At 51.0% G+C, this 57,671-nt stretch carries 49 protein-coding genes and 2 pseudogenes (2 of these 51 cut by a window edge); 43 read left to right on the forward strand and 8 right to left on the reverse strand.

What is annotated here, in order from left to right; genetic code table 11:
* Positions 1–1,262, forward strand: the 3' portion of a protein-coding gene (locus tag L6H98_RS25390; RefSeq protein ID WP_236420476.1) for a glycoside hydrolase family 32 protein. 265 nt of this gene lie to the left of the window's left edge; the window shows 1,262 of its 1,527 coding nt (coding positions 266–1,527); its start codon lies off the left edge, out of view; it ends in the stop codon at positions 1,260–1,262.
* Between the two features lie 111 nt (positions 1,263–1,373).
* Here the strand turns inward: L6H98_RS25390 and L6H98_RS25395 are convergent, their stop codons facing one another.
* The 4 genes from L6H98_RS25395 to L6H98_RS25410 form a co-directional block, all read right to left on the reverse strand.
* Positions 1,374–2,051, reverse strand: a complete 678-nt coding sequence (locus L6H98_RS25395; RefSeq protein ID WP_236420477.1) for a succinylglutamate desuccinylase/aspartoacylase family protein — start codon at positions 2,049–2,051, stop codon at positions 1,374–1,376.
* 119 nt (positions 2,052–2,170) lie between these two features.
* Positions 2,171–3,139 (reverse strand): ATP-binding cassette domain-containing protein, encoded by a 969-nt coding sequence (locus tag L6H98_RS25400; RefSeq protein ID WP_236420583.1) that lies wholly within the window; start codon positions 3,137–3,139, stop codon positions 2,171–2,173.
* 21 nt (positions 3,140–3,160) lie between these two features.
* Positions 3,161–3,961, reverse strand: a complete 801-nt coding sequence (locus L6H98_RS25405) for an ABC-2 family transporter protein (RefSeq protein ID WP_236420478.1) — start codon at positions 3,959–3,961, stop codon at positions 3,161–3,163.
* On the reverse strand, positions 3,958–4,734 hold the full coding sequence (locus L6H98_RS25410; RefSeq protein WP_236420479.1) for an ABC-2 family transporter protein: 777 nt from the start codon (positions 4,732–4,734) through the stop codon (positions 3,958–3,960). Before L6H98_RS25410 ends, L6H98_RS25405 begins: the two co-directional genes overlap by 4 nt.
* A 305-nt stretch (positions 4,735–5,039) precedes the next feature.
* On the opposite strand from L6H98_RS25410, the gene L6H98_RS25415 reads away from it, so the two are divergent.
* The 10 genes from L6H98_RS25415 (at position 5,040) to L6H98_RS25460 (ending at position 14,149) form a co-directional block, all read left to right on the forward strand.
* On the forward strand, positions 5,040–5,882 hold the full coding sequence (locus L6H98_RS25415; protein WP_236420480.1) for a DegV family protein: 843 nt from the start codon (positions 5,040–5,042) through the stop codon (positions 5,880–5,882).
* A 190-nt stretch (positions 5,883–6,072) separates the two neighbouring features.
* Positions 6,073–6,798, forward strand: a complete 726-nt coding sequence (locus L6H98_RS25420; RefSeq protein WP_290371492.1) for a response regulator transcription factor — start codon at positions 6,073–6,075, stop codon at positions 6,796–6,798.
* Positions 6,795–7,727: a sensor histidine kinase gene (locus tag L6H98_RS25425; RefSeq protein WP_236420481.1), complete on the forward strand. Its 933-nt coding sequence runs from the start codon at positions 6,795–6,797 to the stop codon at positions 7,725–7,727. The genes L6H98_RS25420 and L6H98_RS25425 overlap by 4 nt, the downstream gene beginning before the upstream one ends.
* A 145-nt stretch (positions 7,728–7,872) precedes the next feature.
* On the forward strand, positions 7,873–8,796 hold the full coding sequence (locus L6H98_RS25430) for an ABC transporter ATP-binding protein (protein ID WP_236420482.1): 924 nt from the start codon (positions 7,873–7,875) through the stop codon (positions 8,794–8,796).
* Positions 8,789–9,487, forward strand: a complete 699-nt coding sequence (locus tag L6H98_RS25435; protein WP_236420483.1) for an ABC transporter permease — start codon at positions 8,789–8,791, stop codon at positions 9,485–9,487. The genes L6H98_RS25430 and L6H98_RS25435 overlap by 8 nt, the downstream gene beginning before the upstream one ends.
* Before the next feature lie 105 nt (positions 9,488–9,592).
* Entirely contained in the window at positions 9,593–10,408 is an 816-nt protein-coding gene (gene thiD / locus L6H98_RS25440) for a bifunctional hydroxymethylpyrimidine kinase/phosphomethylpyrimidine kinase (RefSeq protein WP_236420484.1), read from the forward strand.
* Positions 10,409–10,635: 227 nt separating this feature from the next.
* Positions 10,636–11,316 carry a response regulator transcription factor gene (locus tag L6H98_RS25445; RefSeq protein ID WP_236420485.1) on the forward strand — a complete coding sequence of 227 codons (681 nt, stop codon included), beginning with the start codon at positions 10,636–10,638 and terminating at the stop codon, positions 11,314–11,316.
* Positions 11,313–13,076, forward strand: a complete 1,764-nt coding sequence (locus L6H98_RS25450) for a HAMP domain-containing sensor histidine kinase (protein WP_236420486.1) — start codon at positions 11,313–11,315, stop codon at positions 13,074–13,076. Before L6H98_RS25445 ends, L6H98_RS25450 begins: the two co-directional genes overlap by 4 nt.
* Before the next feature lie 19 nt (positions 13,077–13,095).
* A complete protein-coding gene (pssA, locus tag L6H98_RS25455) occupies positions 13,096–13,650 on the forward strand; it encodes a CDP-diacylglycerol--serine O-phosphatidyltransferase (RefSeq protein ID WP_236420487.1) in 555 nt (184 codons plus the stop codon).
* Between the two features lie 13 nt (positions 13,651–13,663).
* Entirely contained in the window at positions 13,664–14,149 is a 486-nt protein-coding gene (locus L6H98_RS25460; protein WP_236420488.1) for a DedA family protein, read from the forward strand.
* Positions 14,150–14,443: 294 nt separating this feature from the next.
* On the opposite strand, the pseudogene L6H98_RS25465 reads toward L6H98_RS25460, so the two are convergent.
* Positions 14,444–15,098: pseudogene (locus tag L6H98_RS25465) on the reverse strand (transcriptional regulator).
* 315 nt (positions 15,099–15,413) lie between these two features.
* The gene (locus L6H98_RS25470; protein ID WP_236420489.1) at positions 15,414–16,610 is read right to left on the reverse strand and encodes a cation:proton antiporter; all 1,197 of its coding nucleotides are present in this window, start codon (positions 16,608–16,610) and stop codon (positions 15,414–15,416) included.
* Positions 16,611–16,986: 376 nt separating this feature from the next.
* Between L6H98_RS25470 and L6H98_RS25475 the strand changes: the two genes are divergently transcribed.
* The 5 genes and pseudogenes from L6H98_RS25475 (at position 16,987) to L6H98_RS25495 (ending at position 20,492) form a co-directional block, all read left to right on the forward strand.
* A complete protein-coding gene (locus L6H98_RS25475; RefSeq protein WP_236420490.1) occupies positions 16,987–17,571 on the forward strand; it encodes a DUF420 domain-containing protein in 585 nt (194 codons plus the stop codon).
* A 71-nt stretch (positions 17,572–17,642) separates the two neighbouring features.
* Positions 17,643–18,386, forward strand: coding sequence for a 2,3-diphosphoglycerate-dependent phosphoglycerate mutase (gpmA, locus tag L6H98_RS25480; RefSeq protein WP_236420491.1), 744 nt, complete (start codon positions 17,643–17,645; stop codon positions 18,384–18,386).
* Between the two features lie 419 nt (positions 18,387–18,805).
* Positions 18,806–19,714 (forward strand): aldo/keto reductase, encoded by a 909-nt coding sequence (locus L6H98_RS25485; RefSeq protein WP_236420492.1) that lies wholly within the window; start codon positions 18,806–18,808, stop codon positions 19,712–19,714.
* A 76-nt stretch (positions 19,715–19,790) separates the two neighbouring features.
* Positions 19,791–20,135, forward strand: a pseudogene (locus tag L6H98_RS25490) (thioredoxin family protein); the annotation flags it as partial.
* Positions 20,136–20,306: 171 nt separating this feature from the next.
* Positions 20,307–20,492 carry a hypothetical protein gene (locus tag L6H98_RS25495; protein WP_236420494.1) on the forward strand — a complete coding sequence of 62 codons (186 nt, stop codon included), beginning with the start codon at positions 20,307–20,309 and terminating at the stop codon, positions 20,490–20,492.
* An 84-nt stretch (positions 20,493–20,576) separates the two neighbouring features.
* Here the strand turns inward: L6H98_RS25495 and bacA are convergent, their stop codons facing one another.
* Positions 20,577–21,419 carry an undecaprenyl-diphosphate phosphatase gene (gene bacA, locus L6H98_RS25500; protein WP_236420495.1) on the reverse strand — a complete coding sequence of 281 codons (843 nt, stop codon included), beginning with the start codon at positions 21,417–21,419 and terminating at the stop codon, positions 20,577–20,579.
* 189 nt (positions 21,420–21,608) lie between these two features.
* On the opposite strand from bacA, the gene L6H98_RS25505 reads away from it, so the two are divergent.
* The 26 genes from L6H98_RS25505 (at position 21,609) to L6H98_RS25630 (ending at position 56,433) form a co-directional block, all read left to right on the forward strand.
* Positions 21,609–22,241, forward strand: coding sequence for a TetR/AcrR family transcriptional regulator (locus tag L6H98_RS25505; protein WP_236420496.1), 633 nt, complete (start codon positions 21,609–21,611; stop codon positions 22,239–22,241).
* 168 nt (positions 22,242–22,409) lie between these two features.
* Positions 22,410–23,246: a transporter substrate-binding domain-containing protein gene (locus tag L6H98_RS25510; protein WP_236420585.1), complete on the forward strand. Its 837-nt coding sequence runs from the start codon at positions 22,410–22,412 to the stop codon at positions 23,244–23,246.
* 30 nt (positions 23,247–23,276) lie between these two features.
* Positions 23,277–23,921, forward strand: a complete 645-nt coding sequence (locus L6H98_RS25515) for an amino acid ABC transporter permease (protein WP_236420497.1) — start codon at positions 23,277–23,279, stop codon at positions 23,919–23,921.
* A gap of 14 nt (positions 23,922–23,935) precedes the next feature.
* The gene (locus L6H98_RS25520; protein ID WP_236420498.1) at positions 23,936–24,682 is read left to right on the forward strand and encodes an amino acid ABC transporter ATP-binding protein; all 747 of its coding nucleotides are present in this window, start codon (positions 23,936–23,938) and stop codon (positions 24,680–24,682) included.
* 32 nt (positions 24,683–24,714) lie between these two features.
* A complete protein-coding gene (locus L6H98_RS25525) occupies positions 24,715–25,137 on the forward strand; it encodes an OsmC family protein (protein WP_236420499.1) in 423 nt (140 codons plus the stop codon).
* A gap of 154 nt (positions 25,138–25,291) precedes the next feature.
* Complete coding sequence (locus L6H98_RS25530) at positions 25,292–27,082, forward strand: histidine kinase (RefSeq protein ID WP_236420500.1); 1,791 nt, start codon at positions 25,292–25,294, stop codon at positions 27,080–27,082.
* A complete protein-coding gene (locus L6H98_RS25535; RefSeq protein ID WP_236420501.1) occupies positions 27,075–28,646 on the forward strand; it encodes a response regulator transcription factor in 1,572 nt (523 codons plus the stop codon). The genes L6H98_RS25530 and L6H98_RS25535 overlap by 8 nt, the downstream gene beginning before the upstream one ends.
* A 261-nt stretch (positions 28,647–28,907) precedes the next feature.
* Positions 28,908–31,802, forward strand: a complete 2,895-nt coding sequence (locus L6H98_RS25540; RefSeq protein ID WP_236420502.1) for a sugar-binding domain-containing protein — start codon at positions 28,908–28,910, stop codon at positions 31,800–31,802.
* A gap of 381 nt (positions 31,803–32,183) precedes the next feature.
* Positions 32,184–33,164, forward strand: coding sequence for a sugar ABC transporter permease (locus L6H98_RS25545; RefSeq protein WP_236420503.1), 981 nt, complete (start codon positions 32,184–32,186; stop codon positions 33,162–33,164).
* A 15-nt stretch (positions 33,165–33,179) separates the two neighbouring features.
* Positions 33,180–34,082, forward strand: a complete 903-nt coding sequence (locus tag L6H98_RS25550; protein WP_236420504.1) for a carbohydrate ABC transporter permease — start codon at positions 33,180–33,182, stop codon at positions 34,080–34,082.
* A gap of 219 nt (positions 34,083–34,301) precedes the next feature.
* Positions 34,302–35,987 carry an ABC transporter substrate-binding protein gene (locus L6H98_RS25555; RefSeq protein WP_236420505.1) on the forward strand — a complete coding sequence of 562 codons (1,686 nt, stop codon included), beginning with the start codon at positions 34,302–34,304 and terminating at the stop codon, positions 35,985–35,987.
* A 386-nt stretch (positions 35,988–36,373) separates the two neighbouring features.
* Complete coding sequence (locus L6H98_RS25560) at positions 36,374–38,074, forward strand: ABC transporter substrate-binding protein (protein WP_236420506.1); 1,701 nt, start codon at positions 36,374–36,376, stop codon at positions 38,072–38,074.
* Between the two features lie 339 nt (positions 38,075–38,413).
* Positions 38,414–40,108, forward strand: a complete 1,695-nt coding sequence (locus L6H98_RS25565) for an ABC transporter substrate-binding protein (RefSeq protein WP_236420586.1) — start codon at positions 38,414–38,416, stop codon at positions 40,106–40,108.
* A 287-nt stretch (positions 40,109–40,395) separates the two neighbouring features.
* On the forward strand, positions 40,396–42,798 hold the full coding sequence (locus L6H98_RS25570; protein ID WP_236420507.1) for a glycoside hydrolase family 95 protein: 2,403 nt from the start codon (positions 40,396–40,398) through the stop codon (positions 42,796–42,798).
* A complete protein-coding gene (locus L6H98_RS25575) occupies positions 42,795–44,138 on the forward strand; it encodes a GH1 family beta-glucosidase (protein WP_236420508.1) in 1,344 nt (447 codons plus the stop codon). The genes L6H98_RS25570 and L6H98_RS25575 overlap by 4 nt, the downstream gene beginning before the upstream one ends.
* A gap of 324 nt (positions 44,139–44,462) precedes the next feature.
* Positions 44,463–44,726 (forward strand): hypothetical protein, encoded by a 264-nt coding sequence (locus tag L6H98_RS25580; RefSeq protein WP_236420509.1) that lies wholly within the window; start codon positions 44,463–44,465, stop codon positions 44,724–44,726.
* A 365-nt stretch (positions 44,727–45,091) separates the two neighbouring features.
* Positions 45,092–46,081, forward strand: coding sequence for a ubiquinol oxidase subunit II (cyoA, locus tag L6H98_RS25585; RefSeq protein ID WP_236420510.1), 990 nt, complete (start codon positions 45,092–45,094; stop codon positions 46,079–46,081).
* 21 nt (positions 46,082–46,102) lie between these two features.
* Positions 46,103–48,076 (forward strand): cbb3-type cytochrome c oxidase subunit I, encoded by a 1,974-nt coding sequence (locus L6H98_RS25590; protein ID WP_236420511.1) that lies wholly within the window; start codon positions 46,103–46,105, stop codon positions 48,074–48,076.
* Positions 48,076–48,696 carry a cytochrome o ubiquinol oxidase subunit III gene (gene cyoC, locus L6H98_RS25595; RefSeq protein ID WP_236420512.1) on the forward strand — a complete coding sequence of 207 codons (621 nt, stop codon included), beginning with the start codon at positions 48,076–48,078 and terminating at the stop codon, positions 48,694–48,696. Before L6H98_RS25590 ends, cyoC begins: the two co-directional genes overlap by 1 nt.
* 1 nt (position 48,697) lies before the next feature.
* On the forward strand, positions 48,698–49,027 hold the full coding sequence (gene cyoD / locus L6H98_RS25600) for a cytochrome o ubiquinol oxidase subunit IV (protein ID WP_236420513.1): 330 nt from the start codon (positions 48,698–48,700) through the stop codon (positions 49,025–49,027).
* A gap of 145 nt (positions 49,028–49,172) precedes the next feature.
* Entirely contained in the window at positions 49,173–50,012 is an 840-nt protein-coding gene (gene kduI, locus L6H98_RS25605) for a 5-dehydro-4-deoxy-D-glucuronate isomerase (protein WP_236420514.1), read from the forward strand.
* A 60-nt stretch (positions 50,013–50,072) separates the two neighbouring features.
* Complete coding sequence (locus L6H98_RS25610) at positions 50,073–50,831, forward strand: DeoR/GlpR family DNA-binding transcription regulator (RefSeq protein ID WP_236420515.1); 759 nt, start codon at positions 50,073–50,075, stop codon at positions 50,829–50,831.
* A gap of 97 nt (positions 50,832–50,928) precedes the next feature.
* Positions 50,929–51,681: a 2-dehydro-3-deoxy-D-gluconate 5-dehydrogenase KduD gene (kduD, locus tag L6H98_RS25615; RefSeq protein ID WP_290371493.1), complete on the forward strand. Its 753-nt coding sequence runs from the start codon at positions 50,929–50,931 to the stop codon at positions 51,679–51,681.
* Between the two features lie 45 nt (positions 51,682–51,726).
* Positions 51,727–52,572, forward strand: coding sequence for a sugar phosphate isomerase/epimerase (locus tag L6H98_RS25620; RefSeq protein ID WP_236420516.1), 846 nt, complete (start codon positions 51,727–51,729; stop codon positions 52,570–52,572).
* 254 nt (positions 52,573–52,826) lie between these two features.
* Entirely contained in the window at positions 52,827–54,137 is a 1,311-nt protein-coding gene (locus L6H98_RS25625; protein WP_236420517.1) for a homocysteine synthase, read from the forward strand.
* A 349-nt stretch (positions 54,138–54,486) separates the two neighbouring features.
* The gene (locus tag L6H98_RS25630) at positions 54,487–56,433 is read left to right on the forward strand and encodes a heavy metal translocating P-type ATPase (RefSeq protein ID WP_236420518.1); all 1,947 of its coding nucleotides are present in this window, start codon (positions 54,487–54,489) and stop codon (positions 56,431–56,433) included.
* A gap of 133 nt (positions 56,434–56,566) precedes the next feature.
* Here L6H98_RS25630 and L6H98_RS25635 read toward each other — a convergent pair whose 3' ends face one another.
* On the reverse strand, positions 56,567–57,298 hold the full coding sequence (locus L6H98_RS25635) for a ZIP family metal transporter (RefSeq protein ID WP_236420519.1): 732 nt from the start codon (positions 57,296–57,298) through the stop codon (positions 56,567–56,569).
* A 260-nt stretch (positions 57,299–57,558) separates the two neighbouring features.
* Between L6H98_RS25635 and trxB the strand changes: the two genes are divergently transcribed.
* Positions 57,559–57,671: the 5' portion of a thioredoxin-disulfide reductase gene (trxB, locus tag L6H98_RS25640; protein WP_236420520.1), read on the forward strand. The gene runs 829 nt beyond the window's last position; only the first 113 of its 942 coding nucleotides appear in the window; the start codon lies at positions 57,559–57,561; the stop codon falls past the right edge of the window.

A 57,671-nucleotide genomic window follows, 5' to 3' on the forward strand; every position in this document is an offset into this window, starting at 1 on the left:
ATGCCGTAAGTAAGGATCTGGTGAAGTGGTCCTATCTGCCGATTGCGCTCGCTCCGGATCAGACATACGACAGCGGAGGGTGCTTCTCTGGAAGCGCCATTGTGAAGGATGGGAATTTGGTGCTCCTGTATACCGGACATGTCGTAACTGGACCCGACAAAGAGAACGATTATATCCAAACGCAAAATCTGGCTGTATCGGACAATGGCATTGATTTCGTCAAAAGCCCGCTGAACCCGGTCATCCGTGTGGATCAGATTCCGCAGCATACCAGCTCCAAGGATTTCCGGGACCCGAAGGTGTTTATGCGCGATGCCAGCTATTATTGCGTATTGGGCTCGAATGATGGTGCAGGGCAGGGAGTCATTCTGCTGTACCGTTCTGACGATCTCGAGACATGGAGCTATGTGAACGTTTTGGCGCAAAGTGATGGAACGCTTGGGGACAATTGGGAATGTCCCGACCTGTTTTCCCTTGGTGGCAAGGACGTCCTAATCATGTCTCCTCAGCGGATGCCGGCCCAGATGGACAACTATCGGAATTTGCATTCCACAGTATATATGGTTGGTTCCCTCGATGTGGAACGAGGCGTGCTGGACTATGAACAATACCATCCGCTGGATTGCGGGTTTGATTTCTACGCCCCCCAAACGATGGTGGATGAGCAAGGACGCCGGATTATGATGGCTTGGATGGAGACTTGGGAGACGGATATACCCACGCAGCAAGGGCACGGATGGGCTGGAGCAATGACCTTGCCGCGCGAGCTTGTCTTGAAGGGCGATCGATTGCATTTTATGCCCGTCGCGGAGCTTACGCGTTATCGTTCAGAAGGCATGGAGCAGTACCGTGCCTCGCTGGATGGGACATGTGATCCAGGCATGCATGGGAATTGTTACGAACTGCATGCTGTGTTTGAAGCCGGGCAAGCCGAGCAGTTTGGATTAAAGCTGCGCACAGGCCACGGACAGGAAACGGTTATTTCGTATGATGTGGAACGGCAGAGGCTTTCCCTTAATCGGGATCGAGCTGGAAGCGGCCCAGGTGGAGAACGGGCAACGCAGGTTGAATTGCAGCAGGGGCGATTGGAATTGCGAATTTTTGTGGACGTCTCTTCGGTTGAAGTATTTATTCAGGGGGGAGAGCAGGTGATGACGGCGCGCATCTATCCTGGTCAGGATGCCACAGGCATCTCGGCTTTCTCGGTCGGACCCTGCATGCAAATAGAGCTTTGCAAATGGAATCTGGAGTTCAATATCTAAATAGGTATCGCATGTATTCAAAAAACCACCGCTTTCCATAGTTATGGAGACGGTGGTTTTATCGTTGAACAAACGTTACGCTAAAGCGCAGCGGTTTCGCCATGCTTAGATTTAAATCATGCGAGCTTCCTTAAGGAAGTGATGCAGCATTTCCGACTGATATTGGATACGATCCGAACGTTTCAGACTCCAGCACGTTTCAACGGTCACGGAACGTGCCTGAAGGACCAGGTTTGCTGCGGTACGGGCAGACCCCGGCAATTCGTGCTGCTTTAAGTTGAAATGCAGATCACGTCTGGGAATGGTCCGGTTTATTCGCTGAATCGCCCTTCTGCAGGCAGGAATTGCGCTGCTTCCTGGATTGGTGATGAGTGTCTGTCCAAGCACGTTTCGGCTTAATTGGGATAATCCATTCGCTTCATGCAGGTCAAGCCACCAGTCCGGGTGATGTTTCAAAGCAAGCTTGAATAGCGCTGAAGCGAGTGGATGAGTCGCTTTGCCTGATTTTTTTCTCGGAAAGGTGCGATTCAGGTCCGGTTTGCCGCGGATTTTGCGACTGTATGCCTGTTGGTTCACCCGTGGAACGACAATCAACAACCCGCGCCGAATGTAATCGCTTTCCGTATCGCAATCGTTTACCAGTTTCTGCGCGGCCGTCATGCTCGCCGTTTCATTTCCATGAATGCCTGCAGTAATCATCATGACCGGCCCCGGCCTGGCTGCTCTAACCATATAGTAGGGAGTGGCATAGGGGGTAGATGCCGCAAGTCTATGTTTTGTGACCAACATGACGCTTCACCTCCACTACTACAGTACGTCATGTCCCCCATGTTCGAAACGGCAAATGAACAGGCAGGAGCCCAATTTGACCAGATCGGGCTTCCGCCGAACAACGCTTGTGATATAGCTCAGTACACGCGATGGATTATGTCTTCGAAGTCGGGTTCCTTCATCTCGACATCCTCAATCTCTCCCCATTGCTCCAGCTGTTTCAGAATATCCATCGTGCGCCATTCCTTCCGATTGACTTCCACCGTGACAACCCGTTCCTCCACATTGGCGATGTGAATCGAAGCAGGTAACGTATGCGGCCTGCGGAACCCATTGCGATAGGTGACTTGAATCAGCGTAGGCAGGCCAATCGTGTCACGCAGTGCCGGAATGCTGCCGTCATACGTAAGCTGGCCGTGGTTGATGACCATGACACGGCTGCACAGCTGCTCAATATCATCCATATCGTGGGTGGTGAGCAGTATTGTTTTGCCGAATTCTTCATTCAATGTTTTCAGAAACTGACGGATATTTCGTTTGGCGTTGACGTCGAGCCCAATGGTGGGTTCATCGAGAAACAGCAGCTCCGGATCATGCAGCATGGAGGCGGCCAGATCGGCCCGCATGCGTTGTCCGAGTGATAGCTTGCGGACTGGCGTAGCCCAGAAAGATTCCAGATCCAGCAGATCCGCGAACTGGTCCAGCCGCCGTTTTTTGTCGGAAGCACGAACCCCGTACATTTCAGCCAAAATGTCGTATGAATCCTTCACCGGCAGGTCCCACCAGAGCTGGCTGCGCTGACCGAATACAACGCCGAGGCGACGCACGCTTTTGCGGCGCTCGCGATGAGGGTTCATGCCTGCCAGCAAAACTTCCCCCGATGTGGGGTGAAGAATGCCTGTCAGCATTTTGATTGTGGTGGATTTGCCTGCACCGTTGGGCCCGATATACCCTACAAATTCGCCTTGGGCGATCTCAAAGCTGATATCACGCACAGCCTCTTTGGTGCGATACTGTCTTGAAAACAGGGTGCGCAAGCCGGAGAAGCGGCCTTCGCTCACGACTGGCGTTCGAAACTCCTTTTGCAACTGGTTTGCCGTAATCATGTTCATGGCAGATGTCCTCCTTTAACTTCCCGTGCTTTGGTATTTGGTCATGCCGAATTTCCAGAAGCGGAGGCTGGCAGCCAGACAGATTGCGGCAACGGCAGCGACAGCGGCCAATACCCACGCTCCTCCTTGTCCACGCAACAGATAGAGCGAAGGAATGTAATTGACGAAACCGACGGGAATGACCGTCAGCAGGAAGCCTGACATCCATTTGGGATACAACGTCAGCGGGTATTGCGCCGCCGTACGTGCGGCATCCTCGGTAATCGTTTGCAGTTCCTCGATGCGTGTCGTCCAGAATCCAAGGGTGGCGGTCGCCAGACCGATGGAAAACAGGATCACGGCCCCGGTAACGATCATAAGCAAGGATAGCGGGATGGCCGTCCATCCAATCTGTCCGTTTTGCATCATGCCGGCGAGCGACCAGCACAGAATGAAACCGCCCTGCAGCACCTCGCCGGCCATAATGCGAAAGTTTTGCGGAAGCAGCGCCAGGAGAACGGGCATGGGCCGGGTTAACAGCTGGTCTAATTCGCCGCCGACCAGGTATTTTTCCAGGTGATGCACTTCGTTTGCGAAGGAGCGGTAGAGCGTTTTGGACAGCGTCATCATGGCGAACAGATATCCGATTTCATGCAGCGACCAGCCGCGAATGGCACCGAATTTGTGCAGGACAAGGGCGACCATGAGAAATTCGCAGATTTGAATCAGTGCGGCCAGGACAGAAGCGAGGATGAAGTTGAATTTGTACTGCATCCGGCTGCGGATGCTTGCCCGAATGAGCATGGTATATAACGAAAACCAGGATGTCTTTTTCATCCGCCTTGCACCTCCACCTTGCGCCGCAGCAAATGGGTGGCAAGCAGACAGGACCCGGTCATAAGTACGCACCAAAACAAGGTTCCCCAGAGCAGGGAGCCGTTTTCATAGCCCAGATAGATTCGGGTGGGTACATATAACAAATAAGGATAAGGCGACACCCATGCAACACGTTCCAGCCAGTCCGGCAGCCATTCCAGCGGGATGAAAAATCCGGCCAGCAGATTGATCATGGCATGGTTGCCCCATTGCAGCCACGATGATTCGGTCGTCCACAACGCGGTGGCCCCGATCAGGTAATTCATGCAGATCGACAGGTAGGACGCACCGGCGAGAGCCATTGCTGCAGTAAACAGGGTTTCGGCCTGTGAAGGCCATGACAGGGAAAAAACAATGGTGAAGAGCAAGTAGATGGGGATGCTTTTGTACAAAAACTGGTAGGCGATTTGGCCCCATTCCCGAGCCACCAATTGGGTGAACAGGTGAACCGGTCGCATCAGGTCGAGCGCAATCTGCCCTGTCCTGACCGCAGCCGGTATACCGAGGCCTTGAGTCATGAAACCCGAGATCCAGAGGGAAGCTTGCGTAAACGCAATGTAACTGACCATCCCCTGTGTCCCGTATTCCCCGAGTGAATGATCGGCCCCGATCCCGATCCAGAGGCAGGCATACATGTACCCAAACATGGCGCTTGCCAGGTTGTGAACCATGTGGGCCCCGCGGTATTGCAAATTTCGGGCGTAGGCTTTGGAAGCCAACGTAAGATAAAGCATGTGACACCTCCGATAAGTGTATTGAACGGCGTTTCCGTTCACTTCAGTCAAGGCGAAAAAGAGAGAAGGATAACATCATACCAATTTATTCCTTCACGGGCAAGACATTTTTTTAGAAAAATACGGTATTTATGAAGCGCTTCCGCGATGGCCGGCAAGACAGCGGCAGGTCTGTTCTTATATACTGGAAGGGTATGGCCGTAATCGTTTACACCATGAATGATTAACCCCCCAAAAAAACAAGCCGGGCATGTCTATTGGAGAAAAAATGCAGGATCACCAATCCGGCAAGAGAGAAGGATGTCATGAAGAAAATTGCATGGGTCACCGACAGCACAAGCACGCTCGAACCCGCTTTCGCACGGCAAAACCACGTGTATATTGTGCCGCTGCGCATCGTATTTGGAGAAGAATGTTTCCGCGAGACGGAGGAACTATCGCCGGAGCAGTTTTACGAAAAGCTCGCCGGAGCTTCCCGGGCTAGCACGTCACAGCCGCCCATAGGCGAATTCGTTGCCTTATATGAATCGCTGAAGGGGGAGTATGACGAAATCATCGCCATACATTGCTCAACCGGCCTTAGCGGAACGCTGAACACATCGATGCAAGCGGCGGAAATTGCGGAAGTGGAGGTGACTGCAATTGACTCCATGGCAGGGGCGTACCCTCTTCGGGAAATGATTTTGGCCGGACTGGAATTGCAGAAAAAAGGCTGCACCGCCTCCGAGATCAAATCGCACATCGAAGGCATGATCGAACAAATGTCTTTTTATATCATTCCGGCCAGCCTGCAACAGCTTCATCGAAGCGGAAGGGTATCCGGAACGCAATTGCTCCTCAGCCAGCTGCTCAAGATTCATCTGCTGCTGCGCTTTGAGGAAGGCAAAGTGGTGGTCAACGATAAAATCCGTACGTTCAAACGCGCCAAGCAGCGCATTCTGGACGTGCTCAAACTGGATATGGAGAAAATAAAGCATGTTTGCATCATGCATGCCGATAATCACGAGGAAGCACTGTCCATCAAACAGCAGATCGCGTCCCTTCTGCCCAAACTGAAAACCGAGATCATGCCGTTCATCTCCGTTGTAGGCATCCATGCAGGTGCGGGAACCATCGGCATGTGCTGGATTCGCAGCGAAAAGGCATAGTGCATAAAGATTAACGATATGAAGTATCCGATTTAAACCCGGTGAATCGCTTCCCGACAAGCGTGCCCCGGGTTTTTGCATCTTTATTCTGGAGAGCAGAATCGATATGCTGATGTTGTGATGCAGCCGTTCATTGCCAATTTTCGCAAACTGTGCGGTAATTAGAGAAAACGTTTGTTGGGGGGATTTTGTGCCGGCTTATCGATTGCTGCTAGTAGAGGATGATCGCTCGATTAGCGAGATGGTGGGACCTTATTTGGAAAATGAGGGCTATGAGGTGCACTATGCATATGACGGACTGGAGGCGGAGAAGTTGTTTATGGATCGGCAGAAGGATTTCGATCTGGTCATTCTTGACCTCATGCTGCCGCATCAAAACGGGATGGATGTTCTTCAGGCCATCCGCGCCGTTAGTTTGGTACCCGTGTTGATTTTATCTGCCAAGGATGGAGACGTGGACAAGGCGCTTGGTTTGGGATTCGGCGCTGACGATTATGTGGCGAAGCCGTTTTCGCTTATCGAATTGACTGCCCGGATCAAAGCGGCGATTCGCCGGGCCAACTATGCCGGAGCACAGGCGCCGGCCGCAACCGAAAAATCAAAATCGGAACGTATTTCCATTGGCGGGCTTGTCATTGATCTGGAAACGTATGAAGTAGAACGCGACGGCATACCTGTAAAGCTGACATCCAAGGAATTCGGCATTTTGAAACTGCTCGCTGCCCATCCGGGCAAAGTGTATACAAAGGCGCAAATCTACGCTTCGGTGTGGGAGGACATGTACTATGGCGATGAAAATATCATCAATGTGCACATGCGCCGTTTGCGGGAGAAGGTAGAGGCCGACCCGTCTGAGCCCCAATATATTAAAACGCTGTGGGGCATCGGATACAAACTGGAGGTGGGGCAGGGGTGATCTGGGTGGTATGCGGCTTCAGCACCGTTCTGGTTCTGGTCGTTGCGATCTTGGCGACCAAACTTCATCAACGATCTCGGCAGTTAACCTACATCCACGACAAAGTGGCATCCATTCTTAACGAAGGCAGTTACGAGAGGGTGCTGCTGTTCAGCAGCGACCCTCAGATCAGGCAAATTCTGACCGACGTCAACTTGCTGCTGGACCACGCACACCGGACAGGCGCGCGTTATGCCAATCAGGAAAAGGAAATACGCCATATGCTCTCCAACATTTCGCATGATTTGAAAACGCCTCTTACCGTTGTGCTCGGTTACAGCGAAACGCTGCTTCACCGTACGGAGCTTACCGAAGCCGAACGGGCGGCGATGACCGCCAAGCTGCATGACAAAACGCAAGAGGTGCTGCGCCTGATTCTTTCCTTTTTTAACCTGGCCAAGCTGGAGTCGGGGGATGTGGAGTTAACTATGGACCGGGTCAATGCCAGCGAGCTGTGCCGATTGAAGGTGCTTTCGTTTTACGAGTTGTTGACAAACTTGGAAATGCAGGTCGAGCTGTCCATTCCCGATGAGGACGTGTTCGTCAGAGCCAACGAAGAGGCCCTTGAACGTGTGCTCGATAATCTCGTGACCAATGCCATGAAATACGGGGCAGACGGTAAAGTGCTTGGTCTGTCGGTCGATAAGCAGGAAAACGGAACGGTCGTTATCAGCGTCCGCGATCAGGGAAGGGGCATTCCCGAACGGGAGCACGATCACGTATTTGAGCGAATGTACACGCTGGAAGATTCCCGAAACCGGCTCTATCAGGGAAGCGGTCTCGGCTTGACCATCACCAAACGGCTTGTGGAGCGCATGGGCGGAAGCATCGGTTTGCACAGCGTTCCGCATGAGGAAACCGTATTTTCCGTTTGCTTGCAGGGCGGTTAGATGCCCCGCGGGGTTTTTGTTAGGGAGATATGATGCCGAGCTTAAGATTTTTGTAAGTTTCGAGTAATAGAAATGACGGTTTCTCTCTTTATAATACAGATATAACGACCCGCCGGGGACTGTACCAAAGGAGAATGCGAGAACGATGACATATATTGCGCGCACGATTAGCGTGACCAAAGCTTATGAAGGATCAGAGGCCGTATCCAATGTCAGCCTGAATATCAAACAGGGCGAAATTTACGGGCTGCTGGGTCCGAACGGGGCAGGCAAAACAACACTGATGAAAATGTTGACCAATCTCGTGAAACCGACGGGCGGCGAAATCGAACTGTTCGGGGAAAAGTTGACCCCATCTTCGTATGAAGTTCTCAAACGTATGGGCAGCATCATCGAATATCCTGTTTTCTACGACAAGCTTTCCGCAAGGGAAAACCTGGAGCTGCATTGCGAATACATGGGATTTCACAACAAACAGGTTATTGGCAGCATGATGGAGACGGTGGGCCTGAAAGATACGGGTAATAAGCCGGTCCGGGATTTCTCGCTGGGCATGAAACAACGGCTAGGCATAGCGAGAGCGCTGATCACCACACCTGAACTCCTTATTCTGGACGAACCGATCAACGGTCTTGATCCGATCGGCATCAAGGAACTGCGCGAGTTGTTCAAGATGCTTCGTTCGGAATACCGGATTACGCTGATCATCTCCAGCCACATCCTCGGCGAGATCGAACAGATGGCAGACACGGTCGGCGTCATTCGACGCGGGCGGCTGATCGAGGAAGTGTCGATGGAGGAAATTCGCACCACGCATGGGGAGTACATTGAATTGCAGGTCGTCGATGCCAGCAGGGCGGCTTACGTGATGGAACACGAGTTGAAGCTGAACAATTACAAGCTGTTGAATGAGCGCACTTTGCGCGTGTACGATCCGGGCCTGTCCCCGGCAGACCTGACAACAAGGTTAGTCCGGCATGACGTGGCGATTGAATCGGTCTTCAAACGGGCACACTCTTTGGAGGAGCACTTCATCAACTTGGTAAAGGGGGATGATGACGTTGCTTAAATTGATTTCACTGGAATGGCGCAAACATCGGTTCTCCCGGAACTTTATGTACGCAGCTATTGCGAATTCGATCATTCTCGCTTTTTTAATCATGATTGGAATTGTGGATTGGGGAGCAGAAGACTACGCGTTTTCAACGCATGCTGTTTCCTTCATCCTAATTGATACGTTTTCGAGGGCAGTGTATATCGTTTTTGCGGGGGCTTTGCTGTCCAGGATGATCATCAGTGAATACAAAAATAAAACGATGAGCGTGATGTTTACTTATCCGATTAAACGCCATAAGCTGATTGCCGCCAAATTGATCATCGTTTTTGCCTTCACGTTTGCCATGATCCTGTTTACCGACCTGCTGATGGGGGCTGCCTTGATGACGGTCAATCATTATTATCCATTTATCGGCGACTCGGTAACTATGGAAGAGATCGGTCTGCTGTTGGTAAAATACACAATCAGTTCGCTTTCGGCCGCGGCAATGGCCCTCATTCCTTTATTTTTCGGCATGCGCAAACATTCGGCGACATCGACGATCGTTGCTTCCGTCCTGCTTGTTTTCGTCGTGTGCTCGGGCGTTAACGGTCCTTCCGTATCCATCAATACGATCATCGTGATTCCTGTTGCGCTTGGCCTCGTTGGGCTGTGGATTGCTTCGATGTCCATGCATCGCCTGGAGATGAAGGACGTGCATTGAAATCCGGGGAAACCCCTTCTCCAGCGGGCTTCTGAGGCCATTGACATCCGCTCTTACAAGGGATAGGATAAGGTCAACTGAACCACGAAGGAGAATGCGACTATCATGACAATTCCAAAAACATTGACTATTGCCGGCTCGGATACGAGCGGCGGTGCAGGAATACAAGCTGATTTAAAAACATTCCAGGAGCTTGGCGTTTACGGCATGACCGTGCTGACGACGGTTGTAGCTATGGAACCCGAGACATGGGATCACCAGGTTTTCCCGGTGGAGCTGAATGTGGTGGAAGCGCAGCTTCGCACGGTCCTGGACGGCATCGGCTTTGATGCCATGAAAACGGGCATGCTCGGTTCCGTCGATATTATCGAGCTCGTGGCCAAACACGTTCGCCGCAGCGGTTTGCCGCAGATCGTCATTGATCCTGTTATGGTGTGCAAAGGCACGGATGAAGTGCTGCAACCCGAAAATACGGAAGCCATGATCGAATTTTTGCTGCCTGGCGCCGATCTGGTGACGCCGAACCTGTTCGAAGCTTCGCAATTGGCCAAGAGTGGTCCGATCCGTTCCAAAGAGAAAATGGAGGAGGCTGCCGCCGCCATTCACGATCACGGAGCAAAGCACGTCCTGATTAAGGACAGAGGCGTGATCAATCCGGGAAAAGCGATGGACCTTCTTTATGACGGTAAAAACTACGAATGGTTTGAAGCCGATGTCGTGGGCTCCGGTTATACGCATGGCGCGGGCTGCACCACTTCTGCGGCAATAACCGCAGGCCTGGCACGCGGATTGTCCGTGAAGGACGCCGTTCGCGAAGGAAAAGCCTTCGTAACCAAAGCGATTGCCGGAGGATTCCCGCTGAATCGTTTTGTCGGCCCGACGTTGCATATGGCGCACCGTTTGGATAAACAGAACGGATAGACGCCGTAATTAGAAGCAAACCTGAGAAAAAGGGATCGAATGTGGTGGTTGTCAATGGGCAGGCAGGCTCGTTGACAACCTTTTTTTGTGCGGAGCCTTGGTTAAATTAGTAACTTCTTACATGTATTATTCGTATACATCATTATACCTTCCTTCATTGGAGAGGACACATGAACGACACATGGACTCGTTATGTTAATGAAAGAAAGATAAAAGGAGAGTCGGTCATGGTCAGAACAGTGCTTCTGGTGGAAGACGAGAGCCGCATTCGCGAGATTGTGGCCGATTATTTCATAAAAGAACAATGGAACGTGATCGAAGCGGAGAACGGAGTTGAAGCTTCGGAATTGTTTGAACTTCACCAGGTGGACCTTGTCATTCTCGACGTACTGATGCCGGAAATGGACGGTTGGACGTTATGCGGGCATATTCGTTCCAAATCGACCGTACCTATTATCATGCTGACGGCAAAGTCAGAGGATGATGACAAAATTCATGGCTTCCATCTTGGCGTGGACGATTATGTGACTAAACCTTTTAGCCCACGCGTGCTGGTCGCACGGGCAGAGACGCTAATGAAACGGGTGGAAGGCGCGCTCAGCAGGGAGCAGGGCGTCATTCGTTTCGGCGAAGCCGTGTTGGACCCATGGGCAAGAAGGCTGGAGAAGAACGGGGCGGAGATCGAGCTTGCGCCCAAAGAATATGAATTGCTGCTCTACATGGCACGCAATCAAGGCATCGTGTTATCCCGTGACGCCATATTGAATCGGGTATGGGGATTCGATTTCGACGGCGATTCCCGGGTGGTGGATACCCATATCAAGAAGCTGCGCAGCAAGCTTGGGGACGAAGCGAGATGCATCCGGACCGTCATCGGCACCGGATACCGGTTCGAGGCGGAGGTATGAGACGCAACGGCATTACGATCAAGCTGTTTCTGATCATGGCGGGCTTTCTTATTCTTTTATACGGAACGACGATGGTTGCCCAACTGGCCTGGTTTCCCGATTTTTATCAGCATCAGAAGATCAGCAGCGTCAAGAAAAAACTCGCCAACTTCGAACGCCAATATGCAGCGGGCGGATGGAGCGACATGCAGCTGGCAAAGGAAACGGGGAGATTCATGCGACAAAGCCAGTCGCATCTCGTCATCCTGACAAAGACCGGCAAACTGGTAAACGATCCTTTTCACGTTACCCTGCAACTGGAAGACGGGAGCAAGATCAAAGTATCTTTGTCGTTGTTCATCAACAGCGAAAATGCCGGATGGATTGCCACGCACCTGAGATTCGGGAAGCCGTTGACCGTGACGGGTCCGGCGAGTGCCGCCCAGGACGATACGATGGTCTATCCTTTCAAGATCAGGGATGACAGTTCCACCGTGTGGGGGATTGAGGATTTTCAGGAATTGGGGGAGCCCGTTCAAGATTGGAAAGGCGTCATTACGGAAGTGGTTCTTCCGAATCTGTCCACCTGGAGCCAGCGGCAGGGTTTGCTGGTGCAGGCACTGGACAGCCGCTTTCCTTTGTCGACGGAAGATCAGCTCAGCCTGGCAGATGGGAAAATGATCAGTGAGGAATGGACCGACAGCTGGAGCGGCGTGCGCAATGTTATCACCATCGCTGCCGTGCACAGCAGCAACGGTTCCCCAAACCAATTGTTGTTTTCGTTGACCTCTTTGCAGGAAATGAGAGAGGCCGGCGAAGCAACGCAGTTGTTCTATGCCTATTTCGGAATTGCAGCCGTCGTGTTGATTGTGTTCCTGTCCCTGTTATTATCCCGGATTGTTACGAAACCGCTGCTTTCGCTGAACCATGTGGCCAAAAAAATGTCCACGCTGGATTTCACCGTACGGTCGCCCATCCGGCGCAACGATGAAATCGGCAGCCTGTCCGATAGTCTGAACGCGTTGTCGACAACGCTGGACCAGACGCTTAAGGAACTGCGGCAGGCCAACAGCCAAATGCGATCAGACATGGAAATGAAGCAGCGTATCGAAAAGCGGCAGCGGGAATTTTTCGCCGATGCGTCCCATGAGCTCAAAACGCCGCTTAGCATCATCAAAGGATATTCTGAAGGCCTTAAGGATGGTGTGAGCGAAAGCAAAAAAGAACGCTACATCGAAATCATCGCCGATGAGGCCGCCAAGATGGAGACGATGGTGGAAGAGATGCTTGATCTCGTTCGGCTGGAATCGCAAGCGATCAAGTTAACGATGGGAGCGGTCGACCTTGTGGACATGGTTGAAGATATTGCCGGGCGGCTTGGCCCGCAGCTGAAAGAAAAACATTTGGACGTGGTGCTGGCTGCCACAACGGAACAGACGGTGGAAGGGGATCGAGGCAAACTGGAGCAAGTCATATACAACATGTTAATGAACGCGATCCGCCATGCCGTGCCGAAAACCGATATTATGATTGAAATCAACAGGCTTGAAGGCCGGGTGCGCATTTCCATCGAGAACAAAGGAGAAAGCATTTCGGAAGCCGATCGCCAATATATTTGGGAGAGGTTCTACCGCGTGGAGCGCTCCCGCAATCGCAAAATGGGCGGGACCGGTCTGGGTCTGGCCATTGCGAAGCAAATTCTTGACCTGCACGGATGCAGCTACGGCGTGGAAAACACGCCTGATGGAGTTCGTTTTTATATTATTTTTCCTAATGATTAGTACGAAAGGGAGTTAGTCTATGAAAGCTTTACCGTCCATTTTAACGCTGGGCAATCTGGCTTCGGGCATGCTGGCGATCATCATGGCCATTCATGGCGAATTCGCGCTGGCGGTTACGATGATTTGGGTTGCGATGTTTTTTGACCTGTTTGACGGTTTTGCCGCACGTAAACTGCATTGTGAGGGCGACTTCGGCAAAGCGCTGGATTCTCTGGCGGATGTCGTATCCTTCGGGACAGCCCCGGTGCTGATTTTATATTTGAATTCCATGGGCAGCGTGGGTGTGCTGGGCATGGCACTGACGGCATTGTTCCCGGTATGCGGTGCGCTTCGTTTGGCGCGTTACAATTGCCAGAAGACGGCAACGAACGGTTTTGTCGGCATGCCGATTACGTTTGCGGGCGGGTTGATGTCCTTTTTCGCCCTCTGGAGTCCGTATTTTACGCATGGTGTCGCTTACCTGGTTATTGTCGTTTTATCCGCACTAATGGTTAGCCAAATTCGTTTTCCATCATTGAAACAGGTGTTAGCCCCGCAAGAGAGAAGGATCTCGTGGAATCGAAGCAAGAGGTAAGGAGCGACACAGTATGGAGTTAGCAAAAGAGTTTATCGGCCAGTACGGCTACTTTGCCATTTACGGACTGCTGGCCCTTGGCGTCATCGGCATGCCAATCCCGGATGAGGTGATGATGACCTTTGTCGGTTATCTCGCCTCGATCTCGGTCTTGAATTATTCCGCATCCATCGTTGTCAGCTTTGGAGGGGCCTTTACCGGCGGGCTGCTCAGCTACACCATCGGCAAAAAAGCAGGCAGGCCCTTGGTGGAAAAGTACGGCAAATGGATCGGCGTTAACCCCAAACGTTTGATCAGGGTAGAGACCTGGTTTCAGAAATATGGATACTGGTCGATCATTCTTGGATACTTCATTCCCGGCATTCGCCATTTGATGTGCTGCTTCTCAGGAATAAGCCGTATGGCCTTGGGTAGATACGTTGTCGTATCCGGCATTGGTGCGTTCATATGGTGCGTGGTGTTTATTTCGATCGGATTTTACGTAGGCGTCATTACTTGATATGGACAAGCTGATGTATGCGGCAAGGACAAAGACCTCTTTTTATACGGAGTGGTCTTTTTTGTTTTCGGTTTATAGTTGATATAAACCTACCCGTGTGAACGCGAATCAGCTACCCAAACCCTAACGAACATGAGGCGTCTTAATTATATGTTTTAGGGGCGCTAATACTTCTAACGAACCTGAGCGTCGCTATTTGGAGTATTGGGCCAGAGAAATACATTTAACTCCCAAATAACGTGTCTAAAGTTCGTTAGAAAATGAGCCTGCACGAGAAGCAGGGAATAAGGTGTCTCAGGTTCGTAACATATAGGTACGGTACCTTTCCTGGCCGTTGGCTACTTCCAGAACCTGTTGATCCACCATACTGTGCAGAATTCGGCGCACATGCTGGTCGGTCACTCTCAAATGGGCAGCCAACTCAGCCGGCGTAAAGGGACGCAGCAAACGTCTGGCAAACCGCACGGTTTCTGCTTCGACCCAATTCAGCGCCAAGGGCGCCTCGGTCGCTGCAAATTTGCCGATAAACGCCAGCACCAGCTGTTGGCACCGTTTAGGTTCGTCCTTAATGGAGAGATACGCAATCGGTAGAAAGGTCCAACCATCTAATGTGAGCAGACAATGCCTCCAGCATAAATCCTTGAAACGGCGAACGTCCAGATCGCGGGCATGAGGTCCATATCCCTGGATTTCGATGCCCCCTTTGACACCGTTACCGGGCAGGTAGGCCAAATCGAGATATCGATAACCGTTGTGAAAGTCGCGTACCTCCCCTTCAGGCTGCAAGTGATCTGAAGCTTCGAACAGCCGGAAACCAGACATTGCGTAAAAACTCCAACGTGCCATGTTCCAGACCGTTTTCAATTCTTGTCCTCCTTCTCGGGTTGGTCTTTCCGGCCAACAACGATTGTAACCATTTCTCATAGTTTTCCTCAAAACCAATGGCCATTGAACTTGTTCAACTCCTTCATATGGTTTGGATCGTATGATGTTCTACTCCACTCTCATCTACCGTCTACGGTTGCGGCGTTCTGCACCATCGAGCGCTCGTGCCAATAAACATGAACGCAAAAAGCCGCTCCGACAATCACCTCACCCATGAAGGTAAGGATATATGTCAAAGCGGCGTGTGCTTCACGACCGGATTATATGATAGATCCAGTATAGCTGTAACAAAGCATATTGACAATAACATCGTCTCTCAGCAGAGTCCAATTGCGAATGCTTAATACGGGGGGGAAGAAGCGAAGCAGTCGCTTAAAAGTTATCCGTGAACACCGGACTGTTTAACGTCTTCTTCAATCCGATCCGTCCCTATTTTCCTCGCAAACGTCAATTTCAACAGCGGCGGCGTTACCAGAGTGGTCACAATCACCATAATGACGACGCTTGTGAAATACTGGCTGTCCAGCAGTCCGGAGGCAAGCCCCGTCGATGCGATAATCAGGGCAACCTCTCCCCGGGAAATCATGCCTGAACCGATGGCCAGCGCCGACTTCCGATCGAATCCGGTTAATAAGGCGCCTGCACCGCCCCCGAGCAGCTTCGTGACGATGGCGACGAGGCTGATGACGACGATCAGGCCGATTTGTGAACCTACACCTTCAAAAGTAACGTTAAGCCCAATGCTGACAAAGAATACGGGCACGAAGATACTGTAGGCAATGGGCTCGATTTTATGCTCTACCTCTTGTTTGAAGCCGGTTTGCGAGATGGCAATACCTGCCGCAAATGCACCGATGATTCCGGCTACGCCCATCCATTCGGCAAAGTAAGAAAAACCGAAACAAATAATCAAACCTGCCGTAATGACGGTTTCGGTGACGCGCAGCGGCGCCATCCATTTCATGACGCGCGGGACAAGGAAGACGCTTGCGGCGATGACCACCACGAAAAACAAAAGCTTTTTGCCGATCAATAACGCGATGGATACCTCTTCGGCACCTGTCCCAGTCCCCAATAGGCTCATCATGACGGCAAGCAAAACAACAACAAGCACATCGTCCACCACGGCCGCACCGAGTATCGTCGTTCCTTCGCGAGAGCCGAGCTGATTCATATCCTTCAACGTTTGCACCGAAATGCTGACCGACGTGGCGCAGAAGAGCAAGCCGAAGAACAAGGCATGCGCTTGCGTCATGCCGAAAGCAAGAGCGGAGCCATAACCTCCGATGAACGGAAGGATCACGCCTCCAACCGCAACGGCAAAGGCGGCCTTCCAGTTTTTCTTCAGCTGTTCGAGGTCTGTTTCAAGACCGGCAATGAACATCAGCAGCAGAACGCCGATTTCGGCCATGTAATGAATGAAATCGCTGTTCTCTACCCAGCCAAGCAATGCAGGCCCAAGAATCACGCCAACGATCAATTTTCCCAACACAGAGGGCTGGCCAAGACGCACCGATAAATCGCCGGCAAGTTTGGTGAATATTAAAATAAGGGCCAATACCAAAATGAATTCCATGAAATGCTCCTTCCTGCAGCGTTATTAAAATAACCTGTACCAAGGACATGCATTCATTGCGCGTTTCTCTCAAATAAAAAAAGCATGTAAAACGACGCTCAAGTGAGTGCCTCTACATGCCCTGAAAAAGACAAAGAGAAGCCCTTGGTGACAGGCTCCTCCAGTTCTAACGCTCATATGTGATTTATTCAATTATACCATATAACGATGCTAAAGGCAAAACGGCCAGTGCACCTTTGGATGGAATTCGCTAGAAAAGGGCAGATTAAATGCTGGATACCGCCTGGTTTGTTCGAAGTGTTGTCACTTAACAGTCGACAATTGGCAAGATATAATGACATAGAGCATAGATGTAGCATATGAGGAGGATTTTGCATTGGGCAAATATGATCAAGGGGACCCGAGCAAGAAGGCCAATACCCCGGCCCCGACAACGAACAAAAACTTTGCAGGCATCATTATCACGATTTCCATTCTTGCCAATGTCATTATTTTATTGCTGTTTTTTGCGCCGTCGATCGGTTACAAGGGTGACATCAACTTCGATATTACGGTGCTGCCGCGCTTCAATGCGGTGTTTAACAGTTTCACCTTCATTTTCTTGCTTGCGGCGCTGATCGCCATCATCAAGCGGAACGTGAAGCTGCACAAACGTTTTATTCTGGCCGCGTTTTCGACCACGTTATTATTCCTGGTGACGTATCTGAGCTTCCACTATCTCTCTCCAGAGACGTCCAAATATGGTGGAGAGGGTATCATTCGTTCCATTTATTTCTTCATTCTGATCACGCACAGCGTCCTTGCGGCCATTATCGTTCCGCTTGCACTCTTTACGCTGGTGTGGGGCTGGACGAACCAATTGCAGAAGCACCGCAAAATTGCCCGTTGGACGATGCCGATCTGGCTGTACGTCAGTTCCACGGGAGTCGTTGTTTACCTGATGATGGCACCTTACTATTGATGGAGAGATACATTGCCACACCAAAAGTTTAAGTCAATGAAAGATGAGGCTCGGAAGGAGGGAACGCGACGATGCACCGGATCGTTTTGATTCGTCATGGACAGAGCATGTGGAACGTCGAAAACCGGTTTACAGGCTGGACCGATGTGGATTTGACCGAGGATGGTTACGGTGAGGCCCGCAAGGCGGGAAGGATTTTGAAGCAGCAGGGCTTTGATTTCGATTGCGCGTATGCCTCTGTGTTGAAACGTTCCATCCGAACGCTGGATATCGCGCTGGACGAGATGGACCGGATGTGGATTCCGATCACCAAAACGTGGAAGCTCAACGAGCGTCATTATGGCGCTCTCCAAGGGCTCAACAAACAGGAAACCGCGCTCAAATACGGGGAAGATCAGGTTCGGGAATGGAGACGTTCCGTTCATGTTTCCCCGCCGCCCTTGGATGGTAACGATGAGCGTTATTTGCAGGATCAGGACAAATACTCCCGGCTGGGCTGCACCATTCCGCGTACCGAAAACCTGATGGACACGTCCAAGCGGGTACTGGACTATTGGGAAAATGAGATTAAACCGGCAGTGGCATCGGGCAAAAGAGTGCTGGTTTCCGCTCACGGCAATACGCTCCGCTCCTTGGTCATGCATCTGGATCAGATGTCGGAAGCGGACGTCATGGATTTGAACATTCCGACAGGCATTCCGCTCGTATATGAGCTTGATGATGATCTTCATCCGACAGGTCATTTCTACCTGACTGCGGACGGCTCCACTTATAAACACGAAGAAATGACCCATGCAGCCACGCCAACGGATTGATGGAAAAGGAACACATAACCGCAGCTTGCCCGGCAATTCGTCGGACAGGCTGCTTTTTCGTTTCGAATGAAGCGATTTTTGCAATGAACAATGTTACAATGGTTACCTGTAGAGCAACAAAGTATCCCGCTATATAAACCGCAAAAAACATACACACGTTAACGGAGAGGCAGAACCAATCTGGAGAAGCGAAGCGGTCGCCTAAAAGCTTTCTGAAAGAAAGCTGCATCGGAAGCATAGGCTTATCACCGGATTTTCCCCGTAGTAAGGGGATTCAAAAAAATCTGGGGATAACAGCGATCGGAAGATGGTACTGCACTCGCAGTGGCCTTGTGTAATTGATTAATGCAGGTTTCTATAGAAATCGAATGGGATCGAATGGTGCAAAATGAGGCAACGTATGGGAGGGAAGAACCATAATGAAGCAAAACCGATTGGGTTCATCAGAGCTGATGGTTGGAGAAATCGGCCTGGGCTGCATGTCGCTCGGAACCGAGATGGGGCCTGCGGTGGCTCTTATCCATGAAGCGTTGGATCGTGGGGTTAACCTGCTGGATACGGCGGATTTGTACGATGCCGGGCGGAACGAAGAAATCGTGGGACAGGCCATCCAGGGCCGCCGCGATCGGGTTATCGTCGCTACCAAGGTAGGCAATCGGCGTCACCCCGGGAAAGAAGGTTGGGTTTGGGATCCGTCCAAGGCTTATATCAAGTCTGCGGTTCATGAGAGCTTGAAGCGTTTGAAGACGGATTATATCGATTTGTATCAACTGCACGGAGGAACCCTCGACGATCCGATCGAAGAGACGATCGAGGCGTTCGAGGAGTTGAAGCAGGAAGGCGTAATCCGTTATTACGGCATCTCCTCCATACGCCCCAACGTGATTCGGGAATATGTGCGCAGAGCATCCATTGCGAGCGTAATGAATCAGTACAGCGTGGCAGACCGCCGTGCCGAAGAAGAAGTATTGCCCCTGCTGAAGCAGAACGGGATCAGCGTGATTGCGCGCGGCCCGGTTGCCAGCGGCGTGCTTGCCGATTCTGGGGCAACCAAAGTGGAAAAAGGGTACTTGGACTACACGCCAGCAGAGCTGCTCGCCATTCGCGAAGGACTCGCCCGGTTTGTAAGCGAACAGCGGAGCATGGCCCAGACGGCCATACGGTATGCGCTGGCTCACCCGGCAGTTGCTGCAGTCGTGCCGGGTGCAAGTTCAAGGGAACAGCTGCTGCACAACATTGCGGCAGCGGATGCAGCACCGCTTACGTCGGCCGAAATCGAAGAGATTCAAGCGATTCGTCCGGCGAATCGGTACACGCAGCATCGATGATCAACGCAGGCCTGTTTTCAATTGTAACCAAAAGAGGTACAATGAGAAGGCAGCACCCTAAAATCAGAAAAACCAATCAAGGAGTGAAGAACCTATGGAACGTATTCAAAGCGAACAACAATATCAGGAATTGATTCAAGGAGACGGCCTGACCGTCATCAAATTCGACACGACCTGGTGCCCGGATTGCAAAAACCTCGACCGTTTTATCGGTGACGTCATCGATCAGCATGCAGACAAAACGTTCTATGCCATGGATGCGGAGAAATTCCAGCCGATCGCTGAAGAAAACGGCGTACGGGGCATCCCGAGCCTGCTGGTGTTCAAGGATGGACAAAAGCTTGCTCACCTTCACAGCAAATGGGCAAAAACCCCGGCACAAATTTCCGAGTATTTGGAGACACTGGAATCCAAAGTATAAATCATGCGAGAACAAAAACCGCCTGAAAGTTACATTCAGGCGGTTTTTGTTTTTTTATTTTCCGACTCAAAAAGGCAGTTCTCGACAAGAAACGAGCTATGTTGAGATTTTGTTTAGTACGTATCTATATAATGAATAGAGTATAGACAGAATTGTGGAGTGGGAGAGACAATGATGAATAAAGTTTTTTTTCAAGAAATGCATCAGTTGAGCCATGAAGACGATCTGAGATACCGTTTGTTGATTCGAGGCATGAGGCAAATGTTGGAGGAGAGGAAGCGGAACCGCTTTAATCTGCTTCGAAGGTTGGAGTACCGCAAGTCGAGAAAGGAAGTTCAAGCCAAGAAGTGGTCGTAATTTGTCGTATACATATATTTGTAGCTATAGGAGAACAATGAAATAGCGGCCGCGTTCCGAAAGGAACGAAGGCCGCCATTTGCGTTACATCAAGATGAAGAAAAAGACTGCTGCAAGCACGAAACGATACGCCGCGAATACGGAAAGGCTCAAACGCTTCAGAACGGAAAGGAACGTTTTGATGGCCAGCATGGCTACGATGAATGCGGCGATAAAACCAACGGCAAACACCGGGAAATCCGTCGTGGCCAAATGGTCCATACTCTTGTATAGATCATAACCTGTGGCACCGAACATAATCGGCACGGATACGAGAAAGGTGAATTCGGCTGCGGCGACCCGGCTTATTCCGGCGAACAAACCGCCCGAGATGGTCGATCCGGAGCGGGAAAAGCCCGGCCACAGGGCTAAAATTTGAAATAGGCCTACAACAAATGCCTGGGTATAGGTAATATCATCGACGTCATGCGTCGTAATTCGGCGGCTGCGTTTGCTCCAAAGCTCGGCCACGATCATCAGGATCCCGCCGATAACAAGGCTGTACAAGACCGTTTGCGGTCCAAACAGGTGAGCCTTGATCCAATCCCGGAAGACCAGACCGATCACCACCGCAGGAACCATTGCCAAGAAGATGTGGAGGAGATTCAAACGATTGCCATAACTTCGCTTGCCCCCGGTGAAGCGGAACATATCGATGAATTTGTTCCAATATAACACCACTACAGCAAGCACGGCCCCGAGTTGAACCACCACCTCAAACGTTTTGACTGACTCGTTGTCCTCCGATAAGCCCAACAGGTGGGCAGTCAGAATCATGTGTCCGGTCGAGGACACGGGCAAAAACTCAGTCAAACCTTCGATAATGCCCATAATAATCGATGATAAAATATCCAATGCTCTTCCTCCTTGAAATGCAGACGACGGCATAAAGCCTGTCCTGCTTGACAATGCCAGTCCAGAAATCGCATGCTGAACCAGACTAACATCTATTATGATCAGAAACGCCTCTAACTTCAACATATGCAGGAAATTATGCAATTAAAACCATATTGACAAAAACCCAGTTATCCAATAGGATATTACTATTGACTGACTGATCAATCGGGAGGATTTCAAATGTCCAAAGTCAACCCAATGGAACCGGGCGAAGAACGCCGCGACCAGATTATTCGAATTGCCACGGAGCGTTTTGCCGTCCAGGGATACCAACAGACCAAAATATCGGATATTGTGCGCGAAGCCGGCGTCGCTCAAGGAACGTTCTATTGGCATTTCAAGAGCAAGGCAGCCATCGCAGAGGAGATCGTTCTGACCGGGCGGGAGAAACTGCTAGAGGCCATAGGCCAAGGATACCGCAAGGATGCGGGAAGCATCGAAGACATGGTGAAGGCATCCGAACGTCTGTTCATCGATTTGTTTACGTTTGCCGCAGAAAATCGTTATTTCATGGAACTGCTCTTGCGCGGCATTGTGAGAGAAGAATCGGTCAGCCATCTTGTGGAAGATACACGTGGAGCGGTGGAAAAGGCATTTCGACACAATATGGAACGTGCGATCGAACTTGGCATGCTGCCAAAGACGATGAATGTTCCCGTCAGGGCGGCGCTGCTTGTAAGCATGATTGAAGGCATGATTACACGGTGGTTATTCGGCTCCGATGAACTGCACACAGACGTAGGGCACATTAGCCCGGAAGCTCTTGCTTCCGAGGCGGCAAGTTTTGAGTTCTACGGTTTGCTCGGTTCATAGCGGGACGTATGCAGCGTTCCAAGGTTTACATGATTCAGCCGGGCAAGGGGAATAATGCTAATGTCCCGTCCCGTCACCTTTGATGGCCAAATGAACTTGGCCCAAGATCATTAACAACATGAATGAGAGGAAGTTAATCCCATGAATATTCGTACGAAATCCGATGGAATCAAACATCGCAAAGGCTGGACACTGACGACGACCCTGCTGCTGTTGACCGTGCTGGTACTTAGCGCATGTGGCAGCAAAACGTCCAACAGCGGAACCGGCAACGAGGCCAAAGCCGCCAATGAACTGGAGCAGATCAAATCGGCCGGTGTCATGAAGGTAGGCATGATGGGTACATACCCTCCGTACAACTTCTTGAACGATAAAAAGGAAATGGACGGTTTCGACGCGGATATCGCGCGCGAGGTAGCCAAACGCATCGGCGTTAAGGTCGAGTTTGTTTCCCAGGAATTCTCTGGACTGATCCCAAGCCTGCAATCCAAAAAGCTGGATGCCATCGTCAGCCAGATGACGATTACGGATGAACGCAAGAAAGCGCTGGATTTCAGCGATCCATACATTACGAACGAAGTTAAAATCATCGTGAAAAAGACGAACAACGACATCGCCAAGCTGGAGGATTTCAAAGGAAAAACGATCGGCGTCGGACTTGGCACCAACGATGAATCGTATCTGCGCAATGAAGTGCTGCCGAAAGTCGGAGACTTCACGATCAAAACCTACGATGACGTCATCACTTCCTTGAAGGATCTTGATGCAGGCCGAATCGATGCAACCATCAACAACATGTACGCCCTCAAACCGATCGTGGACGAGAACGGATTCCAGATCAAAGCGGTAGGGGAAGCGATTAAAAGCGATCAGGCCGGCATCGCGGTCCGCAAAAACAATCCGGAACTGGTAGCTGCAGTGAACGAAGCTCTGAAAGCCATGAAGGATGACGGCACGTACAAGACCATTTTCAAAAAATGGTTCGGGGAAGAGCCTGCGAAGTAAAAACATGCAGGACGAAGGGAAGTTTGATCCATGGAACTGGTATTTGAAAATATCCCCTTCTTTCTGAAGGGGGCGTATTACACGCTGTACGTCACGGTAATATCGATGTTCTTTGCCTTCTTTATCGGGATATTAGTAGCCATCGCCCGCTTGAAAGGTCCGGTGTGGCTCAGGCTGATCGCCCGCTTCTATGTATCCATCATGCGGGGAACCCCGCTGCTGGTGCAATTATTCGTCATATATTACGGGTTGGTGGATTACGGTGTCACGCTGGGATCACTCACGGCGGCTTGTCTTGCTATCAGTCTGAACGCAGGGGCCTTCCTGTCTGAAACGTTCCGGGGTGCCATTCAGGCTGTCCCTAAAGGGCAAAGCGAGGCGGCATATGCTACCGGCATGTCGAGATCCCAAACGATGTGGAGGATCGTGTTTCCGCAGGCGGTCCGCATCGCGATCCCGCCGATGGGGAATACCTTCATCGGCATGCTGAAGGAAACGTCGCTCGTGGCCGCCATCGGCGTCACCGAATTGCTTCGCTCCGCGCAGCTGCTCGTATCGCAGTACTATGTGAACATGCCGTTCTATTTGGCGATCGGCGTAATTTATTGGATAATGAGCATCGGTTTCTCGGCCATCTTGGAACAGGTGGAGCGCCGGTTGGCCCGGGCTTACTGAATGGGGGAGTACCGGTGATTAACATAACGGGATTAAGCAAGCACTTTAATCAAAATGAAGTGCTCAAAAATATTAACATGCATGTCAATGCCAAAGACATCGTCGTGCTGCTGGGACCGAGCGGCTCGGGCAAGAGCACATTGCTGCGCTGCATCAACGGCCTTGAACAGCCGACCGGCGGGCGGATCGAAGTCAGCGGCATCGTTGTGGACAGCAAGGATGCGCCGAAAACCCAGCGCGCCCGCGTGCAGGATATCCGGCGCCGTACAGGCATGGTGTTTCAGCAATTCAATCTGTACCCGCATAAAACTGTGCTTGGCAACGTCATGGAAGGGCTCGTCACGGTGAAAAAAGTGAAACGCGACGAAGCGGCCGCCCGTGCGCGCATGCTGCTGGATCGGGTAGGCCTGCTTGAGAAGCAGGATGCCTATCCTTCGCGATTGTCCGGCGGGCAGCAGCAGCGCGTGGCGATTGCCAGGGCGCTGGCGATGGAGCCGGAAGTCATGCTGTTCGACGAACCGACCTCGGCGCTTGACCCCGAGCTTGTCGGCGAAGTGTTATCCGTCATGAAGGAGCTGGCGCAGGAAGGCATGACCATGCTTGTCGTGACTCATGAATTGAAGTTCGCCCGCAACGTCGCGAACAAAATCGTGTTCATGGCCGATGGCGTCATTGTGGAAGAAGCGAACCCAAAGGATTTCTTCGAACGTCCGCAGCAGGAGCGCACGCGCCGATTTTTACAACAGATGACGGAATTTTGAATTTATTATAATAGGGAAAGAAGGACAACAACATGAACGTAACAACGGTATGGAAAGGCAAACGCGCCTTCGTCTCTGAAGGACCTTCAGGTTACCCCGTAGGTTTGGATGCCACGGCTGCATACGGCGGCGACGGAAAAGGAGCCACCCCTATGGAATTGCTGCTTGCGGGCCTGGGCGGCTGCATGGGCATCGACATCACGATGATTCTGGATGCCTTCCTCGACAAAATTTCATCCATCGAGATCGAAGCACAAGGCACGCGCAGTGAAGGCATGCCCAAAGGGTTTACGTCGATCGACCTGATTTTCCGCGTGGATGGAGATATTCCGGACTACCGGATTTGGAAAGCGATCCAAATGGCCGAAGAAAAATATTGCGCGGTCTCCGCGTCCCTCAGCGCGGACATTCATCCCATCCTCATTTTGAACGGCGTGGAAACGCCGCGCCCATAATGTGTAGGGGCAATAAATAAATGCATAACGAGGTCGCCATGGCAGTGGCGGCCTCTTTGCTTTCAGGATATGGTATGATAGTTCAGAAGGGCAGGATGGCCGTGATCCTGTACCTTATTTGTAAGCGCTTAGACCAACGAAGAAGGTGCAGAATATGCTGAGAAGGCTGATACGGATCTCCAACAATCTCAAATTGAAGCATAAATTGCTTATATCGTACGTGCTTGTCGTGATGGTTCCCGTTTTAATTATCGGACTGGCGGTGACGGCCTATTTCCGGCAGCAGGCATTGAACAATGCCATCGAGCAGACGGTAAATAACGTGGAGAAAGTGAAGACCCAAACGACGACGCTGCTGCGCGTGCCTACGGACATTTCCAACATTCTTATGTTTAACGAGGACCTGAAGGAAATCGTGAACAAACGTTATGAGAGCGTGGTCGAACTGACCAGCGCCTATCTGGCCTACAAGGATTTTCAGGAATACAAGCGCCTTTACCGCGAAGTGGCGGGCATTCGTTTCTATTCCACCAACCCGACGTTGATCAACAATCTGGAGTTTATTCCGGTGGATGAGCAGACCAGGGAGAGTTATTGGTACAAAAAGGCGTTGACCTCCACCAGCATCGGCTGGTTTTACATTCCCGACAAGGGAGACAATCCGGTGCACAAGCTCAGCCTGGTTCGAAAAGTACCTTTTCCCGAATATCGTTCGCGAGGGGTGCTGATGATCGAAATCAATCAGGACGAGCTTAATGAGCTGTTACGGCAGGAGCCTTTCGAAACGTTGATTACGGATGAGCAGGGATATGTCATCGCAGCCAAAAATACGAATTGGGTCGGCAAAACGCTCAATGAGCTCGATTTCGGCGTCGATTTGCAGAACCAGGCGAAGGGAACGCTGGAAGCCGACTTTCGGGGTGAACCGTCCAATATCGTCATTGACGAGCTCCGGCCGGGTTCGAGCATAAACAGCCTCAAGATCATTTCGGTTTTCGAAACGAAGGACATTGTGAAAGATGCGAATATGATCAGCATGATCGGCCTTATTTTCATTATCCTTGTGCTTATGATTGCCCTGTTATTGGTATACATTATTTCGTTTCTGACTTCGAATCGGCTTTTGCGGCTGAGCAAACAATTAAACAAGCTTGCGCTGGGCGATTTGAATGTGACCTCGCGCATCGACGGCAATGACGAAATCGGACAGCTGTCCCGCCAGTTCAACTACATGGTGAAGAGCATCAACGAACTGATGGTTCAGGTCGTGGAGACCACGGAGCAGAACAACCAATTGGAAATTGCCCAAAAAGAGATTAAACTTAAAATGATGGCAAGCCAGATCAATCCGCACTTTTTATTCAACGCGCTGGAGTCGATTCGCATGAAAGCGCATATTCAAGGCGAAGCGGAGATTGCCAATATCGTTCGGCTGTTGGGCAAGCTGATGCGGAAAAGCCTAGAGATCGGAAGCGGCAAAACAACCCTTCAGGCCGAGCTTGAAATGGTGCGCTCTTACCTGGAGATTCAGAAATTCAGGTACGTTGACCGCCTGGCGTTCCGGATTCACGTCGATGCGGGCTTGGAAAAGATGTACATTCCGCCATTGATCATTCAGCCTTTGGTTGAAAACGCCATCGTGCATGGCCTGGAAAATAAGGAAGGCACGGTTCATGTCGAAGTAGACATTCGCCCGGTACGGGGCATGGTTCAGGTCCGCGTACGCGATGATGGTGCCGGAATCACGGAAGAACGGTTGGCTGAGGTGTTGCAATTCGTCAGCGGGCCGGAGGAACAGGAGAAGAGCAGAATCGGTTTGAGGAACGTGCATCAGCGGCTGACGCTGACCTATGGTGAGGAGCATGGATTACAGATTTCAAGCGAGTATGGGGAAGGGACCGAAATTACGTTTACCTTGCCTGCAGGAGGGGACGAGCATGTATAGAGTGTTTTTGGTGGATGACGAACCGAGCATACGCGAAGGACTCACTACCATTATTGATTGGGAACAATACGGGTTTGAAATTGCGGGCACGGCTGGCAGCGGGAGGGAAGCCATCTCGCTTTTTCCGGAGCTCCGCCCCGATCTGACGATCATCGACATCCGCATGCCCGGCATGACCGGACTGGACGTCATTGAAGAGATCCGCAAGCAGTATCCCGAATCGCATTTCTTGATCCTGAGCGGTTATGCGGATTTCGATTATGCCAAGAAAGCAATCAGCTTCGGCGTAGACGGTTACCTGCTTAAACCGGTTGACGAAGAAGAGATGATTGCCGAATTGCAGCGTATTGCAGGGGTGTTTGAACGTGAGCGCGAAGCGTTGACCCGGCATGTCGGCGAAGATACGGCGTACCGTGAACATCAAATCGAAGCATTGCTGTTCGATCATCTCGAGGGCCGCGGGGAAGCGGACACGCTCGGGCTGCGGTGGCCGATGTACCAGATCGTGCTGTTCGAATTGCATGCGGCTCCGGACGTGCAGCGGAGCAATGCAGTGAAACGGAAACTGGTGGATGCCTTTGACCACAAGGACAGGGGGATCGTTTTTTCCTTCCATTCCGGTCTGGGATTGCTGTGCAGGGAACCGCTGACGACCGAGGAAGCGGCCAAGGGGCTGTACGAAGAATGGAGCCAACTGCTTGGAGAGTGGGAGATCCGCATGTATGCGGCCGCCGGCCAACCCGTGCATTCCGTCCATGACATGGCGTTGTCCTACGAGCAAGCCAATGCGGTGCTGAACGACCGTTTTCTGTTTGCGGAGAAAAGGGTGATGCTGTGGAGCGACGAGTTGAACCGGGGCACGTCTTTGCCTGCGGAAGAAATGAGCGCGCCCGATGAGTCTGAGCTGGCAGACAAGCTCTACTACGCGCTCGACATTCGCAGCAGCGAATCGGTTATGCGCGTATTGTCGGAGATGGAGGAGCGCATCGTTCCCTATCACCGGTCAGAACAGGCCATCAAAACGGCGTTTTCGCAAATTTTTTCCCTTGCCCTGAACAAGCTTGCTGCAGCGAACGAGCATATGCAGCCGATTATGCAGGAGCATTCCATGTTGATTACGGAAGTATACCATCAGCAAACCTTGTCCGATCTGAAAATCATGGCGGAAGGCCATCTTACCGGATTGATCGGGCGTATGGGCGGCGGCAGCAAAGATACGGTGCTGAAGCAGATGATTGATTTCATCCGGCGTAATCCCGGAGAGAATCTCAAGCTGGAAGTGTTAGCCGAAGTATTTAATTATAACAGCAGCTATTTGGGGAAATTGTTCAAAAACCACACGGGAGAGTATTTCAATGCGTTTTTGGACAAGGTGCGGATGGAAAAGGCGAAGGAATTGCTCGACGAAGGGCTGAAGGTCCATCAGGTGGCAGCCAGAGTCGGTTATGCCAATGTGGACTATTTCCACGGAAAATTCAAGAAATACGTGGGTGAGTCACCTTCGGCCTATAAACAGGCACGTTCGCAATCCAAAGGTCAATCCGGGGAGTCCGGAGGGGAATAATCGTTGTCGAATTCTCCGGACGATCCACCTTCGTCTTCATATAATAAAACGTTTTCGGTTATCTTGGTCATGATCTATATAAACATGAAAACCGCCAGCCATAAAAGGGTTGGTGGTTTTTGGTCTTGGTACATGAAATGGGGGAACGACGGATTTTCATGAAATCGTCCATCGAGAACAATGGATAAGCAATGGTGATCTTGGAAGAACCAACGTAAACTGGATGTACTTTGAAGGCCTTGAGCGAGGAGGAGAACATTGATGACCTTTTTGGAAGTGAGGACGGCCCGGCAAACGATGGATTTGAATGGCATATGGCAATTTGCGTTGGATCCCGATTCTGGCGAGCAGACTAAAGAACGGACACTGGCTTTACCTGACCTGGATTGGGGGGAGATTCAAGTTCCGGGTTCATGGGAGGAACAGGGGTATGGCGAAGCGCCAATGTACCATCGAATCGACACATGGACCAAGGTTCGGGAATATGAGGGAGCGGCTTGGTATTCGCGCGAGGTACATATCCCGGCTGATCCTGGCATGCATTATGTGCTTAGGGTTCACGGGGTTCGCTGGACGACCGATCTCTGGATCAATGGCCAGCATGCAGGCCTGCAGGAAAGCCTCGTTTGCAAGCATGCGTGGGACATTACTTCACTGGTCAAACAAGGGACCTCTAACGAAGTGGTGCTGCGCGTAGACAACACGATGAAATATCCGCTTGGCGGCAGTCATATTCATTCCCTGCATACTGCAACGGCGTGGGGCGGCGTGACGGGAGGAATATGGCTGGATGCGATGCCGCCGTACCATATCGAGAGCCTGAAGGCAGACCAGGATCCCGAACGAGGTACGATGGCGCTCCGTGGTTCATTGAACCTTCCTCATCGGCAAGTGTTTGATGAACTTAAGCTGCATGTGCGGGTTCAGCATCCTGATGGCACATGGCTAACGGAAAAAGTACATGATGTGACCACGGATATCTTAAAAGCGAATGACCGGGCGGAGCTTGCTGGTAGTTCTGTTCAGCTTCAGCCATGGGAGCTGGATCTGGGGCGGGGAAAAAAGGTGGCTCTTTGGTCGGATGTTTCTCCACAGTTGTATAAGGCGATTGTTCGCTTGCAGAGCGGAGAACAGGAGTTGGACCGGGTTGAACTGACCTTTGGTATGCGCTCCTTCGAGGCGAGCGGAACCCGGTTTCTTTTGAACGGACAGCCTGTGTTCCTGCGAGGGTACGTGGACTGCTGCATTTTCCCGCTTACAGGGTATCCGGTATGGGACAAGGAGCAATACATTTCACAGTTCCGGACGGCCAAGTCATACGGATTCAATCATGTTCGTTTGCACGGCTGGAGCGCGCCGGAACCGTTCTGGCAAGCCGCGGATGAAGAGGGGATGCTGGTGCAGGCCGAGCTCCCGCATTGGTCGAGATGGTTCGAGAATCGGGAACAGGCCGCTCCGAAAGATGTCCTCTCTTTTCTGAAGCGCGAACTGGACGGGCTGCTTGACGCTTTGCAGAAGCATCCATCGTTCGTGCTCTTTTCGCTGGGCAACGAGCTCATCGGGCCGAATGGCCATCCCGAGCTGAACGAGCTTGTAGAGCATGCCCGCAGCATGGATTCAACGCGGCTGTACACGGACAACACGGGGTTCGGGCAATTGCCGGCCCAAGGCAGAATGGCGGATTTTTATATCCAGTCGTTGAATTGGCATCCGCCGTTGGAGTCGGAATGGTCCGCTGTACCTGACACCACGCTTGATTACCGTGCGGTGACCCGGCTGTCCGATCGTCCGGTCATCGGGCATGAACACGCGCAGTTCACCATGTACGTGCGTCCTCAAGAGAAGGGTAAATACACGGGCGTTCTTCGGCCAAGCTGGCTGGAGCCGATTGAAGAATCGCTATCTCGTCAAGGGATGAAGGGAGACATTCTGGAGCGTTATCAGCAGGCAAGCGGCCGGCATTTGGTCCGTTCGCTCAAGGAGGCCATGGAACGGGTGCGCCGGACGTCGGATGCAGCAGGCTTGCAGCTGCTTGATATTCGCGATTTTCCCGGGCAGGGACATGCCACGACAGGCATCCTGGATGTGTTCTGGGAGAGCAAAGGCATGATTGAGCCCGAGGAATTCCGGCGGTGCAATGCCGGAACCGTTCTGCTGCTGGGCTGCGATCAGCGCACCTTCTTTGGCGGGGAGGCCATTCAAGCCCAGGTCAGCGTATCGCATTACGGAACGGAGCCCCTTCAGAACGTATCGGTGCAGTGGCGTTTGGTCCGCGATGGCGAAACGATAAGCGAAGGAGGATGGAGCTGCGATGACGTGGCTTGCGGATCTGTCCGATCTCTGGGAACGTTGAACGTAAATGCCCCGCGGGAGGGGGCAACCGGATTTTGCATCGAAGCGGAGATCAGGTCAACCCGTGGAGAGGTAATAGCTGCAAATGTTTGGCACGGGTGGTCATTCCCGCGGTATCAGGTCCATGAACAGAGCCACCGGATCTGGAACAGTATCAGCGAATTGCAGCCTTACCTGCTGGGGGCTCACGAAGGAAAGTTGGATGATCTGAACGGGCATCATTTGCTGCGTGAAGATCGTACCGGCCTGATCATTACGCCGTCTTTGACCCCCAATGTACTCGATGTTTTGGTCAATGGGGGAAGTGTTTGGCTCCAGACGAATGCCGAGGGTTTGTATGATGCGGTAGAGACCAAATACCTGCCCGTCTTCTGGAACTATCTTATGTTTGCCACCCAGCATGGCGCAACCATGGGACTATGCCTGCCTGATCGATTGCCATTGCTGGGAAGGTTTCCCCATGATCAAGCGTCCGACTGGCATTGGTATCATCTCATTCAGGGCACGCCAGCGATCTGTTTGGACACATTGGCAGGGGTACAGCCTTTAATTGAAGTGATCGATCACTTTCACAGGGCGAAACGGCTGGCCTACGCTTTTGAGGCCAATGTAGGCAAGGGCAAACTGCTCTTATCGACATTTCCTTTTTCCGATATTGCGATGATGAAACGTCCGGAAGCGAGCTTTCTGTTTCAAGAAATGCTTGCTTATCTGCTGGGGGACGAATTTAGGCCGGAATCGTCCATTTCGGCAGGGCAGCTGCTAGGTCTGGTGAAGCTGCAGCCCATTCGTTTCGCGTTATAGATTGAAGGAGCCTGCAAAGGCTTCTTTTTTTGCTTCCCTGCAGAAATTCCTAAAAAGGGATCAAGCCTTTCTGCTTATATAGAGACGGGAAGGGCTTCCTAATGAAATGTGGAGAGAAATACATGAATACGTGCGTTTGACTTAGCGCAGGTAAACGATTTCCAAAAACGTTTTCGTTATTTTCCGTTTCGAATCATAATTACCAAAATGTTTCATTTTATTAAATTAAAAGGCTGAATAATGACTGATTTTGCATGCAAAATGTCTCATTGACCTGGTCCATATCTAATTTTTATATGATTTTCTCTAAAATCAAGCTGGTATTTTGAAAACGCTCTATCAGGTATGATTAATCTATAAATTAGAGGAGGGGGAACGGAGATGGAAACGCTGACAAAACAATCCGCTTCCGCGAAAAAGAGCAGTGACCCCAAACCGCCCACAAATCGGCGGAATGCAATTTGGGAGAGTATCAAGCAACAAAAGTTTCTTTATCTCATGTCATTGCCATTCGTAGTTTGGGTTTTTGTATTCAACTATCTGCCACTATGGGGATGGACGATGGCTTTCCAAAATTATAAACCGGCCAGAAGTTTCTCGGAACAGCAGTGGGTTGGTTTCAAGCATTTTGCAGAGCTGTTCAGTGACGAACGATTCTATCTGGTACTTAGAAATACGCTGGCAATGAGTTTTATGGGACTGATTGTCGGTTTCGTTGTGCCGATTTTCCTTGCGATCTTGCTGAACGAACTTAAAGGCAAATTCTTTAAACGTACGGTGCAAACGGTATCATACTTGCCTCACTTTGTATCCTGGGTCGTTGTTGCAGGGATTATTACCAAAATGCTCTCGACGGACGGCGGTATTGTCAACGACATTTTGATGGGCCTGCATTTAATTGATCAACCCATCCAGTTCATGGCGAAAGGCAACCTGTTTTGGTACATTGTAACCGCTTCAGACATGTGGAAAGAAAGCGGCTGGAACGCGATCATTTACTTGGCGGCCATCACGGGGATCGACCAGGAGCTGTACGAAGCTTCCCGGGTTGACGGTGCAAACCGCTGGAGACAAATGTGGCACATTACGCTGCCTGGTATCCGGACAACCATTTCCGTATTGTTCATCATGTCCATCGGTCACTTGGTCAGCAACGGGTTCGAGAAACAGATGCTGCTGGGTAACAGCCTCGTCACCGACTATATGGAAGTCCTTGATCTATATGCGCTGAACTATGGTTTGAACTTGGGACGATTCTCATACGGTACGGCAATCGGGATATTCAACTCCGTCGTAAGTATCCTTCTCTTGTTCACGGCGAACGGATTGTTCAAAAAATTCACGAAAGAAAGCATCATGTAGGGAGGGGGAGACCATATGGCGAACAAATCATTCAATGCAACTCGTGGCGATAAACTGTTCGATCTATTCAATGTTCTCGTGCTGGCCCTGGTGCTGATCGTAACGCTCTATCCGTTCCTGAACGTACTCGCGATCTCATTGAACGATTCGATGGACACGGTGCGTGGCGGAATTTACTTATGGCCTCGGGAATTTACGCTGGAAAACTATAAAACGATTTTTCAATATGACAGCTTGCTTCAAGGTTTGCAAATCTCTATTCTCCGTACGATTGTAGGTACATTGCTCGGTTTGATCAGTTCTTCGATGATTGCCTTTACGCTCAGCAGACCTGATTTCAAATTGAGAAAATTCGTTTCTACTACGCTGGCGATTACGATGTATTTCACTGGCGGTCTGATTCCGATATACATCCTGATGCGCGACCTGCACCTGATCGGCACGTTCTGGGTTTACGTATTGCCGGGCATGATCAGTGCGTTCAACGTCTTCGTTATCCGTTCCTTCATCGACGGCCTGCCGTACGCCTTGCAGGAATCCGCGAAGCTGGACGGTGCGAATGACTTCACGATCTACTACAAAATCATCCTGCCGCTCTGTAAGCCGGTACTGGCAACGATCGCATTGTTCCTGGCTGTAGGGCAATGGAACTCATGGCTCGATACGTACCTGTACAACGGTTCGAAAGCGCATCTCACTACGCTCCAGTACGAGCTGATGAAGGTACTGCAAAGTACCCAACAAGGCTCTGGTGCAGGGCGTAATGTCAACGACTTGGCACAGCAGATGGCACAGGTTTCTCCTGAGTCCATCAAAATGGCGATTACAATCGTCGTTACGGTTCCAATCCTGATCGTGTATCCGTTCCTGCAAAGATACTTTGTGGGCGGTATGACGCTGGGTGCTGTAAAATCATAAGACTTGGTCAACACAGATATAAGAAAGTCACAGAAAATACAGAGATAAAGATAACTGTAAAGAGAAACAGTATAATAAAAAAGCTCGGGATGCCCGAAATGCCAACCTCGGTTGGCGTTTCACCGTATAGGGCTGCGGCGACGGCATCCATGAAGCTATAGACAGGGACAAAAAAGTCCCGCACAAGATAGACATATGGATTAGGGAGGAATTACCATCATGGCGAATTTCAAAATGAAAGCCGCACTGGCTCCCGTGCTTGCGATGTCTTTACTCGCAGGCTGCGGTGGCGGAGCCGGTGACAGCAGCAATGGAGCATACGAGGACACAAGCGGGGATACGTCTCCAATTACGTTCAGTTTTTTCAGCGTTGACCCAAGTTCCAACTGGAACAGTATGAAAGACGAAGTAGGCCAGGTGATCACAGAGAAAACCGGGGTTACCCTTAACGGAGAATTCGCGGTAAGCGGCGGCCAGGACAAAATTTCTTTGATGGCAGCAAGCGGAGACTATCCCGACATTGTTTCACCGAAAGGTGAACTCAGCAAGCTTGTGGATGCCGGTGCAATGATAGATCTGACGGATCTGATCGATCAATATGCTCCTAATTTGAAAAAGCTGTATGGTGATTACATGGACCGGCTGAAATACAGCAACGAAGACCAGGCCATTTATGTGCTGCCGTCGTATTACGCGGTAGATCAGCAATATTTTGACGCAGGCGGCGGTTTCGGTATTCAACACCGTGTACTGAAAGAGCTCGGTTACCCTGAAGTGAAGACACTTGAGGATTTTGAGAATGTGTTGAAAGCTTACAAAGAAAAACATCCAACCATTGATGGTCAGCCAACCATCCCGCTGTCGCTGGATGCGGACGACTGGAGAATCATGATTACCGTAACGAATCCGGCTTTCTTGTCCACAGGCGCTCCGGATGATGGAGAATATTACATCAACCCGGAAACGTATGAAGCGATGCTTCATTACAAACGTCCGGAGGAAAGAGAATACTTCCGTTGGTTGAACAAAATGTACAATGAGGGATTGCTTGATCAAGACAGCTTTGTGCAAAAAACGGACCAGTACAAATCGAAAATCGCCAGCGGCCGCGTACTTGGCGTAATCGATCAGGATTGGGGCTATGCTGATGCCAAGAACGCGCTTAAGGCGGCAGGAAAGGATGAAGCAACATATTCCCACTTCCCTGTAACGCTGTCCAGCGACATCAAGGACCATTCTTTCCAAGATCCGGGCTTTGTATCTGGCTGGGGTGTAGGAATCACCACTTCGAATCCCGATCCGGTACGTACGATCAAGTTCTTTGATTATTTGGCGTCCGAGGAAGGCCAAGTATTGATAAACTGGGGAGTTGAAGGTAAACACTATGAAGTGAAGGACGGGAAACGCGTTATCCCTGCAGATGTATTGGACCAAAAAGTAAACAATGCAGCGGCTTTCCAGAAGGAAACAGGGATCGGTCTGTACACCAACATGACGGGTCACTACGGCGATGGCGTGAAGGATTCGACAGGCAACTACTATACAACGAACTTCCCTGAACAAATCGTAGCGTCTTATTCCGATGCCGAGAAGGAAACCCTCAAGGCTTACGGTGCAACAACCTGGAAGGATCTGTTCCCGAAAGAGGATGAGTTCCCGGTTAAAGCGTGGGGCGCAGCCTACAACTTGCCGACTCCTGGCGACTCGGATTATAACGTCATCTACCAGAAGACACAGGACATTATCCGCAAACGCATTCCGGAAGCGATCCTGAGTCCGGTCGACAAGTTTGACAGTGTGTATGATACGATGCTGGCTGATTTGGAGACAGCAGGAGCTACGAAAATGGAACAACAATATACAGAGCTTATTCAAAACCGCGTAAAACTGTGGAATGGCCAGTAAGATCTTCTCGTTTGAGCGGCAAGTCAAGTTTAAAAAAGAAAGGACCCATTGATTTGGGTCTTTTTTTTATGCCTAAAACGTTTTCCCAAAACCGTTTTCATTTTTTGAAATTGGTTATTGACAAGGGGTTATGCAAGGTATTATTATTCAGGTATGAAAGCACTTACATTTAAGTTGAGCATGGATCCTTGTACCGATGTAAACGTCTTTTTGATGGCAACTTGTACTTGAATTGAGGCGAGGATGAATCGTCGAATTCATTCAAGAAAACGCTTTTAATTGCATTTAAGCAAAAAAAGTGCAAGGTTTTTCGCCAGTCCATGGTATCTACAGGCCAGCCTGTTATACACTATAAAGCTTCATTATATCCATAAGGGGGATTACACATGAAGGGGAAAACACCAAAAACGTTCGCAATGCTTCTTCTCGCAAGCGCGCTTGCCATTACGGCAGGATGCGGAAGCACAGGAGGAAGTACGGCCTCGGAAAAGCCTGGTGAAACGGATGATACGACAAGTCCGGTAACGTTTACGTTCTTCGGCGCAGATGCAAGTCCAAACTGGAACAAGATGCAGGATGCGGTAGGCAAGAAGATCACCGAAAAAACAGGCGTGACCATTGAAGCCGAGTATGACGTGAATAATGGCGGAGATCAGAAAATACCTTTGATGGCTGCCAGCGGTGATTACCCTGATATCATTTATCCTAAAGGAAACCTGTCCAAACTGGTTGATGCAGGCGCAATGATTGACCTGACCGATTTGATTGAGGAGCACGCTCCCAACCTGAAGAAAATTTACGGCGACCAAATGAACCGCTTGAAATACAGCAAGGAAGACCAGGCGATCTATACTATCCCGACCAACATGGGTGTAGACAATGTAGCGTTTGATGCCACGGGCGGATTCGAAATCCAGCAAAAAGTGCTGAAAGAGCTGGGCTACCCTGAAGTAAAAACGCTTGAGGATTACGAAAACGTATTAAGAGCATATTATGAGAAACATCCAACGATCGATGGCCAGCCAACGATTCCGCTGACATTGAATGCCGACGACTGGAAGATCATGATTACAGTTACAAACCCGGCTTTCCAAGCAACAGGCGGGCCGGATGACGGGGAATATTATATCAACCCGGAAACGTATGAAGCGATGCTTCACTACAAACGTCCCGAGGAAAAAGAATATTTCCGTTGGCTGAACAAAATGTATAATGAAGGACTGCTTGATAAAGATACCTTTGTACAGAAGGATGACCAGTATAAGGCCAAAATCGCCAGCGGGCGCGTTCTTGGTCTGATCGACCAGGAATGGAACTATGGAGAAGCTGAGAACGCTCTCAAATCAGCCGGTAAGGATGACAGCACGTATGCACACTTCTCGGTATCCTTGAATGACCAGATCGTGGATCATACCTTCCAGCCAACCGGCTTTGACGGTTACGGCATCGGAATCACGACTTCCGCCAAAGACCCGGTTCGCATTATCAAGTTCATGGATTGGCTTGCTTCGGATGAAGGGCAAGTGCTCAGAAACTGGGGGATTGAAGGCGAGCATTACAAAGTGGAAAACGGCAAACGCATCATTCCTGACGACATTCAAGACCGCAAAACGAATGACAACTCGGCGTTCACCAAAGAAACAGGGATCGGTATGTACAACATCTTCAGTGCAAGATATGGCGATGGCGTGAAGGATTCCACAGGCAACTATTACACCACGAACTTCCCAGAGCAAATCGTAGCGGGCTACACGCCGGCAGAGAAAGAAACATTGAAAGCGTATGGCATCACGACATGGAAGGAATTTTTCCCATCGGAAGATGAACTGCCTATGAAGGATTGGGGAGCAGCATACAACATGCCCGTTCCTTCCGATACGGATTATAATGTAGCTTTCCAAAAAACGCAGGATATCGTTCGCAAACGGATCCCGGAAGCCATTCTTGCCAAACCGGAAAACTTCGACAAGGTGTATGACGACATGCTGGCCGAGCTGGACAAAGCAGGCGCGGTGGAGATGGAAAAACAATACACCGGTTGGATCAAAGACCGCGTATCGCTGTGGACCGGCAAAGACGTTCAATAAAGAAGAGACAGCGCAAATAAGCTGCTGAATTTCTTGAAAAAAGGGTTTCCGTGGGAAGCCCTTTTTTTCTATTGACCGATGGCGAAATATAGCATATAATCTACGTGTAAGCACTTTCAGTAAGCGTTTTAAAGTGAATTTCGAAAACGTTTTATCTTATGTGTAGTGCGAAGTTTCCTGTCCCGGATGGATCGAGGCAGTTACACCTGTATCACGCATAATTTAAAGCGCATTCATTTGCTTTGAATCGTTGATCCAAATGCTTTGGTATTTTCAGGCTTGGCCTGTTATACAGATAAAACCTTCATAAATAGGGGGAACTAGACAATGAAAGGCAAAATGAAAGGTAATACACCCAAGACTTTTGCAATGCTGCTGCTTGCAAGTGCGTTGCTCGTTACTGCTGGTTGCGGAAATTCGGGAAGCAAGGAATCCGCTTCATCCGGTGAATCATCCGGAACAGAGCCGATCACGATTTCGTTCTTTGGGGCCGATCCGAATCCGGTCTGGAACAAAATGCAGGATGCCGTAGGCAAGAAGATTACCGAAAAAACGGGCGTTACCATTGAAGCCGAATTCGACGTCAACAATGGCGGCGAGCAAAAAATTTCCCTGATGGCAGCGAGCGGCGACTACCCGGACATTATTTTCCCGAAAGGAAACTTGTCCAAGCTCGTTGATGCCGGTGCAATGCTTGACCTGACGGATCTGATCGAGGAGCATGCTCCCAACCTGAAGAAAATCTATGGTGATCAGATGAACCGTCTGAAATACAGCAAGGAAGATCCAGCGATTTATACGATCCCAACCAACATGGGTGTAGATAATGTGACGTTTGACGCAACAGGTGGATTCGAGATTCAGCAGAAAGTGCTGAAGGAGCTCGGATATCCTGAAGTGAAAACGCTTGAAGATTTCGAAAACGTGCTGAAAGCATATAAAGAAAAACATCCGACGATCGACGGACAGCCGACGATTCCGCTGACGCTGAACGCCGACGACTGGAAAATCATGATCACCGTAACGAACCCGGCTTTCCAAGCTACGGGAGCACCGGATGACGGCGAGTACTACATCAATCCGGAAACGTACGAAGCGATGCTTCACTACAAACGTCCGGAAGAGAAAGAATATTTCCGTTGGTTGAACAAAATGTACAATGAAGGACTGCTTGATAAAGACACCTTCGTGCAAAAAGACGACCAATACAAATCCAAAATCGCCAGCGGCCGCGTACTTGGTCTGATCGACCAAGAGTGGAACTATCAAGAGGCTGAGAACGCGCTGAAAGCTGCGGGTAAAGACGACAGCACTTATGCTCACTTCTCCGTATCCCTGAACGACCAGATCGTCGACCATTCGTTCCAGCCAACCGGTTTTGACGGTTACGGTATCGGGATTACAACTTCCGCCGAAGATCCGGTTCGAATCATCAAGTTTATGGACTGGCTTGCTTCGGATGAAGGACAAGTGCTTAGAAACTGGGGTATCGAAGGCGAACATTATAAAGTGGAAGATGGAAAACGCGTCATTCCTGACGAAATCCAGGACCGCAAAACAAATGACAACTCTGCCTTCTCCAAAGAAACAGGAATCGGCATGTACAACATTTTCAGCGCAAGATACGGCGATGGCGTGAAAGACTCTACGGGCAACTATTACACTACGAACTTCCCTGAGCAGATCGTGGCAGGTTACACGCCGGCAGAGAAAGAAACATTGAAGGCTTACGGCATTACGACATGGAAAGAATTCTTCCCTGCGGAAGAAGACCTTCCATTGAAAGAATGGGGAGCAGCATACAACATGCCGGTTCCTTCTGATACAGACTATAACGTCACTTTCCAAAAAACACAGGACATCGTACGCAAACGGATTCCAGAGGCTGTTCTGACAACGCCGGAGAACTTCGACAAAGTGTATGACGATTTCCTTGCCGAGCTGGACAAAGCAGGCGCGGTGGAGATGGAAAAACAATATACGACTTGGGTCAAAGACCGCGTGTCGTTGTGGACGGGCAAAGACGTACAATAATACGTTCAGCCATATACGTAAAGATACATGATGAATCGGAGAGGGGCTCCAGCAATGGAGCCTCTTTTTTCGTTATTATATATTTTGCTTCGGTTGTGATGCTTTCCATTGACGCTTTTTTCGAAATCCAATATAATTTTCAGGTGTAAGCACTTTCAGGTGATCGGTATCAGAGACGGTAGGATGAAAGCAAAAAAATACTTATGGAAAAGTGAGTTTTATATTTTTTTGGATATTACGAAAACGTTTTATGTTTAGAACGATACTCAATGAACAGGAGTCGGAATATGGGCCAAACGAATGGAACAACAGGCATGAATCGCTTGTGGTATCGTCAACCGGCGGCAAAATGGGAAGAAGCGCTGCCGATCGGGAACGGTCGCCTTGGCGGCATGGTTTACGGCGGTGCGGCGGAAGAACGCATCCAATTAAATGAAGATACGCTGTGGTCCGGATTCCCGCGTGATACGGTGAACTACAGCAGCCAGAGATATTTGAAACGCACCCGTGAATTGATCGCGGCCGGACAGTACAGCGAAGCCGAAGATTTGCTGAATCGCGAAATGTTGGGGCACGACGTGGAAGCCTATCAACCCATGGGCCATTTATTGCTCCGGCAGAATGGATTGGAACGTGCTGAACTTGAGCATTTCGAACGCGAGCTCGACCTGGAAACGGGAATTGCCGCAACCCGCTATCAATATGAAGGAATTCGCTATACACGCGAAATATATGCAAGTGCGCCTGATGATGTCATCGTACTGTCCCTGTCCGCGGATCGTGCAGGGGCCGTCAACGTCAGTCTGACGTTGGACAGCCCGCATCCCTATACCGTGCAGGCCAGCGGTGACAGCGTCGTGATGTACAGCCGATGTCCGAGCCATGTGGAGTCGAACTATTTCCGCGACCATCCGGAATCGGTCGTTTATGAAGAAGATCGCGGAATGGCATATGCCGCCAAACTGTCTGTCCAAGCGTTGGGCGAAAAAGCCGTGATCTCCGCTGACAAAGGCACATTGCTCATTCAGGGCGCTGACCGAGTGCTGTTGTGCTTGACTGCGGCAACAGCATTTGCCGGCTATGATGTGATGCCGGTTAAGGAAGCCGCAGAACTGGAACAAACATGCGATGCCATCCTGCGACAGGCTCTCCAAACCGGGTTGGAGCAGCTTCGTGAGCGGCACGTGTCAGACCATGGCTCGTTGTTCGCACGTATGTCGATCGACCTTGGCTCGTCCGCCAATGCGGAGCTGCCAACCGACGAACGTTTGGTGGCGTATCAAGGGGGCTCCGCCGATCCGGGGCTGGAGGCTTTGTATTTCCAGTACGGAAGATACCTGCTCATGGGCAGTTCCCGTCCTGGCACGCAGCCTGCCAACCTGCAAGGCATATGGAACCATCAGGTGGAGCCGCCATGGTTCAGCGATTATACGACCAATATCAATGTCGAAATGAACTATTGGCCAGCAGAGGTGTGCAACCTGAGCGAATGCCATGACCCCTTGTTTGCCATGCTCGAGGATCTTAGCCATACCGGGCGCAGAGCTGCGCGTATCCTTTACGGTGCACGCGGTTGGACGACGCATCATAACGTGGACATCTGGCGGCAATCGACGCCAACCGGAGGGGATGCCAGCTGGGCATTCTGGCCGATGGGCGGCGTATGGATGACGGCGCATCTTTGGGAGCGCTACAGCTTTACGAGGGATGAGGCGTTTCTGGCGGAGAAAGCTTATCCCATCATGAAGGAGGCCGCTTTGTTCTGCCTGGATTGGCTGGTGGAAGGTCCGGACGGATATTTGGTGACGTCGCCGTCCACGTCGCCTGAAAACAAGTTTGTGGCAGAGGACGGAACGGCCCGCAGCGTATCGATGGCGTCCACGATGGACATGACGCTGATTCGCGAGCTGTTCGACCGCTGCATCGAGGCAGCGGGCGTGCTTGGCGTGGATGACGAGCTGGTGACGGAGCTTCGTGAGTCCCGCAGCAAGCTGTATCCGTTCCTGATCGGCAAAGAAGGCCAGCTGCAGGAATGGTTCAAGGATTTCCCCGAGTCCGAACCGGGACATCGCCATGTATCCCATCTGTATGGCTTATACCCTGGAGACCAGATCAATCGGCTCAGTACGCCTGAACTTGTGGAAGCGGCCCGCGTTACGCTGGAGCGCCGCATCTCCCAAGGGGGCGGGCATACGGGCTGGAGCTGCGCTTGGCTGATCAATCTGCATGCACGTTTGCTGGATGCCGACAATTCATATCGGTTCGTGCGCACGCTGCTGTCCAGATCGACGCATCCGAACCTGTTCGACGATCATCCGCCGTTTCAGATTGACGGTAACTTCGGCGGCACGGCCGGTATTGCGGAGATGCTGCTGCAGAGTCACTTGGGCGAGCTGCATCTGTTGCCTTCGCTCCCGGGAGCCTGGAAAGAAGGCAGCGTGAGCGGCCTGCGTGCGAGAGGCGGCTTTACCGTGGATATGGAATGGGCCGATGGCCGATTGGTCGTGGCCAATATCCGGGCCGATCGCAAGGGAACGCTGACGATCCGCAGCGCAGTACCTCTTTTGGCGGAAGGTTTGCAAGGGGTAGAGGCGGAGCAATCGCCGCAAGGAGATTATGTATTGAATTTAATGGTGGGCGCGGGACAAACGATCCGCGTGTCAGCCGAAGACAGGGAGAGAGTACAATGACCATTTTTCAATTTCCGAAAGACTTTCGCTGGGGGACGGCTACGGCTTCCTACCAAGTAGAGGGTGCAGCACAAGAGGGAGGACGCGGTGTATCCATCTGGGATACGTTTGCGCGTACGCCGGGCAAAGTATTCAACGGGGATAACGGGGATATCGCATGCGACGGTTACCATCGTTATGAAGAAGACATTGAGTTAATGAAGAAACTGGGCATCAATACGTATCGATTCTCCATCGCATGGCCGCGCATCATTCCGGACGGTGATGGAGAGATCAACCGTGAAGGGCTGGACTTCTACCATCGGTTCGTCGATAAATTGCTTGAAGCGGGAATCGAACCGTTCTGCACCCTCTATCACTGGGATTTGCCGCAAGTGCTCGAAGACATCGGCGGTTGGGGCAACCGCAGAACGGTAGATGCTTTCGTGAAATATGCGGAAGTCATCTTCAAAGAGTTCTCCGGCAAAATCAACTTCTGGCTGACGTTCAACGAGCCATGGTGCATCGCGTTCCTGTCCAATCTGCTGGGCGTGCACGCACCGGGCAACAAAGACCTGCAAACGTCGCTGAACGTTGCCCACGGCCTGCTCGTTGCGCACGGCAAAGCCGTCCAATCGTTCCGTCGTCTCGGCACGACAGGCAAAATCGGGATCGCTCCGAACGTATGCTGGGCCGAGCCTTACAGCAAAACGCCGGAAGACCAGGCTGCCTGCGATCGCTCCATCGCGCTGAACACGGACTGGTTCCTTGACCCGATCTATAAAGGCTCCTACCCGCAATTCATGGTGGACTGGTTCGAGCAAGCCGGGGCGACGGTACCGATCCAGGATGGGGACATGGAGATCATTTCGCAGCCGATTGACCTGCTGGGCATTAATTATTACACCATGGGCATCAATCGGTATAACCCTGAAGCAGGCGTGCTGCAATCGGAAGAACTCAACATGGGTCTGACGCGTACCGATATTGGCTGGCCAATCGAATCGCGCGGCTTGTACGAGTTCATGCACTATTTGCAAAAATACGGAAACGTGGAAGTGTATATCACCGAGAACGGTGCATGCATCAACGATCAGCCCGAGAATGGCATCGTCAACGACGAGCGCCGCATCTCGTATTATGAGCAGCATTTGGCCCAGATTCACCGGATCATCAGCGACGGGATCAACCTCAAAGGGTACATGGCGTGGTCGCTTATGGACAATTTTGAGTGGGCAGAAGGGTATCGCATGCGTTTCGGGCTCATCCATGTGGATTACCGTACATTGAAACGCACGCCCAAAGAGAGCTACTACTGGTACCAGAACGTAATCAAAAACAATTGGCTGGAAATCCGTTAATGCTGGAATTGCGTTAATGGATGTTATACAGCACATGTCTCGCCATGAGGCAGGATCCGGTTCGTCCGCGGTTCTGCCTTTTTTGGCATGCTTGCTCAGCGCTTTTCCATAATTGGACAAGGACCAGGGAACGTAAGTTGTTATGAAGAGATGGTTTTTGGGTTATAAATATTTCAGGGGCTATCTTATTTGTCAATAGTTCGACAAGAAATAAAGTGTCCAAAAAACGAAAATAATTTGAACATTTTATGACTAAAACTCATATTGATGTGGTATATTGATGAAAAGGAAGCACTTACAAAAATGGAAAAGGAAGTGTTTACTATGGCATCGAAGACAGCAATGGTAAGCCAGTTGGAGCGCAAAGACAGAAACATGCGGCGCGCAGTGTTGACGATGACCGTTTTGGCCTGGGTGGCATTGATTGCGGGAGTAGTCATGTGCCTGATCAACTTGAACGAATTTAACGACCGCAACCTTGGCTTGATGGTAGGGATCGGTTTTCTTGTAGGCAGTGTGTTCATTTACGTTATTGCCAAATCGATTGGTTTGGTTCACTCACGAAGAGAAGATGAAGGTGCCGATTGATTATAATTCTTCAATGATTTGAACATAATAAGGCTGGATGAGTCTCCGGAATCCCAGCCCAAATAGCCCTTTGCGGATCCGTTGAATGATTCAACGGGACTGCAAAGGGTTTTATTTTTGTATGGGCTCGTCCTGACCAAGAATGACTCACCCGTGGCGTATTTTTAACTTCGGATGTGAAGTCTTACTGTAAGGAAATATCAAGCATGCAAGCGATTTGTGAGAAAAAATTCACACATTTGGGGTGTAAAATCGACAAATTTGTTAACAAGAACAAAAAACCTGCTCATTTCTGATATCTTTAGAAGGAAGAGAGTAGTATACTAATTTTTTAGTATTAGCGAATTTAAGGAGAGGGGATCAAGATGAACAAGAAACCTAGGTTGCTTACCCGGGTCATCATTCCGATTGTCCTGACGTTGGTTACAATTGCACTGATCGTTTGGCCAATGCTGGCAGGCGGACAGTACGTTGTTCTGGATCCGAAGGGACCTATCGGTGCATCTCAGCGGGATCTGATCGTGATTTCGACCATTCTTTGTGCGATCGTTATCGTTCCTGTACTGATTATGTCTGCTGTAATCGTATGGCGTTACCGCGAGAGACCGGACAACAAAAACGCTTATGAGCCGAACTGGGCTCATAGCACGAAAGCCGAGGTCATTTGGTGGACCATTCCAATCGTTATCATTGGATTGCTTGCCATCGTAACGGTTCGTTACACGTATGATCTTGAGCCTTCCAAGCCGCTGGCTTCGGAAAAAGCGCCCGTTACTATTCAGGTATCTTCCTTGGATTGGAAATGGTTGTTCATGTATCCGGAGCAGGGGATTGCTACGGTGAACACCGTGAATATTCCGACAGATCGACCTGTGAAATTCGAACTCACTGCGGATTCACCGATGAACTCGTTCTGGATTCCGCAATTGGGCGGACAGATTTACACGATGTCGGGCATGGCGATGACCCTGTATTTGCAGGCCGACCATGAAGGGAAGTACTGGGGCTCCGGCGCCAACTTCACCGGCGAACATTTTGGCAAGATGCGTTTTGACGTCAATGCGACTTCAGACGAAGACTTTGACAAATGGGTAAATGAAGTGAAGCAGCAATCCCAGCCGCTCACTCAAGAAGGATACAATGCTCTGGCAACACCGGGAACAAGCAATGTGGCTTATTATTCCTCCTTCCCAGAAGGATTGTTCCAGGACATCGTAACCAAATATGTCGTCGAAGGCTCTGGCGCCCACAATCATGGAAGTTCGGACGAAGCTGCAGGCGCCGGCGATAATACGACTAAAATGAACCACGAAAGCATGAATACGTCCCTTACACCGGGCAAAAGTGCTAACTAATGATTCGAAAGGAGGCCCCCAATGTTAGACAGAATTAAGGAGTTTGCATCCGAGTTTTTCGTAACCGGCGACCCGCTGATCTATGGTGCGGACGTAGCGATCGGTATTACGACGATCTCGATTGTTGCGGTGCTGACTTATTTCAAAAAATGGGGCTGGCTCTGGCGTAACTGGTTAACAACTGTCGATCATAAAAAGATCGGTATCATGTATATCCTTGCTTCGATCATCATGTTGTTCCGCGGTGGCGTGGACGCATTGATGATGCGCCTTCAGCTGGCTATGCCAAACATGGATTTCTTGCATCCCGAGCACTATAACCAAGTCTTTACAACACATGGTACGATCATGATCCTCTTCATGGCGATGCCATTTATGTTTGGTTTGTTTAACGTTATCGTTCCGCTCCAGATCGGGGCAAGGGACGTTGCATTTCCGTTCCTGAACGCACTCAGCTTCTGGTTATTCTTCCTGGGAGCGATGCTGTTCAACCTGTCCTTCGTTATCGGCGGTTCGCCAGACGCAGGATGGCTAAGTTATCCGCCTCTATCGGAGCTTTCACATAGTCCGGGGGTAGGACAGAACTTCTATATATGGGGTATACAGATATCCGGTATCGGTTCCCTGGCGACCGGTATCAACTTCTTGGTTACCATCATCAAAATGCGTGCGCCAGGCATGACTTGGATGAAAATGCCGATGTTTACATGGTCGGTATTCTCCACATGTATCATCATCCTGTTTGCATTCCCGATCCTGACCGTGACTCTTGCGCTGCTCTTCCTGGACCGCTTCGGCGGGGCGCACTTCTTCTCGCTTGATCTGGGCGGCAACCCGATGATGTACATCAACTTGATCTGGATGTGGGGTCACCCTGAGGTATACATCGTGGTCCTGCCGGCATTCGGTGTATTCTCCGAGGTCGTAAGCACCTTTGCGAAGAAAAAACTGTTTGGATACAAATCCATGGTATTCGCCATGTTGATTATCGCGTTCCTGTCCTTCTTTACGTGGGCGCATCACTTCTTCACGATGGGTTCGGGCGCCGATGTCAACGCGTTCTTCGCAGTGACAACAATGCTTATTGCGATCCCAACGGGGGTTAAGATCTTCAACTGGCTCTTCACGCTGTACAAAGGAAGAATCAAGATGGCTACCCCGATGTTGTGGACCATCGCATTTATTCCGTGCTTTATCGTCGGCGGTATGACTGGGGTTCTCTTGTCCGTTGCTCCTGCTGACTTCCAGTTCCATAACAGTTACTTCTTGATTGCCCACTTCCACCAAGTGTTGATCGGTGGTGTAGTATTCGGATACTTCGCAGGTCTGTACTACTGGTGGCCAAAAATGTTCGGTTTCAAACTCGAAGAGAAACTGGGCAAATGGGCATTCTGGTTCTGGAACATTGGTTTCTATATCTGCTTCATGCCGCAGTACGCTGTCGGTCTGATGGGGATGACACGTCGTCTGAGCACGTATGGCTGGGACACTGGCTGGTGGGAACTGAACTTCGTATCCACCATCGGAGCGTTCCTGATGGGTATCGGCTTCCTGTTCCAGGTTGCTCAAATCGCAGACGGCATTCGCAAATACAAATCGCTCAAAGCTTCCGGCGATCCATGGGATGGCCGTACGCTCGAATGGTCGATTCCATCGCCAGCGCCTGAATATAACTTTGCGGTAACTCCGCAAGTGAATGATCTGGACGAATGGTGGGAAGAGAAGCAACGCCGCGGCAAAGGCATCAATCCGCCAGCGCCTAAGCTTGAGCCGATTCATATGCCTAAAAACTCTGCCATTCCTTTCATCAAATCCGTATTCTGGTTCATCGCCGGTTTCGGTTTTGTATTCGGATGGTTGTGGATGGCGATCCTTGGACTCGCAGGCGTCGGAATCTGCATGATTGCCCGTTCATTCTCCTACGATACGGACTATTACATTCCGGTCGATGAAATTAAGCGTACCGAAGAGGCGTCTTTAAGGGGGTCGGTATAATGGCTCAAGCAGCCGCTAAGAAAGGTCATGACCATGCACATGGTCATGATCACGGTCACCATGACCCGCAAGAATTGAAAGTACTCGGTTTCTGGTTCTTCCTGATTTCCGACGTAATCCTGTTCTCCGTATTGTTCGCAACGTTCATCGTTTTGCGCCACAATACGGCAGGCGGTCCTACGCTGGAAGAATTGATCAAAATGCCAGGGGTTATCGCCGAAACGTTTATCTTGTTAACAAGTTCATTTACCAGCGGTTTGGCCGTTCTGGCCATGAACCAAGGCAAAGTGAAACAGTTGATCAGCTGGTTGGTCGTTACGGCCCTTCTCGGCGCAGGGTTTATCGCGCTTGAGGTTACCGAGTTTATCGAAATGATCCACGAAGGTTTCAACTACACGACTAGCGCAGCTTCCGGCGCGTTCTTTACCCTTGTGGGTACGCACGGACTTCACGTTTCGCTTGGTCTGATCTGGATGATCGGTTTGATGTTCCAGCTGAAGAAACGCGGCATTACCGACGTTACGCGCGGTAAAGTCAACGTGATCAGCTTGTACTGGCACTTTTTGGACGTCGTATGGATTTTCCTCCTGTCGGTCGTCTACCTGATGGGGGTGATGTAAGATGGCACAGCACAACTCGCATGATGCCCATGGACATGAGCAACATGGTTCGCTCAAGTCTTATGTCATCGGTTTTATCCTGTCCATCGTCCTGACAATCATCCCATTGGTGGTTGTACTCAACGACATGATGGGCAAAACCGGAACGTTGGTTGTCGTACTGGTAACGGCAGCACTTCAATTCATCGTGCAGCTCTTCTTCTTCATGCATATCCGTGAAGAGAAGTCGCCTCGTTGGAACGTCATGGGTCTGATCTTCGGATTGCTGATCATGCTGACGATCGTGGTCGGATCCGTTTGGATCATGCTGAACAACGTTGTAGCGCATTAATGAATGCAGAAACCCTGTCTACCTCGAAAGAGGAGGCAGGGTTTCTTTTTTTATTTCAACATTCAAAAAAAGGTACACAAACGATACAAAATGAACTAAAATGAACATATACGAACTTATTAATGAGATGAAGGGAATGGTTTTCATGCAAAATCGTTATGCAGCTCATCCGAATGAAGTAAAGCAATACGACACGTCCAGATTGAGAGAAGAGTTTCTGATGGAGCAGCTGTTTGCTGTCGATGAGCTCGTTACGGTGTATTCTCATGTTGATCGTTATATTGTTGGAAGCGCTGTCCCGAAATCAAAAGATATTACGCTTGAAGTTAACCTGAAGGATATTGGTACAGACTTTTTCCTGGAACGCCGCGAGATCGGTATCATCAACGTAGGTGGACATGGCACGGTTACGGCGGATGGCCAGGGTTATGAGATCGGAGCGAAGGAATGCTTGTACATCGGCCGGGGCGTTAAGGAAGTCGTGTTCAAAAGCAACGGGCAAGAAGATGCGGCGCAGTTCTACTTTGTGTCCACGCCTGCACACCATACGTATCCGACCACAAAAGCGACGCAAGAGCAGGCACAGCCGAACCATCTGGGCAGCATCGAGAGTTCCAATGAACGCACAATCTACCGCTACATCCACCAAGGAGAAGGCGGGATCAAAAGCTGTCAGCTGGTGATGGGCATTACGGAACTCGACAAGGGCAACATGTGGAACACGATGCCTGCGCATACCCACAATCGCCGTTCTGAAGTATACTTGTACTTTAACCTGCCGGAAGACGCAGTGGTATTCCACATGATGGGAGAACCGCAAGAGACGCGGCATTTGGTCGTACGGGACCGTCAGGCGATCATTTCTCCAAGCTGGTCCATTCACAGCGGCGTCGGTACGAGCAGCTATACGTTCTGTTGGGCGATGGCCGGCGAGAACCAAACGTTCGAAGACATGGACGGCGTGGCGATGAAAGATCTGAAATAGGACAGCTTCCGCTTCGGCCCGAATCCGAAATTATTATGTTTGCATAGGAAGTTGATCGATATGAACTCATTGAAAAGACATGAAAAAATTATGGAAGCACTGCTGGAGCGCCAGGAAGTGACCGTTAGCGATCTGAGCGACCTGCTGCAGGTGACCGGCAAAACGGTGCGGGAAGACCTGGACAAACTGGAGAGCATGGGCTTGCTTGTGCGGGTGCACGGGGGTGCCATGTTGGCCCAGAATGACCAGTATGGCATTCTCAACATGCGCAGCGTAAACGAAAAGCACCAACCGGAAAAATCGGAGATTGCCGAGCGGGCGCTTGGTTATATCCAGATGGGCGATATCATCGCTCTCGATGGGGGGAGCACAACGCTCGAAATGGCCAAGCGGTTGGACAACCAGCCGCTGACGGTCATCACGAACGATCTGTTCATCATTGCCGAGCTCACCAAGAAGGAACAGATTCGTCTTGTCGTTCCGGGCGGGGCCCGGGTCAGAAACATGCTGGTGGGGGACGATACAGCGGCTTTTATATCTGGGCTTAACATTCATAAAGCGTTTATTTCCACAACGGCAGTTCATCCGGAGTTTGGCCTGTCCATCTATACGGGAGATCTGGTTCCGTTAAAGAAAGCGATGATCTCGGCTTCCCAGCAGGTCTATGGCGTCGTTGACCATCACAAATTCGGGCAGTTCGCCTTGCGCACGTTTGCGCATTGCTCGGAACTGGATTGCATCATCACCGACAGCCGGCTGGATGCCGATACGGCGGCCTTGTATGAGCAGAGCGGCGTCCGCGTGGACAATGGCAGTTGACGATCTCTTTGTTCGAAGCTGCTGCGCGGCATGTTCGCCTGCAGCTTGAACGTTCAACGATTTGATTTGCATCTTATAACATGCGGAGGAATCCATCATGAACCCATTTGATTTGAATGGAAAAGTGGCAATGGTTACCGGTACTACAGGAGGTTTAGGACAAGGGATGGCGATCGGGCTTGCCGAAGCGGGAGCGGACGTCGTGCTGGCCTCCTATTCGTCGTCCGAGGAGACAGCCCGCGCCATAGAGGCGCTTGGACGTAAGGCTTATTTGCTTAAAGCCGATTTGAGCCGTGAGGACGAGCTTGCGGATGTTTTCGAAAAAGCATTGTCCTTTCAAGGCAAGATCGACATTTTGGTCAACAATGCCGGTATCATTCGCCGGACGCCGGCTGCGGACCATGCCAAGCAGGACTGGCATGATGTTATTGGTTTGAACCTGAACACGGTCTTTTTCCTGAGCCAATTGGCAGGCAGACATATGATGGAACGCGGCAGCGGGAAAATCATCAACATCGCGTCGATGCTGTCCTATCAGGGCGGAATCAACGTGCCGGGATACACGGCAAGCAAACATGGCGTAGCGGGCCTGACCAAAGCATTTGCGAATGAATGGGCAGGCAAAGGCGTGCAGGTTAACGCGATTGCGCCTGGATACATGGTGACGGACAATACAAGCCAGATTCGCGCCGATGAGCAGCGCTACAACGACATTACGGCACGTATTCCGGCCGGCCGCTGGGGAACGCCGGAGGATTTGAAAGGTCCGGTCGTATTCCTTGCTTCCGCAGCCTCGGATTACTTGAATGGACATGTGCTTAACGTTGACGGGGGCTGGATGGCCCGCTAGTCCGTACGTTTGGCAATGATTCTGATGCATGAGGAGGACGATACGATGAAGCTCGGCATACTTGCGCATACGTTCGGAAAGCTGCCGACAGCGCAGCTTGCACAAACCGTAGCGGACCATGGCTTCAACTCCGTGCAGCTGGCGCTCGCCAAGGCGCTGTCCGACGTTGATTCGGCTAACGGCAAGCTGAGCCCGGGGCTGGCGAACGAAATCGGGGAACAATTCGACCGGCGGGGCGTCAAGATTGCGGTTCTCGGCTGTTACATTAACCCGATCGATCCCGATCCGGTTCGCCGGAGAGCGGACATTGACCGTTTCAAGGAGCATTTGCGCTATGCGCGCGATTTCGGCTGCAGCATGGTAGCTACGGAGACCGGGGGTCTGGATACGTACCAAACCACATATCCCGATCATTATGAAGAGCATGCGTGGGGAATATTGAAAGCAACGTTGGAAGAACTGACGGAGGAAGCGGAGAAATGGGGCGTGCATGCCGCGATCGAGCCTGTATCCACACACACGCTGCATACGCGGGAGCATATGGTTCGACTTTTCGAGGAGATCCCGTCTTCCAATCTTGGCATGTTATTTGATCCATGCAATCTGATTAAACAGGAGCATGCAGCCGATCAGGCAGGATTTCTGAAAGAAGTCATGGAGACGCTCTATCAGCGCATTATCGTGATCCACGCCAAAGACGTGGCCTTCAATGCACAAGGCGAAAAATTCAATCCGGTGCCTGGCGAAGGCATTCTGGATTATCCTTTGTTCTTCGAATTGCTGAAAACCTATAAGCCGCACATCGACATTTCCCTCGAGGGCGTGACAGCAGAGCAGGCCGTTCCGGCTGCCAAGCATTTACGGGAAGTATGGGGCGGCGTACATGTATAGTGGTTCCGATTCGTTGCCCATATGAAGCCACCGAAAGCCTTTGCCTTCTGCAAAGGCTTTTTTGGTAGCTATGGAATGGTATGTTCATGATCAATGTGTAGCGCCGATAATTGAAAAAATATATTTCTCATCGGAAAAATCGGAAATATCTCTTTCCAAATGCCACATCTTGTGAGAGAATATGAAAAAACAGGCGACAACACGCGAAGACACCATGGATCTCAAGCCTTATGCCAAGGGAGGATTTCGATTATATGTCAAACGAACGTGAACTTTCATTCGAAACATTGGCCATTCATGCCGGTCAGCAGATTGACCCGACCACCAATGCACGCGCAGTACCCCTTTATCAAACAACATCGTATGGATTTCGGGATACGGACCATGCCGCCAACCTGTTTGGCCTGAAAGAGTTTGGCAATATCTATACACGTCTGATGAATCCGACCACCGACGTATTTGAGCAACGCATTGCCGCGTTGGAAGGAGGCGCTGGGGCATTGGCTACCGCCTCTGGTCAGGCAGCCATCACATTTTCGCTGCTGAATATCGCCGGGGCCGGGGACGAGATCGTGTCTTCCGCCAGCTTGTACGGAGGCACGTATAATCTGTTCTCCACCACGCTGCCGAAGCTTGGATTGAACGTGAAATTCGTGGATTCGAGCGATCCCGAAAATTTCCGAGCAGCCATTACGGACAAAACCAAAGCGCTGTATGCCGAGACGATTGGCAATCCGCAAGGCAATGTGCTTGATATCGAAGCCGTGGCCGCCATTGCGCATGAACATCAAATTCCGCTGATCGTTGATAATACGTTCCCGAGTCCGTACCTGCTTCGTCCAATCGAACACGGAGCCGATATCGTGGTGCATTCGGCGACCAAATTCATCGGCGGGCACGGTACCTCCATCGGCGGCGTGATCGTAGACAGCGGGAAATTCGATTGGAAAGCCAGCGGCAAGTTCCCGGGGCTGACCGAGCCGGACCCGAGCTATCACGGGGTCGTGTACACGGAAGCGGTTGGGCCGATTGCATACATTATCAAAGCCCGCGTACAACTGCTACGCGACCTTGGAGCGACCATTTCTCCGTTTAACTCCTGGTTGCTGCTGCAGGGACTGGAGACGCTGCACCTGCGGGTGGAACGCCACAGCAGCAATGCTTTGGCGGTAGCCGAATATCTGGAGAAACATGAGGACGTGCAGTGGGTGAGCTATGCCGGTTTGCCAAGTCACCCATCCTATGAACTCGCGCAAAAATATTTGCCGAAAGGACAGGGCGCGATCCTCACATTTGGTATCAAGGGCGGCCTTGAAGCAGGCCGCAAGCTGATCGAAAACGTCAAGCTGTTCTCTCACCTGGCGAATGTCGGCGATTCCAAGTCGTTGATCATTCACCCGGCGAGCACGACACACCAGCAACTAAGCGAGGAGGAGCAGCGTGCCGCCGGGGTCAATCCGGAATTGATCCGCCTTTCCATCGGAACCGAGAACATTCAGGATATTCTGCATGACCTGGAACAAGCCATCAAGGCAAGCCAGGGGGCGAGCGTTGGCGCGCAATAGGGATGACGCAGGGCAATCCTTGATATGAAGCTGGCATGGTGTTTGCAACTTCAACGTTTTTGCATATGGAACCGTCATCCGCTGGATGGCGGTTTTTGGTCTGCGCAGGCAGATGTTGGAGTTTTTGCATGGGGACCATTTACAAATGGGGAAGATCAGGCATATAATATAGAAAAGTTGTATTGAGTAAAAATAATTGCATAAGTACAAAAATGATTATCATTCTCATTTTGACCAGCATGCTGCTGCGGGATTCCCGCAGCAGCATGTGTCATTTTAGGGGCAGTAACAATGGCTCTCATTCTCAATACGGCGACACATTTTTTCATACGAAAGGAACGTGATCCTTATGCAAGCTGTACATCAGCCTTTACAAACCAAAGCAAACGAACGTAGACCGGCAAATTCTACCGGACCGAACCGGGGCCGTCGGCCGAACTTCCGGGCCATGCTTCGAAATAAGGAAATGCAGGCTGCACTTGGCAGCGGGTTGTTAATGCTCTTCGCGTGGGGAATATCCTCGTGGTCAAGCGTGCTGTCCGTGGTTTTATATATCGCGGCTTATGTTATGGGGGGATGGACCAAAGCGAAGGAAGGCGTAGAAACACTGGTCAAGGAGCGGGACTTGGACGTCAATTTGCTTATGATTGCTGCGTCGCTTGGCGCGGCCGCGATTGGTTATTGGAACGAAGGGGCTATGCTCATCTTCATATTTGCCCTGAGCGGTGCATTGGAAAGCTACGCGACGGAACGCAGCCACAAGGATATTTCATCCTTGTTGGCACTCAAACCGGAGACGGCTCTGCGCATGGAAGACGGTCAGTTGAACCGCGTAACCATTGATGAACTTGAACAGGGAGACTTGCTGCTCGTCAAGCCGGGCGAACTTATTCCGGCGGATGGGATCGTCTGCCGCGGAAGCTCGTTCGTACATCAGGCATCCATTACCGGGGAGCCGATGCCCGTGGATAAATCCCATGGAGACGAAGTGTATGCGGGTACGGTGAACGGGGAAGGAGCCTTATATATAGAAGTTACCCGGTCGGAAGAAGGCTCGGTATTCGGTAAAATCATCAAATTGATAGAGGAAGCGCAGGCTGATGTTCCGGCGTCCCAACGGTTCATTGAACGCTTTGAGGGAATCTACGCCCGCGTTGTCGTCGCGGCCACGCTGCTGGTCATTGGCGGGGCGCCGATCCTGTTAGGCTGGTCGTGGGGAGAGGCGTTTTACAAAGCGATGGTTTTCCTGGTCGTTGCATCGCCGTGCGCTTTGGTATCCTCCATTATGCCCGTCATGTTATCAACGATGTCGAGCAGTGCGCGCAGAGGCATTCTGTTCAAGGGCGGGGCACACGTCGAAAACCTGGCTCAAACCCGTGTCGTTGCTTTCGACAAAACAGGTACGCTGACGATGGGTACGCCGCAAGTTACGGATATGCTGATTGCGGATGGCTATGAACGTGATGAGGTGCTTGCAGCGGCGGCTGCGATCGAAAATCAGTCGATGCACCCCTTGGCGCGCGCGATTGTAGATCATGCCATGATGGAAGGGCTAGCCTTGCCGGATGCCGGGCAGGTGCAGGCTTTGACTGGCTCAGGCATTGAGGGCTGCGTAAATGGAGTGAACTGGAGCGTAGGCAAACTTGAGGGGAATGACCTTCCGGATCTTTCCGGTTGGAAGGATGCCATCCATCGGCTGCAGCAGCAGGGAAAAACGATATCCGTGGTGAATGCGGATGGTCAACCCGCGGGTCTGATCGCCATGCGGGATGAGGTTCGGCCACAGGCTGCCGCCGCAGTACGCAAACTTGAAGCGATGGGTGTCCGAGTGGTGATGCTGACGGGGGACCGTCCTGAAACGGCCGCGGTCATTGCACGGGAGACAGGGGTATGCGATGTCCATGCGGGCTTGCTTCCCGAAGACAAGGTTGCACAGGTGAAGGAGCTTCGTGAACGTTACGGGGCAGTGCTGATGGTGGGGGACGGCGTTAACGATGCCCCTGCATTGGCGGCGGCCACGGTTGGTATGGGCATGGGCATGTCGGGAAGCGGCACGGCACTGGACGTCGCCGACGTGGTGCTGATGAACGACAACATCGAGGAGATCGCCTGGGCGATCCGACAATCGCGCCGTGCGCAGCGCACGATGAAACAAAACATGGCTTTTGCGATTTCGGTCATTGCGGTTCTGATCGGAGCCAATTTTCTGCAGAACGTGGCACTGCCGTTTGGCGTTGTCGGGCATGAGGGCAGCACCATTTTGGTCATTTTGAACGGGCTGCGCCTGCTGCGTTGAGAGGTGGTTTGATTTACCTCCAATTATTTCATGCAATCTTCATATGTGAACAAAAAAAGAACCCGGAAGGCTGCGGCGTGTTCGCCGTCCGTTCGGGTTCTTAAACATACATTCAGGGGTTCTCCGCCCCTGCTTAGAACAACTCGGTCAATCCAATCATCGTAATCAGTCCGAGCAAAAAGGAGACGGTCGCAACGCGGGCATTGCCGTCGCCATGGCTTTCGGGAATGAGCTCCTTGTAAACGATGAACATCATCGCGCCGGCCGCAAACGCCAGACCGTAAGGAACCAGGCCCGCAACCAGGCTGCTGAGACTGTATCCGATCATGCTGGTCACAATCTCCACCGCACCGGTTAACGTAGCGATGCCGAGCGCTTTGAAACGCCCGATATTCTGGTTCACGAGAAAGAGGGCAACCAGAAATCCTTCCGGCGCATTCTGCAAACCGATGGAAAAGGCGATCAAGTTGCCGAGGTTCCCATCCGTGCTGGCGTAACTGACGCCGACCGAGAGGCCTTCCGGCAAATTGTGCATCGTGATGGCTGCGATGATCATGAAAGCCTTCGCTTCGATCTTGAAAGGCATTTTCTCCGGATTTTCCAGATCGACGTGCGGAATCTTCATCTCCAACACTAACAGCACCATGCTGCCAAGCAATACGCCAAGCGTTAATACGAATAAGTTCGATTGGCCAAGCGCTTCCGGAATGAGATTGTACATAGAAGCTGAGGTCATGATGCCTGCCGCGTATGCAAGCAAAATATCGCGCAGACGGTGCGTGACTTTGCGCATAAACAAAATGGGTACGGCACCAAGGCCCGTGGACATGGCCGAGATAATGCTGCCTATGAGTGCATCGTTCATGCTTTCATTATTCCCTCCTGATGAAGACTTCTTCATAATCGCTGCCGAGCATTGACACCTTTCAGAAAACAGATCATAATGAACAACAGATTAGAATGATTATAAATTACATTTCCATTTCTGCATAGGGCATTGGTTATCCTATAGGCAGGTTTAGTGGACATGACGGTGGACTTTCCGCTTTAGTGTATGCTGAGTCATTTACATTTGATGCCTTATGGAGCATGACCTTTTTGCAGAAGACAGGGGAGGAACTATACATGTATAAATCCATTATTATTGGAACAGGCCCTGCGGGGCTGACAGCAGCAATTTACCTGGCACGCGCCAACCTGAACCCACTCGTCATCGAAGGCCCGCAGCCAGGCGGCCA

Origin of the sequence: Paenibacillus sp. JJ-223, from assembly GCF_927798175.1 — a bacterium.
Lineage (GTDB): Bacteria > Bacillota > Bacilli > Paenibacillales > Paenibacillaceae > Paenibacillus > Paenibacillus hubeiensis.

Bases quoted from the DNA above. Each gene is read 5' to 3' on its own strand.
- L6H98_RS25610 (WP_236420515.1), top strand. From the start codon at position 50,073: ATGAACTCATTGAAAAGACATGAAAAAATTATGGAAGCACTGCTGGAG.
- L6H98_RS25460 (WP_236420488.1), top strand. From the start codon at position 13,664: ATGGAGTTAGCAAAAGAGTTTATCGGCCAGTACGGCTACTTTGCCATT.
- cyoA (WP_236420510.1), top strand. From the start codon at position 45,092: ATGAACAAGAAACCTAGGTTGCTTACCCGGGTCATCATTCCGATTGTC.
- L6H98_RS25550 (WP_236420504.1), top strand. From the start codon at position 33,180: ATGGCGAACAAATCATTCAATGCAACTCGTGGCGATAAACTGTTCGAT.
- L6H98_RS25630 (WP_236420518.1), top strand. From the start codon at position 54,487: ATGCAAGCTGTACATCAGCCTTTACAAACCAAAGCAAACGAACGTAGA.
- L6H98_RS25570 (WP_236420507.1), top strand. From the start codon at position 40,396: ATGGGCCAAACGAATGGAACAACAGGCATGAATCGCTTGTGGTATCGT.
- L6H98_RS25565 (WP_236420586.1), top strand. From the start codon at position 38,414: ATGAAAGGTAATACACCCAAGACTTTTGCAATGCTGCTGCTTGCAAGT.
- L6H98_RS25410 (WP_236420479.1), bottom strand. From the start codon at position 4,734: ATGCTTTATCTTACGTTGGCTTCCAAAGCCTACGCCCGAAATTTGCAA.
- L6H98_RS25590 (WP_236420511.1), top strand. From the start codon at position 46,103: ATGTTAGACAGAATTAAGGAGTTTGCATCCGAGTTTTTCGTAACCGGC.
- cyoD (WP_236420513.1), top strand. From the start codon at position 48,698: ATGGCACAGCACAACTCGCATGATGCCCATGGACATGAGCAACATGGT.
- L6H98_RS25495 (WP_236420494.1), top strand. From the start codon at position 20,307: ATGATGAATAAAGTTTTTTTTCAAGAAATGCATCAGTTGAGCCATGAA.
- kduD (WP_290371493.1), top strand. From the start codon at position 50,929: ATGAACCCATTTGATTTGAATGGAAAAGTGGCAATGGTTACCGGTACT.
- L6H98_RS25580 (WP_236420509.1), top strand. From the start codon at position 44,463: ATGGCATCGAAGACAGCAATGGTAAGCCAGTTGGAGCGCAAAGACAGA.
- L6H98_RS25625 (WP_236420517.1), top strand. From the start codon at position 52,827: ATGTCAAACGAACGTGAACTTTCATTCGAAACATTGGCCATTCATGCC.
- bacA (WP_236420495.1), bottom strand. From the start codon at position 21,419: ATGCCGTCGTCTGCATTTCAAGGAGGAAGAGCATTGGATATTTTATCA.
- L6H98_RS25575 (WP_236420508.1), top strand. From the start codon at position 42,795: ATGACCATTTTTCAATTTCCGAAAGACTTTCGCTGGGGGACGGCTACG.
- L6H98_RS25555 (WP_236420505.1), top strand. From the start codon at position 34,302: ATGGCGAATTTCAAAATGAAAGCCGCACTGGCTCCCGTGCTTGCGATG.
- L6H98_RS25415 (WP_236420480.1), top strand. From the start codon at position 5,040: ATGAAGAAAATTGCATGGGTCACCGACAGCACAAGCACGCTCGAACCC.
- L6H98_RS25405 (WP_236420478.1), bottom strand. From the start codon at position 3,961: ATGAAAAAGACATCCTGGTTTTCGTTATATACCATGCTCATTCGGGCA.
- L6H98_RS25535 (WP_236420501.1), top strand. From the start codon at position 27,075: ATGTATAGAGTGTTTTTGGTGGATGACGAACCGAGCATACGCGAAGGA.
- L6H98_RS25620 (WP_236420516.1), top strand. From the start codon at position 51,727: ATGAAGCTCGGCATACTTGCGCATACGTTCGGAAAGCTGCCGACAGCG.
- L6H98_RS25470 (WP_236420489.1), bottom strand. From the start codon at position 16,610: ATGGAATTCATTTTGGTATTGGCCCTTATTTTAATATTCACCAAACTT.
- kduI (WP_236420514.1), top strand. From the start codon at position 49,173: ATGCAAAATCGTTATGCAGCTCATCCGAATGAAGTAAAGCAATACGAC.
- L6H98_RS25395 (WP_236420477.1), bottom strand. From the start codon at position 2,051: ATGTTGGTCACAAAACATAGACTTGCGGCATCTACCCCCTATGCCACT.
- L6H98_RS25505 (WP_236420496.1), top strand. From the start codon at position 21,609: ATGTCCAAAGTCAACCCAATGGAACCGGGCGAAGAACGCCGCGACCAG.
- L6H98_RS25635 (WP_236420519.1), bottom strand. From the start codon at position 57,298: ATGAACGATGCACTCATAGGCAGCATTATCTCGGCCATGTCCACGGGC.
- pssA (WP_236420487.1), top strand. From the start codon at position 13,096: ATGAAAGCTTTACCGTCCATTTTAACGCTGGGCAATCTGGCTTCGGGC.
- thiD (WP_236420484.1), top strand. From the start codon at position 9,593: ATGACAATTCCAAAAACATTGACTATTGCCGGCTCGGATACGAGCGGC.
- L6H98_RS25560 (WP_236420506.1), top strand. From the start codon at position 36,374: ATGAAGGGGAAAACACCAAAAACGTTCGCAATGCTTCTTCTCGCAAGC.
- L6H98_RS25485 (WP_236420492.1), top strand. From the start codon at position 18,806: ATGAAGCAAAACCGATTGGGTTCATCAGAGCTGATGGTTGGAGAAATC.
- L6H98_RS25515 (WP_236420497.1), top strand. From the start codon at position 23,277: ATGGAACTGGTATTTGAAAATATCCCCTTCTTTCTGAAGGGGGCGTAT.
- L6H98_RS25545 (WP_236420503.1), top strand. From the start codon at position 32,184: ATGGAAACGCTGACAAAACAATCCGCTTCCGCGAAAAAGAGCAGTGAC.
- L6H98_RS25540 (WP_236420502.1), top strand. From the start codon at position 28,908: ATGACCTTTTTGGAAGTGAGGACGGCCCGGCAAACGATGGATTTGAAT.
- gpmA (WP_236420491.1), top strand. From the start codon at position 17,643: ATGCACCGGATCGTTTTGATTCGTCATGGACAGAGCATGTGGAACGTC.
- L6H98_RS25525 (WP_236420499.1), top strand. From the start codon at position 24,715: ATGAACGTAACAACGGTATGGAAAGGCAAACGCGCCTTCGTCTCTGAA.
- L6H98_RS25430 (WP_236420482.1), top strand. From the start codon at position 7,873: ATGACATATATTGCGCGCACGATTAGCGTGACCAAAGCTTATGAAGGA.
- L6H98_RS25445 (WP_236420485.1), top strand. From the start codon at position 10,636: ATGGTCAGAACAGTGCTTCTGGTGGAAGACGAGAGCCGCATTCGCGAG.
- cyoC (WP_236420512.1), top strand. From the start codon at position 48,076: ATGGCTCAAGCAGCCGCTAAGAAAGGTCATGACCATGCACATGGTCAT.
- L6H98_RS25400 (WP_236420583.1), bottom strand. From the start codon at position 3,139: ATGATTACGGCAAACCAGTTGCAAAAGGAGTTTCGAACGCCAGTCGTG.
- L6H98_RS25450 (WP_236420486.1), top strand. From the start codon at position 11,313: ATGAGACGCAACGGCATTACGATCAAGCTGTTTCTGATCATGGCGGGC.
- L6H98_RS25530 (WP_236420500.1), top strand. From the start codon at position 25,292: ATGCTGAGAAGGCTGATACGGATCTCCAACAATCTCAAATTGAAGCAT.